We start from the raw sequence: 55,834 nt of genomic DNA, 5'->3' as shown, positions 1-55,834 counted from the left end.
CCAGCCGCAGCCGTGTGTACGTCGCGGGCAGCAGCGTGGTGAGCACCTCGGCGTGCTCCAGCTGCGTCACCGCCGCCGTGCGGCTGCAGTTCTGCACCGCGGCCAGCTCATCGGGCACGAACTCACTCGCCCCCGGCGGCCCCACCTCACCAGCGCCGTGCCCACCGGGCAGCGGATCGGCCGGAGCCGGGCGCGCCGCGGCCAGATCCATCACCAGCTCCACCCGCAACGCCGCCAACTGCGCCTCCGCGGCCACGATCTGACCCAGCAGCTCCGCCGCCTCCGCCGCACCCCGCCGGGCCGGCAACCACGCGCTCAACGGTTCACCCAACCGCGGCAACGGATCAGGGTCGGCCAGCTCCCACTCCGACGGCGGGCTCACCGGCATCACGGTCACCCCGACCGCGAACCCGACCATCGACATACCCGCAGGCTAAGCGGGGGGTACGACAGTTCCCGCAGGTCGGAGCCGAGCGACCAGGTCCAGGACCCGGGTGACCACTTCGGGCCGACGACCCGGCCAGGACCCGGCGACCAGGTCAGGACCCGGGGAGCGGGTCAGTGACCCAGCGACGGGACGGGTCAGCGCGGGGTGCGGGGGGTGGCCGGGTGCGAGCCGGCGGTGACCAGGTCGGCGACGGCCTGGCGGGCGTCGCCGGCGGTGACCAGACCCTCGCCCACGAGCACTGCATCGGCGCCCGCGGCGGCGTAGCTGATCAGGTCGTGCGGGCCGCGGACCCCGGACTCGGCGACCTTCACGACCTCCGACGGCAGGCCGGGGGCGATCCGCTCGAAGGTCGACCGGTCGACCTGCAGCGTGGTCAGGTCGCGGGCGTTGACCCCGATCACCGAGGCGCCGGCCGCCATCGCGCGGTCGGCCTCGGCCTCGGTGTGCACCTCGACCAGCGCGGTCATGCCGAGGGACTCGACCCGCTCCAGCAGGCCGACCAGCACGTTCTGCTCCAGGGCGGCGACGATCAGCAGGACCACGTCGGCCCCGTGCGCCCGCGCCTCGTGCACCTGGTAGCTGCTGACGATGAAGTCCTTGCACAGCACCGGGACGTCGACGACGGCGCGGACGGCGGCGAGGTCGGCGTGGGATCCCCCGAAGCGACGCTGCTCGGTCAGCACGGAGATGACCCGCGCGCCACCCGCTGCGTACTGCTGCGCGAGCCGGGCCGGGTCGGCGATGTCGGCCAGGTCGCCCTTGGACGGGCTGCGCCGCTTCACCTCGGCGATCACGCCGACACCGGGTGCACGCAGGGCCGCGAGCGCGTCGCGCGCCGGCCGGGCCGCCTGCGCGGCGGCCTTCACCTCGTCCAGCGGTGTCGCGGCCTCGCGGACGGCGAGGTCCGCGCGGACACCGGCGATGATCTCGTCGAGCACGTTCACGGCGTCGTCGCAGCCTCGGCCGAGGTCCGGTGGTTGCTCATCGGCGCCACTGCTCCTCGTACGTCGATCCCGGGCGGATGGGTGGAACCACTCTAGAGGCGGGCCACGGGCCGCCCGGCCCGGGGGCGGGCATCGCGACCCTGGGCCGTTCCGCTATACGGCGGAACCGGACCGCGGCGGGGGTGGCGGCTCGGTGGGGTCCTCCCCGCGATCCAGCGCCTTCCAGGCGTCGTCCGCACGGTCCTCGTCCGAGCGCACCGGCGCCGGCCCCGCGTCCCGCTCGTAGCGCTGTCCCATCGCGGGCCAGGAGGCCCCGCGGAGGACGGTCAGCACCCCGGCGAGGACGGCCAGCACCCCGGCGGCCACGGCGAGCCCCGGCCAGACCGGCGAGATCTCCACCGCCGTCGCGGTGACGCTGGCGCCGCCGACGCCGGGCAGGTCGGCGGCGGCGTCGGCGACTCCCCCGGTCAGCACCCGGGTGCCCGACCACAGCAGGGCGCCACCGCAGGCCGCCACCAGCAGCCCGACCACCAGCCGGCCCGTCCCGCGCACCGCCAGCAGCGCGACGGCCGCGGCCAGCAGCACCAGGCCCGCGGCGGTCACCAGCGGTGCCGCGGCGCCACCGGTGAGGGTCCCGCTCACCGGCGGCAGGGGTGCCCGTCGCTCGGCGGTCACCTCCGCCCACCGCTGGCTCGCGGTCGACAGGGCCAGCGCCCCGGCCAGCGCGACGCCGACCACGGCGGCCGTCAGCTCGCGCCGTGCACCGCCGGACCGGTCCACGCCCGGGGACGAGCTCACGACAGCTCCCGCAGCCGCTCGGCCGTCGCGATCGCCGACAGCACCGCGCGCGCCTTGTGGCGGGTCTCCGCCTCCTCGGCGGCGGCGTCGCTGTCGGCCACGATCCCCGCCCCGGCCTGCACGTACGCGCGCCCCTGGTGCAGGACTGCGGTGCGGATGGCGATCGCCATGTCCATGTCGCCGCTGGCGTCGACGTAGCCGACGGTGCCCGCGTACAGGGCGCGCCGCGTCGGCTCGAGGGTGTCGATGATCGCCATGGCGCTGGGCTTCGGCGCGCCCGAGACGGTGCCCGCGGGGAAGGTCGCGTCGAAGACGTCCAGGGCGTCGCAGCCGGGCCGCACCTCACCCGCGACGGTCGAGACCAGGTGCATCACGTGGCTGTAGTGCTCGACCCGCATGAAGTCCGGCACCTCGACGCTGCCGGGCACGCAGACCCGCCCCAGGTCGTTGCGCGCCAGGTCGACGAGCATGACGTGCTCGGCCCGCTCCTTGGGGTCGGCGAGCAGCCCCTCGGCCAGGCGAACGTCCTCCTCGGGCGTGGCGCCGCGCGGCCGGGTGCCGGCCGGCGGGTGGACGACGGCCGAGGTGCCGGCCACCGTCACCAGCGCCTCGGGTGAGGAGCCGACGACGTCGAACGGCGTCTCCCGGCCCGCGAAGCGCAGCAGGTACATGTACGGCGACGGATTGGTCGCCCGCAGCACCCGGTAGAGGTCCAGCGCCGCGACGTCGGTCTCGAGCTCGAACCGCTGGGCGAGCACCACCTGGAAGGCGTCGCCGGCCCGGATGCGCTCCCGCACCTCCTCGACCCCGGCCTGGAAGACCCCGGGCGCCAGGTTGCTGCGCACCGACGCCGGCACGTCGGCCGGCTCGAAGACCGCGACAGCCGGCGCGGCGGGCCGGACCAGCGCGGCGGCCATGGCGTCCAGCCGGGCGACCGCGTCCTCGTAGCCGGCGGCGGCGGGCTCGGCTCCGGGTCCGCGCAGGGCGTTGGCGATGAGCAGCACCGACCCGTCGCTGTGGTCCAGCACGGCCAGGTCGGTCACCAGCATCATCGCCAGCTCCGGCATGCCCAGGTCGTCGACGCTGGTGCTCGGCAGCCGCTCCAGACGGCGGACGACGTCGTAGCCCAGGTAGCCCACCAGCCCACCGGTGAGCGGGGGCAGCCCCGGCGTGCGGGGCGAGCGCAGCCGCCGCGCCAGGACCCGGACGGCCTCGAGGGGATCGGCCGGGAGGTCGTCGGTCAGCCCGGGCACGTCGTCCCCGAGCCACTGCGTGCGCCCGTCCCGCTCGGTGAGCACTCCAGCGCTGCGGACGCCCACGAAGCTGTACCGCGCCCACCGCTTCCCCTGCTCGGCCGACTCCAGCAGCACCGTGCCGGGACGGTTGCCGGCCAGCTTCCGGTAGATGCCGACGGCGGTCTCGCCGTCGACCAGGAGGCGGCGGGTGACCGGGACGACCGCCGCGTCGATGCCGGCGAACTCCTCCCGCGAGGGCGAGGTGACCCCGAACCTCACGGCGCCACCCCCTGCGCGGCCGGCAGCACCCGGTGGAAGCAGCTGCGCTCGCCGGTGTGGCAGGCGGCGCCCTCCTGGTCGACGAGCAGCAGCAGCGCGTCGCCGTCGCAGTCCAGGCGCACCTCCCGCACCCACTGCCGGTGCCCGGAGGTCTCCCCCTTCACCCAGTACTCCCGCCGGCTGCGCGACCAGTAGGTGGCCCGGCCGGTGGTGAGGGTGCGGTGCACCGCCTCGTCGTCCATCCAGGCCACCATGAGCACCTCGCGGGTGTCGTGCTGCTGGACGACGGCGGCCACCAGGCCGGCCGGGTCGCGGCGCAGCAGGGCGGCGACCTCGGGGGCCAGCGCGGGTCGGGAGGGATCGGTCGCGGGCATGCCGCCAGTCTGCCGTGCCGCCCGGTCAGCCCTGCGGGGCGGTGAACCAGCTGCGCCCGCCACCGAACAGCACGAGCCCGAGCGCGACGAGCGGGGCGGCGGCGAAGAACAGGCTGAACACGGCGAGCACCCCGCCGACGTCCTCGACCGCCGCGGCCGGCCCCAGCAGGTCGGTCAGCTTCGCCCACCAGTAGACGGCGAGCACCAGCTGGGCCCCGTGCGCGGCCAGCACCACCAGCCACGCCGTCCGGGTGCGCCGGATCAGGGCGAGGACACCGGCGGCCACCAGCAGCGCCACCGAGATCAGCTGGACGATCGCGAGCGTCCCGCCCTCGCGGGCGAACACGTAGGCCTGGGTGGGGGCGGCACCCGGGCTCTGCTCGACCGCCATCTCCGCGAGCGAGGCGAAGAACCACACGTACAGCGACGCCACCGCGACCAGCAGCGCCTGCACGAAGCTCAGCACCGCGGCGCCGACGACCTGACCCGGCCGGCGCCCGGCCCGGGGCGGCACCGGACCGCCCCGGAACGGCGCCGTCCCGTACGGGCCGGGGGGATAGCCGTAGCCGTAGGGGCCGGGGTAGCCGTAGGGCGGGGGGCCGTACCCGGGCGGCGGCGGACCGTAGGGCGACGCGTAGCCGGGGGGCGGCGCCGTGGGCGGCGGGCCGGTGTAGACCGGCCCCGGCTCGGTCGGCGTCGCCGGGTCCGCCCAGGGGTCGCGCGGTGCGCTCACGTCCCGCCCCGTCACAGGGCGGCCGCGAGCGCGCGACCCGCGACCCGGCCGGAGAAGAGGCAGCCGCCGAGGAAGGTGCCCTCCAGCGAGCGGTAGCCGTGCACGCCGCCACCACCGAAGCCGGCCACCTCACCGGCGGCGTAGAGGCCGCTGAAGACCTCCCCGCCCGGCCGCAGCACGCGACCGGAGAGGTCGGTCTCCAGCCCGCCGAGGCTCTTGCGGGTGATGACGTTGAGCCGGACGGCGATCAGCGGCCCGGCCTCCGGGTCGAGGATCCGGTGCGGCGGGGCGACCCGGATCAGCTTGTCGCCGAGGTAGTTGCGGGCGCCGCGGATGGCGGTGATCTGCAGGTCCTTGGTGAAGGTGTTGCCGACCTCGCGGTCGCGGGCCACGATCTCCCGCTCCACCTGGGCGAGGTCGAGCTCCGGCGTGCCGCCGGTCACGCGGTTCATGCCCGCGACCAGCTCGGGCAGGGTGCGGGCGACGACGAAGTCCTCGCCCCGGTCCAGGAACGCCTGGACGGGGCCGGAGACGCCGGCCTTCACCCGGGTGGCGAGCAGCCGGAGGTCCTTGCCGGTGAGGTCGGGGTTCTGCTCGGAGCCCGACAGCGCGAACTCCTTCTCCACGATCTTGTGCGTGGCGACGAACCAGGTGTGCTCGTGGCCGGTCTGCCCGATGTGCGCGAGCGTCCCGAGCGTGTCGAACCCGGGGAACAGCGGCACCGGGAGCCGCTGGCCGGTGGCGTCGAGCCACAGCGACGAGGGGCCGGGGAGGATGCGGATGCCGTGCCGCGCCCAGACCGGCGAGTGGTTGGCGACGCCCTCGGTGTAGTGCCACATCCGGTCGCCGTTGACCATGCTGGCGCCGGCGGCGACGGTGGCCTCCTGCATCAGGCCGTCGACGTGCGCCGGGACCCCGGAGAGCAGCCGCTGCGGTGCCGGGCCGAGCCGGGCCGGCCAGTACCGGCGGACCAGGTCGTGGTTGCCGCCGATGCCGCCGGAGGTGACGACGACGGCCTGCGCGCCGAGCTCGAACTCCCCGACCTCCACGCGGGAGCTGGCCTCGCCGCGGGCCACGTCGCTGGGCTCGAGCACCCCGCCGCGGACGCCGGTCACCGCGCCGCTGCTGACGACGAGCTCGGTGACCCGGTGCCGGAAACGCAGCTCGACCCGGCCCGCCGCGACGGCCGCCCGCACCCGACGCTCGAACGGGGCCACCACACCAGGACCGGTGCCCCAGACGATGTGGAACCGCGGCACCGAGTTGCCGTGCCCGGTGGCCGTGTAGCCACCGCGCTCGGCCCACCCGACGACCGGGAAGAAGCCGATGCCCTGCTCCTTGAGCCAGGCCCGCTTCTCCCCCGCGGCGAACTGCAGGTAGGCCTCGGCCCACTGCCGGGGCCAGTGGTCGCTGTCGCGGTCGAAGCCGGCGGTGCCGAACCAGTCCTGGCGGGCCAGCTCCAGCGAGTCGCGCACCCGCAGCCGGCGCTGCTCGGGCGAGTCGACGAGGAACAGCCCGCCGAAGGACCACCACGCCTGCCCACCCAGCGACGCCTCGGGCTCCTGGTCGACCAGGATCACCCGCTTGCCGGCGTCGGCGAGCTCGGCGGTGGCGACCAGTCCGGCCAGCCCCGCTCCCACCACGACGACGTCTGCCTCGATGCGTCCGTTGTCCACAGGGCGACGCTAGCGGGCGCGCCCTGCCGGGCGCGTCCCCCCGGGCGGGCGAGTTGCGCCGCCGCGTGCGCCCCGACGTCGCCGTCGGCGCCGCAACGGCTCAGGCGACCGGCTCGGGCTCCCCGGTCGAGGAGCGTCGCCACGAGGCGTGCAGCCGGGCGTAGGGGCCCTCGGCGTCGACGAGCTCCGCGTGCGTGCCGCGCTGCACCACCCGGCCCGCGTCGACCACCAGCACCTCGTCGGCCCGCTCGGCGGTGGAGAGCCGGTGCGCGATGGTCAGCGTGGTGCGGCCCTGGGTGAGGGTGTCGAGCGCGCGGGTCAGCCGCCGCTCGGTCGCCGGGTCGACGGCGCTGGTCGCCTCGTCGAGGACCAGCAGGTCGGGGTCGGCCACGTACGCGCGGGCGACGGCGACCAGCTGGCGCTCGCCGGCCGACAGCGACTCCCCGCGCTGCCCGACCGCCGTCCCGACGCCCGCCGGCAGGCCGGCGACCCACGCCCCGAGGCCCAGGTCGTCGAACGCGGCGACGACGTCGGCGTCGGTCATGCCCGGGCGGCCGTAGCGCACGTTGTCGGCGACGGTGGCGTCGAACAGGAACCCGTCCTGCGGCACCATCACCACCCGCGCGCGGAGCGAGGGAAAGGCGACATCGGCCAGCGGCACCCAGCCACCGGCGTCGGAGCCCAGCAGCACCCGCCCCCCGGCCGGGTCCATGAGCCGGGTGACGAGCTTGGCGAACGTCGTCTTGCCCGAGCCGGTCTCCCCCACGATCGCCACGCGGGTGCGCGGCGCGATGGTGAGGTCGACGTCGTCGAGCGCCGCCCGCGCACCGGGTGCGTAGCGGAAGGTGACGTGCTCGAAGCGGACTCCCAGCGGCCCGGCCGGCAGCTCCCGCACCCGGTCGGGGGTGGCGACGGCGGGGTCGCGGACGTCGGGCTCGGTGTCGAGCACGTCGAGCACCCGGCGGAAGCCGGCGACGGCGTTCTGCGCCTCGTTGAGCACCTCGCTGGCGGTCTGCACCGGGGCCACGAACAGGGTGACCAGGAAGAGGAAGGCCACCAACGTGCCCGGGGTGATGTCGCCGGCCAACCCGAGGAGGACCCCGACGACCACCACGGCGGCGTTGGCGACCGCGGCGACGAACTCGCCGCTGACGAACACCGCGGCGGTCACCTTCTGCGCGTCGACCTGGGCGCGGTAGTGCCGGTCGATCGCGGCGTCCAGCCGCGCGGCGGTGCGGGCGCGCACCCCGTAGGCCCGCACGGTCGGGGCGCCGACCACCGACTCGGAGACCGCGGCGAGCACGTCGCCGACGCGCTCCCGGACCACGCCGTACACCTGCACGAGCCGGCGGGCGAACCAGCGGACGGCGAAGACCAGCGGCACGAAGCAGACCAGGACGAGCAGCGTCAGCTGCCACGAGTAGACCGCCATGACGGCGGTGGCGACGACGAGCTGACCGACGCTGACCAGCCCGAGGACACCACCCCACTGCATGAAGACCGACAGCTGGTCGACGTCGCTGGTCACCCGGGAGACCAGCGAGCCGCGCCGCTGGCCCTGCTGGTGCAGCACGGAGAGGTCGTGCACGTGCCGGAACGCCCGCACCCGCAGACCCGCGAGGGCGGTCTCCGTCGTGCGGAACAGCCGGACGTTCATCCGGTAGACCGCGACGGCGGTGAGCACCACGACGACGGCGCAGCCGGCGACCACCCAGGTGACGAGCCCGAGATCCGGGCCTCCGGGCGCACCCAGGCCGCGGTCGATGACCTGCTGCACGGCGATGGGCACCACCACGCGGCCGGCCGTGGCGACCAGGGCCAGGGCGAAGGTGACCGGCAGACCGCGCCGGAACTCCGGCATCATCCGCAGGCCGCGGCGCAGCGTGGCCAGGGCGCCCTCGGACGGGCGGTCCTCCAGCCGCGTCGCGGCGGTCACGCCGGCACCTCCGCCTGCGCGTAGGCCTGCACCAGCGCCGCGTACCCCGGCACCTCGGCCAGCAGCTGCTCGTGCGTGCCGCGGGCGACGGCTCGGCCGTCCTCGAACCAGACGACCTCGTCGGCCAGCGCGATCGTCGCCTGCCGGTAGGCGACCACGACCACGGTCGTCGGCGCCCCGCTCCCCCGCAGCGCGTCGAGGATGCGCGCCTCGACGGCGGGGTCCACGGCGCTCGTGGCGTCGTCGAGCACCAGCAGCCGGGGACGGCGGACCACGGCGCGGGCGAGCGCGAGCCGCTGCCGCTGGCCGCCGGACAGGGACGCGCCCCGCTCCCCGACCCGGGTGTCCAGGCCATCGGGCAGCGCGGCGACGAAGTCGTCGGCCGCCGCGACGCGCAGCGCGGCCCAGACCTCGTCGTCGTCCACGGGCGCGCCGAGGGTGACGTTACCGCGGACGGTGTCGTCGAAGAGGAAGGCGCTCTGCGCGACGAACGCCGCCTGGCCGCTCACCTCGCCCTCCCGCAGGCGGCGCAGGTCGACGCCGTCGAGCAGCACCGCGCCGTCGGCCGGGTCGACGAGGCGCACCAGCAGGCCGGCGAGGGTGGACTTGCCCGACCCGGTAGGGCCGACCACGGCCACCGTGCGGCCGGCCGGCACGTCGAAGGTGACGCCGGTCAGCGTGGGACGACTGCCCCCGTCGAACGTGAAAGCGACGTCGCGCAACGCCACCCCGGCGCCGCCGGCACCCGCGACGGCGGCATCCGGCCCGTACGGGGTCTCCCCGGTCGCCTCGAGGACGGGGGTGACCCGGTCGAACCCGGCCAGGGCACGCGGCAGGTCGGCGAGCACCCAGCCGATGGCCCGGATCGGCAGGGCGAGCAGGGTGAACAGGTAGGCGATCGACACCAGGTCGCCGGCGTCGGTGGCGCCCTCGGCCACCCGGCCGGCGCCGATGAGCAGGACGGCGAGGGTGCCGAGGTTCGGCAGCGCCTCCATCATCGGGTCGAAGACCCCGCGCACCCGGCCGACGGCGATCAGCCCGTCGCGCAGCTCCTCGGCCCGGGCGGCGAAGCGCTCGGTCTCGGTGTCCTCGCGGCCGAGGGTCTTCACCACCAGCGCCGCGTCGAAGCTCTCGTGCGCGATCTCGCTGACCTCCGCCCGCAGCTGCTGCGCCCGCTGCATCCGCGGGCTCATCACCTGGGAGTAGACGCCGTTGGCCGCGAACACCAGCGGGAAGACCACGAGGCCGACCAGCGCGAGGAGCGGGTCGGTGAGCACCAGTGCCACGCTGGTGATCGCGATCATCACCAGCGCGCCACAGGCGAACGGCAGCGGCGCGACGAAGAACCACGCCGACTCCACGTCCGAGTTGGCGTTGGAGAGCAACTGCCCCGTGGGGTGGCGCTGGTGCCAGGAGAGCGGCAGCCGCAGGTACTGGCCGGTCACCCGGCGGCGGTACTCGGCCTGCAACCGGTAGCTCATGACGCCGGCGAACAGCCGGCGGCCCAGGATGCCGACGATCTTCAGCAGGGCGACGCCGAGAATGGCGACGGCGGCCAGGGTGAGGGCGGCCGCGGTGGTGGCGCCGTCGTCGAACGAGGGCAGCAGCACGCGGTCGGTGATCTCCCCGATGACGTAGGCGCTGGCGACCGTCATCGCGCCGTAGAGGCTGCTGGCCAGCAGCGCGAGGGTGAACATGCCCGGCTGCTCGGCGATCGCCCGCCGGACGTGGCGCAGCCCGCGTCGGACGACGGCGTCTCTGCGGCGGGACACGGGGCTCCTCGGGTGTGCGGGCGGCCCGGCCAGGATGCCGGACGGTCGTTAGGAACGCTAAGCGGACGGTGCAACCCCGCGCGGCAGCGGCTTCTTCCCGCGCCCGGGTACCGCCGGGCCCGGCCGCCGGGTAAGCAGGAGGGATGAGCGCCGTCCCCCCGTCCCTGCCGGACCGCGAGCGCGCCGCGCTGGCCGACCTCCTCGACGAGCTGGGCCCGGAGGCACCGACGTGCTGCGCGGGCTGGACCACCGCGCACCTGGCCGCGCACCTCGCCGTCCGCGACCGGCGACCCGACGCCCTCCCGGGCTACGGCCTGGAGATGCTGCCCGGCGGTGCGCGCCTGGCCTGGTGGTCGCACCGGCTGGAGGACCGGCTGCGCGGGTCGACGCCGTACGCGGAGGTGGTCGACCAGGTGCGCAGCGGACCACCGGCGTGGTCGCCGATGGCCCTGCCGGCCGCCGCGCGGGCGTTCAACCTGTCGGAGTTCGCGATCCACCACGAGGACGTCCGCCGCGCCCAGCCGGGCTGGGAGCCGCGGGACCTGCCGCGGTCGGAGCAGGACCAGCTCTGGTCGGCGGCCGCCCTCTTCGGCCGGCGGGCCGCGGGACGCCGCGGGCTGGTGCTCCGGCGCAGCGACGACCCCGGCGTGGAGAAGCGCTTCGGTGCGGGCGGTCGCACGGTCACCGGTGAGCCGATGGAACTGCTGCTGTGGGCCTCCGGCCGCCGCGACGTCGCCCGGGTGACCGTGGCCCCCGACGTCAGTGACCGCGGGTGAGCAGGTCCCGCAGGTCAGCCGCCTCTCCTCGCGGCGTCACCGGTGGCCGGCCGCCACCGCGGGGCCGGCGGCTGGCTCCCTCGAACCAGAACGGGCTGCTGTAGGCCAGGGCCAGGTTGTTGCACGGGTGCCCCTCCGGCCCGGGGCTGAGGTTCGGCTTCGTCGGGTCGGCGATGCGCAGGACCGCCCACGAGGCGGAGTCGCGGTCGATCGGCGCGCGGAACCGGATCGGCCGGCGTTCCCTCGGATCCGGCACCCGCACCGACTCGACGTGCACCACGGTGGGGGCCCGGTCGCCGGACGTCAGGACCTGGATCTCGACCTCCTCGCCGGCGTGCTCGGGCCCGCGGTCCAGGTCCACCTCGAAGCGGACGTCGCGCGCGCGGTGGGGCACCGACCGGCCCATGAAGCTGCCCTGTGCGGTCGCGTCCAGCCGCAGGCCCCGGACGTTCGTGGCGAAGAAGTCCCGCGCCGCCAGCGCCCGGCGCACCCCGCCGCGGTCGAGCTGGTCGACCCACAGGCCCGCCCGCCCCTTGCCGTCCGGCTCCCCCCAGTCGGTGCCGTGCTCGTCGGTCACGCCGAGCAGCCCGACCCGCCAGCCGGCGTCCAGGCAGGCGACCAGCGGACTGGGGAACCCCGCCGCCCAGCCCTCGAAGAGGTAGTCGTCGCGCCGATTCATGATCTCCATGGAGACGATCCGGTCGCTCAGCGCGGGCTCGTAGGCGAACGCGTCGAAGACCCCCGGCTCACGGTTGGGGTGGTTGAAACCCGCCAGCCCGTCGGCGCCGCCCCCGACGAGCGGGGTCTGCGGAGAGCGGCGCAGCCACTCGTAGAACAGCGCCATCCCGCGGGGCTCCGACCGGCGGATGAGGTCCAGCAGCTGCTGGCCGAGCGGCCCGAGCGGCCCGAGCGCCGCGGCGATCCCGGACTCGGTGAGGCCGAGCTGCAGCAGGCTGGAGAGGCTGAAGCCGGCGGTGCTCAGCGGATCGGTCCAGTCCTGGGTGAACCACACGTTGACGTGCCCGAGGAGCGGGCTGGACCACTCGAAGCCGCGCAGCGCGGTGAACTCGCCGGGGTCGTCGGCCGCGTCGGCGTACCGGCGGGTGTTCTCCCACGCCTGCTGGTTCATCCCGGCCAGCGAGCGGCACGGGTCCTCGCTCCCCGGCTGCGGCGGCGGGAAGGTCGCGCAGGCGTCGATCGGGCCCAGCGGCTTGGAGACCGTCGAGTGGTCGGTGAGCGCGGCCACGTCGAGACCTGCGTCCCGCATCGACTCGAAGGCCAGGGCGGGATCCCCGGAGCCGTCGGACTGGAGGCTGTGGTTGTGCAGGTCGGCGTGCGCCAGGCGCGCCCGCCGGCCGAGGCGCGACACCCGCTCGGCGCCCGCGACGCCGCGAGGCCCCAAGGGGGCGGCGAGGGCACCGGCCGGTCGCAGCAGCAGCCCGCCGGCGACGCCGGCCGCCCCCGCGGCCAGGACGTCGCGACGCCGCAGGCCGCGGTGTCCCTCGTCGGTCCGCCCGGCACCGTCCTCGTGGTCACCGCCGTGGTGGTGGTGGTGACCGCCGTGGTGGTGGTGACCACCGTGGTGGTGGCTGCCGTGCTCCTGCATCACCGCTCCCCTCGTCTGCTCGGGGCACCGTGACCTACGGAGGTGGCGGCGGACTGACCGGAAGGCGAACTCCCGGCGGAGGGAAGGCGTCCCCGTGATCAGCCGGCCGGGAACGGCGCCCACCCGCGATCGGGGCTGTGCGGCGGCCTGGGGCGTCCCGCTAGCCGAGCGGGGTGTCGCCCTCGCGGCGCACCGGCACCCCGGCCGCGGCCAGACCGGCCTTGACGTCGCCGACCCGCAGCTGGCCGAAGTGGAAGACGCTCGCGGCCAGCACGGCGTCGGCGCCGGCCGCGACCGCCGGCGGGAAGTGCTCGACCGCGCCCGCTCCCCCGCTGGCGATCAGCGGGACGGCGACCTCGCGGCGCACCTGGGCGATCAGGTCGGTGTCGAAGCCGGCCCGGGTGCCGTCGGCGTCCATCGAGTTGAGCAGGATCTCCCCCACGCCGAGCTCCGCGGCCTGCACGCACCACTCCACGGCGTCGCGGCCGGTGCCCCGGCGCCCGCCGTGGGTGGTGATCTCGTAGCCGGAGTCGGTGACCGCGCCGTCGCGCACCCGGCGCGCGTCCAGCGACAGCACGAGCACCTGGCTGCCGAAGCGGTGCGCGATCTCGGCGATCAGCTCGGGCCGGGCGACGGCGGCGGTGTTCACCGCGACCTTGTCCGCCCCCGCGCGCAGCAGCTTGTCGACGTCCTCGACGCCGCGCACCCCGCCGCCGACGGTGAGCGGGATGAAGACGCTCTCGGCGGTGCGGCGGACGACGTCGTAGGTCGTCTCCCGGTTCCCGGAGCTGGCGGTGATGTCCAGGAAGGTCAGCTCGTCGGCGCCCTCCGCGTCGTACACCCGGGCCATCTCCACCGGGTCGCCGGCGTCGCGCAGGTCGACGAAGTTGACGCCCTTGACCACCCGCCCGGCGTCGACGTCGAGGCACGGGATCACCCGCACGGCGAGCGTCATGCCGCGGGCTCCCGCACGGCGTCGGCCTCGATCTCCACCAGCAGCTCCGGGTCGATCAGCGCCGACACCTCGACCATCGTCGACGCCGGCCGGATGTCCCCGAACACCTCGCCGTGGGCGCGCCCGACCTCCTCCCAGCGGCTGATGTCGGTGACGTACATCCGGGTGCGGACGACGTCGGCGAGGCGGAAGCCCGCCCGCTCCAGGGAGCGCTCGATGGTGGCCAGCACCTGCCGGGTCTGCGCCGCGGCGTCGCCCGGGTGGGCGACGACGCCGTCGACGACCGCCGTCGTCCCGCTCACCCAGGCCGTGTCGCCGCGGACCACGATCCGGCTGTAGCCGACGACGGGCTCCCAGGGATTCGCCGACCCCAGGTTGAGCACGGTCACGCGAGTTCTCCGTCGCCGTCCCCGGAGGCGACCCGGAGCGCCTCGGGCAGGGTGAACTGGCCGGCGTAGAGCGCCTTGCCGACGATGGCGCCCTCGACGCCGATCGTCGTCAGCCCGGCCAGGGCGCGGATGTCGTCGAGCGAGCTGACCCCGCCCGAGGCGATCACCGGCCGGGCCGTCGCGGCGCAGACCTCCCGCAGCAGGTCGAGGTTCGGCCCCTTGAGCGTGCCGTCCTTGGTGATGTCGGTGACGACGTAGCGGGCGCAGCCCTCCGCGTCCAGCCGGGCGAGGGTCTCGTACAGCTCCCCGCCCTCCTGGGTCCAGCCGCGGGCGGCCAGCCGGGTGCCGCGGACGTCGAGGCCGACGGCGATCCGGTCGCCGTGCTCGGCGATGGCCCGGGCGCACCACTCCGGCGACTCCAGGGCGGCGGTGCCGAGGTTCACCCGCCGGCAGCCGGTGGCCAGCGCCGCCTCGAGCGACGCGTCGTCCCGGATGCCCCCGGAGAGCTCGACGTCGACGTCGAGCTCACCGACCACGCGGGCCAGGAGTTCGCGGTTGCTCCCCCGGCCGAAGGCGGCGTCGAGGTCGACCAGGTGCACCCACTCCGCGCCGTCGCGCTGCCACTGCAGCGCGGCGTCGAGGGGGTCGCCGTAGGAGGTGGCGCTCCCGGCCTCCCCCTGCACGAGACGGACGGCCTGGCCGTCGGCGACGTCGACGGCGGGGAGCAGCTGCAGCTTCGGCACGGTGACCAGCGTAGGGACCGCCCCGGCCGGCGTCGGCGTCAGCTCCCCGGCGCGTACCGGGCGGCGAACCGGCCGGGGGTCATGGCGGTCACCCGGGCGAAGTCGCGGGTGAAGTGCGCCTGGTCGGCGTAGCCCAGCGCCGCCGCCACCTCGCCGAGGTTCGCCGGGGCGCCGCGCAGCCGCTCGGCGGCCTCCTGCAGCCGGCGGCGCTGGATGAGCCACTTCGGGCTCAGCCCCAGCCGGCGCCGGACCAACCGCTGGAGGGCCCGCTCGGAGAGGTCGAAGCGCTCGCAGACCTGGGCCACGCGGACGACCTCGCGGTTCCCCTCGACGAAGGCGACGACCTCGTTGACCAGCCGGCCCTCCTCGTCCACCGGCAGGCAGGGCCGCAGCGCGTCGCCGAACGCGGCCATCGCCGCCGTGTGCCCCTCCGGCGCGTGCGGGTCCGGGCCCATCGCCGCACGGACCCGCACGGTCAGCCGCTCCCCCCGGTCGCCCAGGACGTCGGCGACGTCGACGTGCCGGTCGGTGAACCCGCTCATCGGCCCGCCCGCGATCAGCGCCCCCGCGGCGGGTGCGCACATGACGCCGACCGCCCAGCCCTCGCCGGTCAGCCTGGTCACCGACAGCCCCGGGACGACGCCGTAGAACCGGGCGTAGTCCCGGGCGACGACGACCAGCGCCACCGGGTACTGCAGCACCGCCTGCGGCGCCTCCTCCCCCGGCGGCACCGACCAGACCGGGATCCAGAAGCGCTGGAGGAACCCGTCGAACTCCGCGGGTGCGGCGTACCGGTACATGGCGTGGGACGCGTCGCCGGGGTCTCTGAGGTGCGCCCGCTCCACGAGGTCCATCGCGGCGGGGCTGTCGGGTTCCATCAAGACCGAGCCTGCCGCACGCTCCTACGTTCCGGGGCATGAACCGCACCGCCGCGAGCCACCAGGCAGCCGACCGTCCCCTCCGCCAGCTCCTCGACGCCGTGCCCCCGGCCGGCTGGGCCCGCCCCTCGCCGTGCGAGGGATGGACCGCCGCCGACGTCGTCGGGCACCTGATCGGCACGCAGCGGGACTTCCTCACCACGCACGGCGTCGACCTCGGTGGCGCGCCGGACGTCGCCACCGACCCGGCCGCCGCCTGGCGCGAGCACGCGGAGCGGGTGGCCGGGGCCGTGTCCGACGACGCCGTGGCGGCCCGGGAGTTCGACGGCTTCTTCGGTCCGACGACGGTCGGCGCGGCCTTCGAGCAGTTCTACGTCTGGGACATGGTCGTGCACCGCTGGGACGTCGCCCGCGCGGTCGGCGCCGACGCCGGGCTCACCGCCGAGGAGCTCGACCGGATCGAGGCCGGCGCGGACGGCTTCGGCCCGGCCCTGCACATGGACGGGATCTGCCGCCCCGCCGTCGAGGTGCCCGGGGACGCCGACCGCACCGCGCGCGTGCTGGCCCGGCTCGGGCGGTCCGCCTGACCCCGTCGCGCGGGTGACAGGCTGGGGTCGTGGAGTTCGCCGACGTCGTCCGCCGTCGCCGCATGGTGCGCGACTACGACCCCGACCGCCCGGTGCCGCCGGAGGTGCGCGAGCGGCTGCTGGCGCACGCCATCCGGGCGCCGTCGGCCGGCTTCAGCCAGGGCTGGGCGTTCCTGGTGCTGGAGACGGCCGAGGAGCGCGACCGGTTCTGGACGGCCACCACCGACGAGGGTGCACCCGACCGGTGGCTCACCCGCATGCGCCGGGCGCCGCTGCTGATCGTGCCGCTGGCCAACAAGAGCGCCTACCTCGACCGCTACGCCGAGCCGGACAAGGGCTGGACCGACCGCGACGAGGCCCGCTGGCCGGTGCCGTACTGGGACGTCGACGCGGGGATGGCGTCGCTGCTGATGCTGCTGACCGCCGTCGACGAGGGGCTCGGCGCCTGCTTCTTCGGCGTTCCCGGTGAGCGGGTCGAGGCGTTCCGGGCGGCGTTCGGTGTGCCGGAGGATTACCGGCCGGTCGGCTGCGTGTCGGTCGGCTACCCCGGGGGTGACGACCGCCGCTCGCCGTCGCTGCGCCGCGGCCGGCGGGGGGTCGACGAGGTCGTGCACCGCGGCCGGTGGTGATCCTCAGCCGAGCTCGGTGACCGCCGTGACGACCAGCAGATCCGCATCGTGCGTCCCGGCGACGTCCACGCCCGCGGGCCGCGGCTCGTACCCCGGCAGACCGGTCAGCCCGTCGCTGGCGTCCGCGGCGCGCAACCGCACCGGCCCGTCGCCCTCCACCGTGAAGGCGGCCTGCAGCCCGTCGGGGGGCGGCGCGTGGAAGGTGATCCGCAGCCCCGACTCCCCCAGCGCGGCGTCGGGCACGCCGCGGCCGCCGAGCCGGCCGCGGACGACGGTGCCGCCCTCGGCGGTGAGGTCCAGCTGGACCAGCCGGACCCCCGCCCGCTGCGGCGTGACCCGGACGGTGATCTCCCGCCGTTCGCCGAGGACCTGGTCGGAGACGACGACGACCTCCGGCGCCGGCAGGTCGGCGGTTTCGGCAGGTCCGGTGAGCAGATCGCGGCCGGCGAGGTACGGGAGGTCCGCGCCCAGGGTCCCGGGGCCGTCGACGAACCGGCCGGTCCACTCGCCCGGCGTCGTCTCGGTGGTCACCCACCGCGCCCGGTCCCGGTCGGTGTCCAGCACGTAGGCCAGCCGGCTGGGCACCGGGTGGTCGGCGTCGAAGCGGTCGACCGCCAGCCCCGCGGCCACGCAGGCCCCTGCGGCTCCCAGCGCGACGGCCGGGACGGCGGCCGCCGCCAGCCGGCCGCGCGCCCCGGGCGGCGCGGCGGGGTCGGGGAACAGCAGTTCCAGCGCCGGCAGCAGGGCCAGCGCGCCGAGCACGACGACGACCGACGGCGCGAGCACGTGCGTCATGCCGAGCGCGGGGAGGAAGAGCGCGGCGGTCGGGGCGAGGACGAGGACCGCCGTCGCGCCGGTGAGCGACGCGGCGACGGCGCACACCGCGCGCGAGCGGGCGAGCACGGCGACGGTGCCGCTGAGCGCACCGACCAGGGCCGGCCAGGCCGCGAGGTAGGAGCCGCCCGGCGCCACCGCGGCGAGCACCGCCGCCACCACGGCGAGCCAGAGCAGCGCGCCCGCGGCCAGCGGGGCCGCGCCGACCCGCCGGCGCAGCAGCGCGTACCAGATCAGGACCACGGCCAGCACCACCGCGACGGCCGCCAGCCGGAACCAGCCCGGCCGCCAGGGGTCGAGCATCGTGGCGTACCCGGGGCGGAGGACGACCAGCGCCTCCCACAGCCCCTGCGCGGCCAGCGGCCCCGCCACGAGCGGGACGAGCGCCAGCGCGGCGGCCCCGGCGGTGCGCCGCGGCGGGCCGATCCCCCGGCGGCGCAGCGTCCAGGCCAGGCCGGCGACGGCGACCAGCGCCGCACCGGCCAGCGGCCACACCAGCGAGCCCGGGTAGCGCACCAGCAGCCCGGGGAGCGGGAAGTAGGTCGCGTCCTCGGCGGCGGGCTCGGCGAGGACGGCCAGGTCCCGGTCCCCCAGCTCCCGGGCCAGCGCCAGGGTGTTGTCGCCGAGGGCCTGCAGGCTGCCGCGGTCCAGCCGCTCGGGGGTGTCCTGCGGCGAGTGGTAGGCCGCGGCGCCGTCGATGAAGGCGGTGTTCATGCCGGTGTAGCCGCCGTCCTCGAGCAGCACGCTGAAGTCGGTGTCGTTGGGCAGCGCCCGGTAGACCTCGACGGCGAAGCTGCTGGCGACCGGGTGGGAGGCGGCGTCGGCGAACGCCGCCGCGAGCTCGGCGTTCCCGAGCGACGTCTCGAACATGATCGGTGGGCCGCCGGTGCCGCGGGCCTCCAGGTTGAGCGCCACCCCGCCGCCGGCCAGCGGGTGCGAGGCGACGAACGCCTCGGCTCCGCAGAGGCAGGCCTCCTCGGCGTCGGTCAGGACGACGACGACGTCGTTGCGCAGCTGCGGGCCCCCGGTCAGCGCCCGGACCGACTCCAGCAGCGCAGCCACCCCGGCGGCGTCGTCGGCCGCCCCCGGCCCGTGCTCCACCGAGTCGTGGTGCGCCACCAGGTACAGCCGGCCGGTGGGGTCGGTGCCGGGCAGGACGGCGACCACGTTGCGCACCCGCGCCATGCGGGCCTCCCCCGCGCCACCGGCCCGGGCGCCGACGGCGTTCTGCACGCGGGTGTCCAAACCGAGGTCGGTCAGGGCGCGCACGAGCCCGTCGACCACCTCGTCGCTCTCCGGGCTCCCCGCCACGTGCGGCTCGGCCGCGATGCGCTCGACGTGCGCGAAGGCACGGGCCGCGCTGAACTCCGTGGCCGGGGCGCCGACCGGGCGCGGGTCCGGCGGCCGGAGCCCTGCCACGGTCCAGCCGGTGAGCGCCAGCAGCAGCGCGACGACGGCTAGCCCGACGAGCCGGCCGGGGCGGGACGGACGCTCGGCGGGCACGCGACCTCCTTGGACGGCGACCCGCGCACCTTAGGGCGCGGGCGCCTCCCGGCCGTGCAGCACCGCCCGCGGCGCGCCGTCGCCGGCTGGTTGACTGCTGCCATGACCAGCGCCGCAGCACCCCGCGCCGTCCTCGTCACCGGCGCCTCCCGCGGCATCGGGCGAGCGATCGCGCACGCCTTCGCCGCCCGGGGGGACCGGGTGGCGGTGCACTCCGGCAGCTCCCGGGAGGCGGCCGAGCGGGTCGCCGCCGAGCTGCCCGGGGCCGGGCACACCGTCGTGCAGGCGGACGTGGCCGACGCCGAGGCGGTCGGGGCGATGGTCGACGACGCGGCGACAGCGCTGGGCGGGCTGCAGGTGCTCGTCAACAACGCCGGCGTCTACACGCCGCACCCGCCGCTGGAGACGTCCTGGACCGACTGGCAGGCGGCCGTGGCGCGCACGCTGCAGGTGAACCTGGTCGGCGCGATGCACGCCACCTTCCGCGCGGTGCCGCACCTGGTCGCGGCCGGTGGCGGCGCCGTGGTGAACGTGACCAGCCGGGGCGCCTTCCGCGGCGAGCCGGGCACACCGGCCTACGGCGCGGCGAAGGCGGGCCTGAACGCCTTCGGGCAGTCGATGGCCCAGGCCCTGGCCCCGCACGGGATCAGCGTGGGCAGCGTCGCCCCGGGGTTCGTGCAGACCGAGATGGCGCGCGAGATCCTCGACGGGCCCAGCGGCGACGCCGTCCGCGCGCAATCCCCCTACGGGCGGGTGGCGCGACCGGAGGAGGTCGCCGCGGCCGTGCTCTGGCTGGCGTCCCCGGAGGCCCGCTTCTCCACCGGCACGATCATCGACGTCAACGGGGCCAGCTACCTGCGCAGCTGACCTGCGCGCCTCAGTTCAGCGTGCCGAGCCAGTTGGTGAGCAGCTGCGCGCCGGCGTCGCCGCTCTTCTCGGGGTGGAACTGGGTGGCCGACAGCGCGGCGTTCTCCACACCGGCGACGAACCGGTCGCCGTGCTCGGCCCAGGTGACCAACGGCGGCGCCAGCGGCGAGGGCACGCCGTCCTGGCCCAGCGGGAAGGTGCGCACCCCGTAGGAGTGCACGAAGTAGAAGCGCTGGTCCGCGAGCCCCGCGAACAGCACGCTGTCCTGCGGCGCCTGGACGGTGTTCCAGCCCATGTGCGGTAGCACCGGCGCCTCGAGCGGCTCGACCACGCCGGGCCACTCGCCGCAGCCCTCGGCGTCCACGCCGTGCTCCACGCCGCGCTCGAAGAGGATCTGCATGCCGACGCAGATGCCGAGCACCGGCCGGCCCCCGGCGAGCCGGCGGCCGATGATCCGGCGGCCGTCGACGGCGTCCAGGCCCGCCATGCAGGCGGCAAACGCGCCCACCCCGGGCACGACCAGGCCGTCGGCGTCCAGCGCGGTCCGCGCGTCGGAGGTCACCGTCACCTCGGCACCGACCCGCTGCAGCGCCCGCTCCGCGGAACGCAGGTTGCCCGAGCCGTAGTCGAGGACCGCCACCTTCTTCACGCCTGCCACGCTACCGACCAGCGCCGGAGCCCCTCGATGTGTTCCCGGGCAGCGCCGGCTCAGACGAGCCGCAGGATGCCCGCCGCGCTGGCCAGCAGGGCCGCGATCAGCAGGATGACGGCGAACGCGACCTGCGGCCCGGTGCGCCGGCCGTCGGCGGTGTCCGCCCGCCAGATGCTCCACGCACCACCGAGCAGGAAGCCGCCGAGCAGCAGGAGGGGCAGCCCCGAGCTCACCGCCGGCCGCGCAGGATCACAGGGCGCCCTTGGTGGAGGGGACGTCGGTGACCCGCGGGTCGATCGCGACGGCCGCACGCAGCGCCCGCGCCAGCGCCTTGAACTGGCCCTCGACGATGTGGTGGGCGTCGCGGCCGGCGTAGAGCACCCGCACGTGCAGGCTGATCCGCGCGTTGAACGCGAAGGACTCCAGCACGTGCTTGGTCAGCGAGGTCGGGTAGTCCGGCCCGATCATCGGCGTCATGTTCTCGGGCTCGGCGTGCACGAAGTACGGCCGGCCGGAGAGGTCGACCGCGGCCTGCGCGAGCACCTCGTCCATCGGGATGGTGGCGTCGCCGTAGCGGGTGATGCCCCGCTTGTCGCCCAGCGCCTCGGCGAACGCCTGGCCCAGCGCGATGGCGACGTCCTCCACCGTGTGGTGGGCGTCGATGTGCAGGTCACCGTCGGCCCGCACGGTCAGGTCGATGCCGCTGTGCTTGGACAGCGCGGTGAGCATGTGGTCGTAGAAGCCCACGCCCGTGCTGATCGAGCTGCTGCCGGTGCCGTCGAGGTCGAGCTCCACCACGAGCTTGGTCTCGCTGGTCTGGCGCTCGACGCGTGCGGTGCGGGTCATGGGCGTCAGTCTCCCAGAGTCGTGCGGTGGGCCGGCGCGACCTCACCCAGGGCGGTGAGGAAGGCGTCGGTCTCCTCGGCGGTACCGGCGGTCACCCGCAGCCATCCCGGGAGACCGACGTCCCGCACGAGCACCCCCCGGTCCAGCAGCGCCCGCCAGGCGGCGGGCGCGTCGGCGAAGTGCCCGAAGAGGACGAAGTTGGCGTCGCTGGGCACGCTCGTGAGCCCCAGGCCCGGCAGCGCCGCCACGATGCGGTCGCGCTGCGCCTTGACCGCGTCGACGGTCGCCAGCAGGGCATCCGTGTGCGCCAGCGCGGCCCGGGCGGCGGCCTGGGTGAGCGAGCTCAGGTGGTAGGGCAGCCGCACCAGCTGGATGGCGTCCACGACGGCCGGGTCCGCGGCCAGGTAGCCCAGCCGCAGCCCCGCCATGCCGAAGGCCTTGCTCATCGTCCGGCTCACGATCAGCCGGGGCCGGCCGGGGAGCAGGGTGAGCGACGACGGGGTACCGGTCCGCGCGAACTCCGCGTACGCCTCGTCGACGACGAGCACACCGTCGGTGGCGTCGTAGAGGGCGGCCACCGTGTCCAGGTCGACCGCGGTGCCGGTGGGGTTGTTCGGGCTGGTCACGAAGACGACGTCCGGCCGCACGTCGCGCACCTGCGCCACGGCGGCCTCAGTGTCGATCGTGAAGTCGGCGGCCCGGTGCCCGTCGACCCACGACGTGCCGGTGCCGGCCGCGATGATCGGGTGCATCGAGTACGACGGCGTGAACCCGAGCGCAGTGCGCCCCGCTCCCCCGAACGCCTGCAGGATCTGCTGCAGCACCTCGTTGGAGCCGTTGGCCGCCCACACCTGCGCCGGCTCCAGCGGCCGGCCGCCGGTCCGGGACAGGTAGGCGGCGAGGTCGGCCCGCAGCGCCACGGCGTCCCGGTCGGGGTAGCGGTTGAGCTCCAGCGCCGCGCGCCCGAGCGCCTCGCCGAGGTCGGCGAGCAGCTCGGCCGGCAGCGGGTGCGGGTTCTCGTTGGTGTTGAGCCGGTGGGTGGCCGGCAGCTGCGGGGCGCCGTAGGGCGTGCGGCCGCGCAGCTCCGGCCGCAGCGGGAGCTCCTCGAGCGACGTCACGGGCGCTGCCGGACCCGCACCGCGGCCGCGTGCGCCGGGAGGTCCTCGGCGCCGGCGAGGGCGTCGATGTGACGGGCGACGTCGGCCAGCGCCTGCTCGTCGTACTCGACGACGTGGATGCCGCGCAGGAACGACTGCACGCTCAACCCGCTGGAGTGCCGCGCGCACCCGCCGGTCGGCAGCACGTGGTTGGACCCGGCGCAGTAGTCGCCCAGGGAGACCGGCGACCAGGCGCCGACGAAGATCGCGCCCGCGTTCCGCACCCGCATCGCGACGGCACGCGCGTCGCGGGTCTGGATCTCCAGGTGCTCGGCGGCGTAGGCGTCGACCACCCGCAGCCCAGCGTCCAGGTCGTCGACCAGGACGATGCCGGACTGGCTGCCGTCCAGCGCGGTGGTGATCCGCTCGGAGTGCTTGGTGCCGGCCACCTGCCCGGGCACCAGGGCCAGCACGGCGTCGGCCAGCTCCTCGCTGTCGGTCACCAGCACCGCGCCGGCCAGGGGGTCGTGCTCGGCCTGGCTGATCAGGTCGGCGGCGACGTGGGCGGGGTCGGCGGTGTCGTCGGCGAGGATCGCGACCTCGGTGGGGCCCGCCTCGGAGTCGATGCCGATCAGCCCGCGCAGCAGCCGCTTCGCGGCGGTCACGTAGACGTTGCCGGGACCGGTGACCATGTCGACCGGCTCGCAGGAGCCGGCGCCGTACCCGAAGACGGCGATGGCCTGGGCACCCCCGACGGCGTAGACCTCGGTGACGCCCAGCAGCGCGCAGGCGGCGAGGACCCCGGGGTCGGGCAGGCCACCGTTGTCCCGCTGCGGCGGGGAGGCCACCGCGATCGACTCGACGCCGGCGATCTGCGCGGGGACCACGTTCATCACGACGCTGGACAGCAGCGGCGCCAGGCCGCCGGGCACGTACAGCCCCACGCGGCGGACCGGGAGCCAGCGCTCGGTGACCGTGCCGCCGGCCGCGACCTCCGTGGTGACGTCGGTGCGCCGCTGGTCGCCGTGCACCTTCCGCACCCGGGCGATGGCCTCCTCCAGGGCCTCCCGCAGCGTCGGGTCGCACTCGGCGAGCGCGCGGTCGAGCGCCTCCTGCGGCACCGCGAAGTCCTCGGCGTCCACGCCGTCGAGGCGGGCGGTGATCTCCCGCACCGCCTGGGCGCCGCGGATGCGCACGTCCTCGCAGAGCGGGCGGACGGTGGCGAGCACCGAGTCGATGTCGGTGGCGGCGCGCGGCAGCAGCCCGGTGAGCTCCCGGACGCCGGGCAACGCGTGTCCGCGCAGGTCGATGCGTGCCAGCACGGGATGCCTCCGGGGTCGGATCGGTGGTACGACGCGGATCCCAGGGTATCCAGCGCCCCGCGACGGGCCCGGGGCGCCCACACGGGCAGGCGGTCGGGGGGCCGTACGCTTCTCCGGATGGGTGAGCTGATCCCGCTGTTCCCGCTGGGACGGCCCCTCTTCCCCGGGGTCGTGCTGCCCCTGCAGATCTTCGAGCCCCGCTACCGGCGTCTGATGCGCGACCTGATGGACCTGCCCGAGCTCGGCGACCGCAGGTTCTTCGGGGTCGTGGCGATCCGGCAGGGGTGGGAGGTCGAGCGGGTGGCCCCCGCGGCGGCGCTCTACGACATCGGGTGCACCGCGCGGCTGCAGCGCGTGCAACCGCAGTCCGACGGCGGGTTCCGCATCGTGACCGTCGGTGGTGAGCGGTTCCGGCTGCTCGACGTCGTGGTCGGCGACGACCCGCCCTACCTGCAGGCGGAGGTGGAGTGGCTGGCCGAGGAGGAGGCCGCGGAGGAGGCCGCCGGGGACGCCGAGGTGGCCACCGGCGACTCCGCGGGGCTGGCCCCGCCGGCGGACGAGCTCGCCAGCTCGGTCGCCCGTGGATCGCTCGACCTCCTCGCGCACGGGGTCGGTGACCTCTTCACCCGGTACGTCGCGGAGGTGGCGGCGCTGGGCGCCGGCGCGCACGGGGACGGCGCGGAGGCCGCGGTGCGGCTCGCGGCGGCGTCCGACGACCCGACCGCGCTGTCCTGGCTGGTCGCCTCCTCGGCGCTGCTGACCACCGAGGACCGGCAGGCGCTGCTGGCGGAGTCCGCGACCCGCCGCCGCCTGGCCGCGGAGTCCCGGTTGCTGCGCCGGGAGCTGACGCTGCTGCAGACCCTCGGCGCGGTCCCGGCGCCGCTGCAGCAGTTCGCCGTCCCGATGACGGTGAACTGACCCGTCAGGCCGGCGGCGCGTCGGCCCGGGTGCCGGCGTCGAGCACGGCGGACCCCAGGAAGTGGCAGGCGTTCAGGGCCACCGCCAGGTCCACCCGGTGCGACCGCGCTGCGGGTTGCCGCAGCTCCAGCGCTCGGGACACCCGGTACTTCACCGTGTTGCGGTGCAGCCGCATGATCTCTGCGGTCTCGGTGTAGCTCTCCCCCGTGAGGTAGAAGACCCGCAACGTCTCGCGCAGCACCTGGGACGCATCGTTGTCCACCGCGAGCGGACCGAGCACCTCGTGGATCCACGCCCGCGCGGAGTCGAGATCGCCGGCCAGCATCGACGTGATCGCAACGCCTTCGTCGCCGAAGCCCGTGACGGGCGTGGTGGCGCCCGAGGCCATGGCGACCCGACGGGCCGCCCGGGCCTGTTCGTGGGTGCGCCGGAAGCCGTCCACACCCGACCCGGAGAGCCCCAGGGCGGCCCGGCAGGTGCGCGCCTGCTCGACGAGCCGGCATATCTGAGTGGTGTCCACCTCCCCCGGCCGGACCGCGAAGGGCAGCCATGCCCAGGCGGTCTCGCGGTCGACCGCCGTCACCAGGGGCGGCCCCGAGCAGCCGGCTCCCGTCGCGACCTTCGACACGACGGAGGTGAGCAACCGGAGCTCGTCCGGCGCCGGCGCCGCGTCCACGGACCAGATGATCAGCCCGAGGTGGTGCGCCGTCAGGCGGTAGCCGGTCTCGCGCTCGAAGCGCCCGGGCGCGACCTTCTGCCCGGCCAGCACGTCGTGGATGAGCGCCGCGCGCACGGTCCCCTGCGTGCTCAGCCAGCGTTCGCGTTCGGCCTCGTAGGCCTCGAAGACGTACTGGGAGATCCAGTCGATGTACCGCCCGACCACGGTGGCCATGTGGTGCAGGACCTCGAACTTCTCCTCCGCCGTGCAGTCGAGCGCCTGGACGTCGGGGAACATCTGCTCGATGAAGTCGTCCTTGCCGATGCTGTAGGCGCGGACGAGGGAGTTGGCCGGGATCTCCCGCTGGGCCAGCCGCAGGGCGTACTCGACCGCGGCCGTCGTGGGCATCAGGTGCTCGATCGGGATGTGGTTGGTCAGGATGTGCGTGAGCGTCTTGGTGTTGGCGTCCACGCTGGCCCGGAGCAGCTCCATGAACTGCGGGTCCACGTCCAGGCTCCTGATGTGCCGGGCGATGAGCTCGGTCATGTCCCGGGCGATCTGGGGCTGACGGCGGTCCAGCCGCCTGCCCGCCTGCGACACCAGGGCGAGCACCCGCTCGCCGCTCTCGGGGCCCGGCGCCCCGTGCCCTGGCCCCGTCGCCGCGCTCATCCCCGCCTCCTGCCGCCGTCCCGTCCGTGCACGTCCGTCCTGCCCCGCGCTCAGCGTGCGACCCGCGACAGGGCCGACCGGGCGGCGTTGTACCCGCACAGCCCGTGGGCGCCGGCGCCGGGCGGTGTGGCCGCCGAGCAGAGGTAGACCCCGTCGACCCCGAGGGAGTAGGGGTCCAGCGCCACCCGCGGGCGGAAGACCAGCTGCAGCGGGTCGTTGGCGCCGGTGACGACGTCCCCTCCGACGTAGTTGGCGTTGTGCGCCTCCAGCCCCGCGGCCGAGGTCACGTGCCGGGCCAGCACGCGCTCGCGGAAACCGGGGGCGAACCGTTCGATCTGCTGCTCGATGGCCCGCGTCGCGTCCCCCGTGTAGCCGGCCGGCACGTGGGCGTAGGTGTACAGCGGGTGGACGTCGCCGGCCGAGCGGCTCGGATCGGCGACGTACTGCTGCCCGACGAGGACGAAGGGACGCTCGGGCATGCGGCCGCGGGTGATGTCCCTCTCCGCCGCGGCGATCTCCTCGAACGTGCCTCCGACGTGGACGGTCCCGGCCCGCCGCGACTCCTCGTGGGCCCACGGAACGCCGCCCTGGACGGCGAACTCGACCTTGAACGACCCCGGCCCGTGCCGGTAGCGGGTCAGCGCGCGCGAGACCCGCCGGGGCATCCGGTCGCCGACGAGCCGGGCCGCGGCACGGGGCGCGAGGTCGAGCATGACGATGTCCGGCTCCCCCAGCTCGGCCATCGAGCCGACGGTCACCCCGGTCTCCACCTTCGCGCCGTACCGGGCGAGGAGGGTGGACACCGCCCGGCTGATGGCCGCCGATCCTCCTTCGGCCACCGGCCAGCCGTAGCGGTGCGCGGCGGTGCCGAGGGCCACGCCGATGGCCGACGACGCCGGGGAGCCCAACGGCCGGAAGGCGTGCGCCGCGACGCCGGCGAACAGGGCGCGCGCCTCCTCCGTGGACCAGCGCCGGGCGAGGACCGCCGCCGGGAGCAGGGAGTAGGCGCCGAACCGCGCGAGCTTCACGGGATGCGCCGGGACGTGCAGCAGCGGCTGCAGGAAGTCCTCGGCGATGTCGCCGAAGCGCTCCGTCAGCGGGCCGAAGAGGCTGCGGTATCGGCCGGCGTCGGCGCCCAGGTGGTCGGCGGTCGCGTCCACCGACCGCTGGACGGCGGCGCCGCGGCCGCCGTCCAGCGGGTGGGAGTACTCGATGCCCGCCCACCGCCACGTCAGCCCCTGCGCGCCGAGGTCGAACGCGCGGGAGAACGGGGTGTCCACGGCGAGCGGGTGGAAGCCGGCGCACTCGTCGTGGACCAGACCCGGCAGCGTGAGGGCGCTGCTGCGGGTCCCTCCCCCGATGGTGTCCGCGGCCTCCAGGACCGTGACGTGCACGCCGGCGGCGGCGAGGGTGAGGGCGGCAGCGAGCCCGTTGGGCCCGCTGCCGACCACGACGGCGTCGGTCATGCACTCACACTGGCACGGACGACGGGGTGCGGGTGCTCACCGGCCGGGGTGTAGCCGGGGCTCCGCCACGTGACCGTGTGCGCGATCGGGCCGTTCGGCAGCCAGGGCTGCTCCGCGACCGCGTCGCTCACCTTCCAGTAGCCCCGCTCGACCACGCCCAGCGCCGCGTCGATGACCTTGTACTCCTGCGTCGAGCGGTGGATCGGCTGCGACTCGACCCAGACGACGATGCACTCCCCCGGCTCGAACCCGCAGCGCTTCTGCACGGCCGTGACGGTCTGCTCGTTGTGCAGGTGGGCGTCGCCGAACTGCCAGCCGACCAGCGTGGTGCAGACGAACTCGCCCTCCCGGATGCGGTAGTTCTCCATGCGGTCCAGGTGCCGCATCATCAGCGACAGCAGGCCCCGGCCCTGGCTGTGCATCGTCCGCCAGGCCACCGCCTTCTGCATGAAGATCTCCGCGATCTCCTTGCCGAACGCACCGGAGAGCTGGTCGATCTGGTTGGGGTTGAACTTCACCAGGTGCTGGTTCAGCTTGTCCTCGGCCTCGTCGCCCCGGAAGGCCCAGGTGGCCGAGGCCCAGTTGCCGGCGTACTGCCGCATCGACGGCAGGAACGACACCAGGTCCGGCCGCAGGTTGCCCAGGATGGGGAAGGCCACGAACACGGCGACGATGGGCAGCAGCAGCCACGGCGAGCTGATGTCGCCGATGCCGTAGCCCTCGCCGGCCGGGAAGCCGCCGAACAGCCACGCGGTGGCGAACATGAAGAAGACGTTCCACTCCAGCGGCACCGCCAGGGGGAAGGTCGAGGTGATGAAGATGTGGAACACGATCATCCCGACGATCGCGAGCCAGGTGATCGTGGTGTTGGTCGAGAACAGCAGGACCAGCGGGAGCACCAGCTCGACGACCGTGCCGCCGATGTGCGCGAAGGCCCAGGCGACCTTGGACGGCCGCAGGTCGTTCGGGTAGTCGCGGTACAGCGCCCGCTTGAACCGCAGCGACGTCAGCCAGGGCGTGTTGCTCATCATCGGCGGGACCACGTTGGTGAAGTGGTGCCCGAACTTCGAGACGCCGGCGCCCATCCAGATGGTGACCATGGCGATCTTGGCCGCGATGATCATGTCGACGTGGTTGCCGAGGATGCCGAAGAAGAAGAGCACCGCGATGTACTGCTCGGAGCGAGCCGCCAGGAAGACGACGCGGTCGCGCAGCCCCATCACGATGATGAGCGCCACGAAGGTCAGCAGCGCCCACTGCGGCAGCAGGCCGGCCTCGCTGCCGGGCAGGGCGTCGGTGCGCACCCCGGGGCCGATCAGCAGGAACACCAGCGTGGCCAGGATGCAGAAGTACAGGCCCACGTCGAAAGCGGTGCGGTGGTCACCCGCGGTGAACGGGACCTTGCCCGGCCACGGGGGGAGCCGGAGCGTGCCGCGCTTCGACCAGTAGAGGAAGCCGCCGATGAACGGCTTGAACTTGAACGCCAGCGGGCCGGAGGACGACGCCCACCCGGTGATCTCGAACAGGATCGTCCAGATGATCAGCTTCTGGTAGACGATCGGCTCGCCCCACCACGCCCCGAGGTCCCCGAAGCCCAGTCCCGGCGTCGTCAGCCCGACGACCGCGAACCCGCCGAACACGTAGAAGGCGAGCTTGTAGACGTAGAGCATGTGGTTGGTCTTCGGGCCGCCGAAGCCGTACTCGCACCAGTGGGTGGCGAGCATCCGCATGCGCTCCATGAAGGGCATCGATTCGAACTGCGCCGGGTCCACCGGCGGCATGTCTGCGGTCTTGAAGCCCATGGTTGCTCCTTCGTACGGGCAGGGGTGATCAGCGAGAGGGGTGCTCTCGCTGCTGGCGGACGTGCAGAGGGGCGCGGGAAAGCTGTCGGTCAGGCCGGTTGGGGCTGCAACGACCGGCGGATGGCGGGTTTGTCGGTCTTCCCCACCGGGTTCTTGGGCAGGCCGTCGACGATCTCGATCCGCTCCGGGACCTTCACCCGGGTGAGGTGGCGCCGGCAGTGCTCGAGCAGGTGCTCCTCGGTGACCCGGGCGTCCGGGTAGAGGCTCACGTAGGCCACGGGCGACTCCCCGAGGACGGCGTCGGGTCGGCCCACGACCGCGGCCTCGAGGACGCCGGGCACGGTGGTGAGGACGGCCTCGATCTCCTTGGGGTAGATGTTCTCCCCGCCGCGGATGATCATGTCCTTCACACGGTCGACGATGGTGAGGTAGCCGTCGTCGTCCAGCCGGCCCACGTCGCCGGTGCGCAGCCAGCCGTCGACCAGCGTCTCCGCCGTCGCCTCGGGCCGGCCGAGGTATCCCCGCATGACGGTGGGCCCCGCGATCACGACCTCGCCGATCGCACCGGGGGGCACGGGTGCACCGTCCTCACCGCGGATCTCGATGCGCTGGCCGGGCAGCGCGGGGCCGACGCTCCCGAGCTTGCGCACGCCGTCGACCGGGTTGCACGCCGAGGCGCAGGTGCCCTCGGTGAGCCCGTAGCCCTCGACCATCCGGAACCCGAACCGCTCCTCGCAGCGGTCGAGGAGCTCCGCCGGCACGGGAGCGGCGCCGCAGACGACGAAGCGCAGCGACGAGGTGTCGGGGCGGACGTCGTCGGGCAGCGAGGCCAGCAGCGCGTAGATGGTCGGGACGGCGGAGAAGTACGTCGGCCGCAGCCGCTCCACCTGCTCGAAGAAGCGGCTCGCGGAGAAGCTGCCCACGATGCTCAGCTGCCCGCCGGCCCGGAACGTCGCGAGTGCGCTCACCATGAGCGCGTTGGCGTGGAAGAGCGGGAGCACCAGCAGGCAGTGGTCCCGCTCGGTGAGGGAGAAGTGGTCGGCCATGGTGCTCGACATGGCCTCGACGTTGGCGTGGTCGAGCATGACGCCCTTCGGGCGCCCGGTGGAGCCGCTGGTGTAGATCAGCAGGGCCAGGTCGTGCCCCTCCAGGGCGACCGGCGGGAGCTGCGCCCCGGAGCCGGCGACCCGCATGTCGTCGACACCGATCGCCGGCCGGCCGGCCGTCGGCGCACCCGGCCCGAGGTTCACCACGAGCGTGGCGCCCGAGTCGGCGATCTGGTGGTCCGCCTCGCTCGCCGTGAACACCGGGTTCACCGGCGTCGCGGCGCCGCCGAGCCGCCACGCCGCGAAGAGCGCCACGAGGAGCTCGACCCGGTTGGGCAGCATGACGGCGAGGACGTCGCCGCGACCGAACCCGTGCTCCGCGAGCTGACCGGCGAACGCGGCGACCCGGACGTCGAGCTCCGCGTAGGTCAGGGCGACGACCTCGTCGCGGACGCAGGGCGCGTCACCCGAGGATGCCGGCCGCGCCCAGGGCAGGTAACCGAAGCTCATGCGTCGCCGTCTCCTCGGTGGTCGCACGCTGTGATCCGCACCACGCAGATCCTGTGACCGCCGACACTAGGAACGATCCCCCGGCCTGCCCACGGCCACCGCGCACCAACTTGGCCACGGCCTTTGTGCACCGTGCACGGTGCGTCGGCTCAGCGCACAGGAGGCGGCGCGACGGTCCCCGGATCGCCGCCCCTGCGCCGGCCGAGGCCGTCGTCGGCGGCCACCAGCGCGCAGCCCAGGTACACCAGCAGCGCGGCGAACGGCGCGGCGGCGAGGCCGGGCAGGGAACCGAGCACCAGCCCCGTGGTGACCTCGGCGCCGACCTGGGAGAGCTGGACCTCGGTGGGTGAGGGCCCGAGCAGCTCCCCGACCTGCCAGGCGAGGACGGCCGCCGCCGACGTACCGGCCACGAGGACCACCAGCATGCCCACCCCCCGGCCGCGGCGGACCTGCCACGCCACGGCGCCGGCCAGCAGCCCCAGGCCCAGCAGCACGAGTACGAGCACGGTGTCGTCGGCGATCCGCACCTCCGCCGCCGGCGGGCCGACGGCGACCGGGCCGGTCTCGGTCACCTGGAACTCCGCCCGGGGGGCCAGCAGCCACCAGAGCGCACCCGCGGGCAGGCCGGCGAGGGCGAGCCCGACCAGGAGCGCCCGGCCCGCGCGCAGGTCCTCCCGGACCTCCGGCCAGCCCCGCCAGTAGGCGTGCGGGGGCACCCCCGGAACGGGCTGGACGGGCAGCGGTGGGGTGCTCACCCCACCAGTGAACAACCTCCCGAGCCCGGCCCCCTGCGGGGGCCCGCCGCGAGCGTGCGAGCGGTGGGGGGCAGGGGGTCCTCTTTCAGAGCAGCGCCACGCTCGTCGGCCCGAGGAGTGCCTTGATGTCGCCCATCAGGGCGGTGCTGGGCTGCACCCGCAGCCCCTGGTCGAGCCGCAGCACCGTCTCCCTGCTGCCGTTCACCAGCTTGAGCCGCACCTCCGTGGTGCCCGGGTGGCTGCCCAGCACCTCCCGCAGCCGCTCCACGACCGGTGGGGTGCACCGGGCGGCGGCCATCGAGACCAGCACGGGACCGCGTGCGCCCTCGGTGAGCTCCGGGACGATGACCTCCGAGCCGAACAGCGAGGGCTGGTCGTCGCGACGGCTGATCCGGCCCTTGACCACGACGATCTGGTCGCGGACCACCTTCTCCGAGACCTCGGCCCACGTCTTCGGGAAGAACAGCACCTCGATGCCGGATTCGAGGTCCTCCAGCGTCGCGATCGCCCACGGCGCGCCCTGCTTGTTGGTGCGCGGCGAGACGGCGGTGAGGATGCCCGCGATGGTCACGTTGGCGCCGTCCTCGACGCCGCCCGCGTTGATCTCGGCGATGGGGGTGTCGGCGTTGGCGGCCAGCACGTGCTCGACGCCGTGCAGCGGGTGGTCGGAGACGTAGAGACCGAGCATGTCGCGCTCGAACATCAGCCGCTCGCTCTTGGACCAGTCGGCGGTCGGGATGGTGATGTCGAGGGCGCCGGCGAACGGGTCGTCGGCCGCCCCATCCCCGCCGAAGCTGCCGAACAGGTCGAACTGGCCCTCAGCCTCCTTGCGCTTGAGCCCCATCGCGGAGTCGACGGCCTGGGCGTGGACGGCGACGATGCCCTGGCGGGAGTGGCCGAGCGAGTCGAAGGCCCCAGCCTTGGCCAGGGACTCGATCACCTTCTTGTTGCAGGCGACCGTGTCGATCTTGCGCATGAAGTCGGCGAAGTCCTTGAAGGCGCCCTTCTCCTCGCGCGCCCGGACGATGGACTCCACGACGTTGGTGCCGACGTTGCGCACCGAGGCCAGCCCGAAGCGGATGTCGGTGCCGACGGCGGTGAAGTCCCACGATGATTCGTTGACGTCGGGCGGGAGCACCTTGATGCCCATCCGGCGGCACTCGGCCAGGTAGATGGGCCGACGGTCCTTGTCGTCCTGGACGCTGGTGAGCAGGCCGGCCATGTACTCGGCCGGGTAGTTGGCCTTGAGGTAGGCGGTCCAGTACGAGACCAGGCCGTAGGCGGCGGAGTGGGCCTTGTTGAACGCGTAATCGGCGAAGGGGACGAGGATGTCCCACAGGGTCTTGATGGCGGCGCTGGAGAAGCCGTTGGCCTTCATGCCGGCCTCGAAGCCGACGAACTCGGCGTCCAGCACCGACTTCTTCTTCTTGCCCATGGCGCGGCGCAGCAGGTCGGCCTTGCCGAGCGAGTACCCGGCGACCTTCTGCGCGATCGCCATGACCTGCTCCTGGTAGACGATCAGGCCGTAGGTCTGGCCGAGGATCTCCTCCAGCGGCTCGGCCAGCTCCGGGTGGATCGGGGTGATCTCCTGCTGGCCGTTCTTGCGCAGCGCGTAGTTGGTGTGCGAGTTCGCACCCATCGGGCCCGGGCGGTAGAGCGCGCCGACGGCGGAGATGTCCTCGAAGTTGTCCGGCCGCATGAGCCGCAGCAGCGAGCGCATCGGCCCGCCGTCGAACTGGAAGACCCCGAGCGTGTCGCCGCGGGAGAGCAGGGCGTAGGTGGCCGGGTCGGTGAGGTCCTTGCTGATCTCGTCGAGGTCGACCGGCTCCTTGCCGTTGATCACGATGTTGCGCAGGGCGTCGTCGATGACGGTGAGGTTGCGCAGGCCCAGGAAGTCCATCTTCAGCAGGCCGAGCGTCTCGCAGGTCGGGTAGTCGAACTGCGTGATGATGGCGCCGTCGGCCTCGCGCCGCATGATCGGGATGCTGTCGATCAGCGGGTAGCGGCCGATGATGACGCCGGCGGCGTGCACGCCCCACTGGCGCTTCAGCCCCTCGAGCTTGCGGGCCTGGTCGACGACCTCGGCCGCCCCGGGGTCGGACTCGTAGCGGGCGCGGAACTCCGCGGCCTCCTTGTAGCGCGGGTGGGCCGGGTCGAAGACCCCCGACAGCGGGATGCCCTTGCCCATGACGTCCGGCGGCATGAGCTTGGTCAGCTCGTCGCCCACCGAGTAGGGCCGGTCGAGCACGCGGGCGGCGTCCTTGATCGCCGCCTTCGCCTTGATCGTCCCGTAGGTGACGATCTGGCTGACCCGCTCCTCGCCGTACTTCTTGGAGACGTACTGGATGACCTCGCCCCGGCGGCGGTCGTCGAAGTCGATGTCGACGTCGGGCATGGAGACGCGCTCGGGGTTCAGGAACCGCTCGAAGATCAGCCCGTGCTGCAGCGGGTCGAGGTCGGTGATGCCCATGGCGTAGGCCGCCAGCGAGCCCGCGGCCGAGCCACGCCCCGGGCCCACCCGGATGCCGTTGTCCTTGGCCCAGTTGATGAAGTCGGCGACCACGAGGAAGTAGCCCGGGAAGCCCATCTGGCAGATGATCCCGACCTCGTAGTCGGCCTGCTTGCGCACGTGGTCGGGGATGCCGTTCGGATAGCGCTTGTGCAGGCCGCGCTCGACCTCCTTCACGAACCAGGAGGTCTCGTCCTCCCCCGGTGGCAGGGGGAACCGGGGCATGAGGTCGGCGCCCTCGGTGAACGTCACCTCGCACTGCTCGGCGACCAGGAGGGTGTTGTCGCAGGCCTCCCGCAGGTCGCCGGTGAACAGCGCCCGCATCTCGGCGGCGGACTTCAGGTAGTAGCCGTCACCGTTGAACTTGAAGCGGTTGGGCTCGTTGAGCCGCGAGCCGGTCTGGATGCACAGCAGGGCGTCGTGTGCCTCGGCGTCCTCCTTGTGCGTGTAGTGCAGGTCGTTGGTGGCCAGCAGCGGGATGCCGAGGTCCTTCGCGATCGCCAGCAGCGCCGGGCGGGTCTTCTTCTCGATGGCCAGGCCGTGGTCCATCAGCTCGGCGTAGAAGTTCTCCCGCCCGAAGATGTCCTGGAAGTCCGCGGCCGCCTGGCGCGCCTTGTCCTCCTTGCCGGCGCGCAGCCACATGTTCACCTCGCCCGACGGGCAGCCGGTGGTGGCGATGAGGCCCTTGCCGTAGCGCTCCAGCAGGTCGCGGTCGAACCGGGGCTTGCGGTACTGCCCCTCGAGGCTGGCCAGCGACGAGATGCGGAAGAGGTTGTGCATCCCCTCCGTGCTGCGGGCCAGCAGCGTCATGTGGGTGTACGCGGCCTTCCCGCGGTTGGAGCCGCCGTCACCCTCCTCGTCGATGAGGTTGTCGCCGAAGTCGAAGGGCGCCCGGTCGAACCGCGAGCCCGGCGTGTAGTAGCCCTCCATGCCGATGATCGGCTTCACGCCGGCCGCGTGCGCCTGCTTGTAGAAGTCGTAGGCGCCGAACACGTTGCCGTGGTCGGTCATGGCCAGCGCCGGCATCCCCTGCTCCGCCGCGGCCTTGGTGACCTCGGGCAGCTTCGCGGCGCCGTCGAGCATCGAGTACTCGGTGTGCACGTGCAGGTGCACGAACGAATCGGACGGGCTGCTCACTGTGCGGGATGCTCCTCACGGGTCGTGCGTGCCCAGCCGGCGTCACGCGGCGGGCGACCGGCGGGGAAGACCGGCAGTGCATGCGGGGTGGCGGGCACCGGCGGGCCGGTGGGTCGATCCTCGCACTGGTTCGGTTCTACGCCGAGGGTCTGACACGACGTGTCTGCTCACAGTGGACCGATCCGTCACAGCGGTCCGGATTCGGCTCAGGACAGCGCGCGCCGCATGGTGACGTGCGCGATGCCGGCCTCCTCGTAGACCTCGCCGACGGCCGCGTACCCGGCGCGCTCGTAGAAGCGGCGGGCCGGCAGCTGGGCGTGCAGCTCGACCGCCCGCGCCCCGCGCGCGACGGCCTGCCGGTGCAGCTCGGCGAGGACGGCGGCCCCGTGCCCCCTGCCCCGGACCTCGGCCGCGGCGGCCATCCGGCCGATGCGCGCCGTGGCCCCGTCCAGCAGCAGCCGCCCGGTGGCGACCACGCGGCCGGAGGCGTCGCGGCTGAGCACGTGCACGGCCACCGCGTCGGCGTCGTCCTGCTCGATCTCGGGCGGGACGCCCTGCTCCTCGACGAACACGCGGCTCCGCAGCGCCGCCACCTCCGGCCAGTCGGCGGTGGTGGCGACCTGGGCGGTAGGGCTGGGCACGACTTCCATTCTGGCGACGCCGGCGAGCGGGCCGGTCAGCGGCCGGGGGCCTCGGGCCGTTCGTGCACCGACGCCGGCAGGGCGCTGGCCGGCACGAGCAGGAAGCGCAGGTCGATCAGCGCGTGCAGCAGCACCGGCAGCAGCAAGGACCCGGTGTCCAGGTAGAGCGCGGCCATGATCCCGCCCAGCACACCGGTCAGGACGATGCCCGCGCGCCCCTGGTAGGCGTGCGCCAGGCCGAACGCGGCCGCGGCGACGACCACGAGCAGCCAGGTGGGCAGGCCTCCGGTCACAGCGGCGACCACGGCGAGGAAGAACCCCCGGTACAGCCACTCCTCGCACACCCCCGCCGTGACGCCGACGAGGGTGAACAGCCGCCGCTCGCCCCCGGTGCGGGGCAGCAGCGCCAGGGTGGACTGCCCGGGCGGCTCGGCGTGCCGGCCGTGGGCGGGCGGGGAATGACCCGCCCGCCGCGCCGGTCGGGCCGCTTCCAGCAGGGCGCCGGCCCGCAGCTGGCGGGTGGAGGCGACGACGAACAGCAGGACCAGGACGACGACCGCCGCGGTGACCGGCCCGGGCCACTCCCGCGGCCAGACCAGCCCCACGGCCGCGGCGTCGACCCCGGGAGCGGCGAGCCAGACGACAGCGGCGACCACGGCCAGCCCCCACTCGAGCACGAGCAGCCGCCGGTAGAACGAGCGGCGGGCGCCCGCGTCGGTGCGCAGCCGCCCCTCGAACCGGCGGTGCAGCACGTGCCCGACGACGGGCTCCCCCGCCACCAGGTAGACGGCGACCACGACCGCGGCGAACGCCGCCGGGCCGAAGTCGCCGAGCGCGACCGGCAGACCCGTCACCGTCTCGGGGTCAGGCCTCGGCGCGCAGCAGGGCCAGCGCGCCGGCGAGGTCGGGCGGGTACTCGCTGGTGACCTCGATCCACTGCCCGTCGGCCGGGTGCGGGAAGCCCAGCCGCACCGCGTGCAGCCACTGGCGGGAGACCCCCAGCCGGGCGGCGAGGGTCGGGTCGGCGCCGTAGGTGGTGTCCCCGACGCAGGGGTGGCGCAGGGCGGAGAAGTGCACCCGGATCTGGTGGGTGCGCCCCGTCTCGAGCCGGATGTCGACGAGGCTGGCGGCGGCGAAGGCCTCGGTCACCTCGTAGTGGGTGACCGACGGCCGCCCCCCGCTCACGACGGCGAACTTCCAGTCGTGCCGCGGGTGCCGGTCGATCGGTGCGTCGATGGTGCCGCGCGACGGGTCGGGGTGGCCCTGCACGAGCGCGTGGTAGCCCTTCTCGACCGTCCGCTCCTTGAACGCGGCCTTGAGCGCGGTGTAGGCGCGCTCGCTCTTGGCGACCACCATCACGCCGGTGGTGGCCGCGTCGAGCCGGTGCACGACACCTTGCCGCTCGGCCGCACCCGACGTGGAGATGCGGTACCCGGCGGCGGCCAGTCCGCCGATGACCGTGGGCCCGTCCCAGCCGGGGCTGGGGTGCGCGGCGACGCCCACCGGCTTGTCGACGACCACCAGGTCGTCGTCGTCGAACAGGATCGTCATCCCCTCGACCGGCCTGGGCGGCGGGGGCTCGCCCGGCGGGGGCGGCAGCTCGACCTCCAGCCAGCTGCCCCCGGTGAGCCGGTCACCCTTGCCGCGCACCCGGCCATCGACGACGACGTGGCCGGCGTCGGCGAGCTCGGCCGCCGCCGTGCGGGACAGGCCGAAGAGCCGGGACAGGGCCTGGTCCACCCGCTGCCCCTCCAGCCCGTCGGGCACCGGAAGGGCGCGGTGCAGGCCGGGAGCGCTGGTCACGCCCCCCATTGTGCGGGTCGGGCCGGACGGGACGGCGGAGCCGGACCTCAGACGGCCCGGGGCCGCTCCTCCGCACCGCTGCGGCTGCCGTCGAACTCGATGCCCCGGAGCGCCAGCACCGCGCCCAGGATGCCGCCGCAGACGATCGCCGAGTCGGCCACGTTGAAGACCGGCCACACGCTGCCGTCGGGGCCGAACACCGAGAGGAAGTCGACGACCCCGCCGCGCAGGAAGCCGGGGTCGCGGAAGACGCGGTCGATCAGGTTGCCCACCGCGCCGCCCAGCACCAGCCCCAGCGCGACCGCCCAGCCCGTCGAGCGCAGCCGGCGAGCGGTTCGGACGATGACGACTGCCACGACGATCGCGATGAGGCTGAACAGCACCGTGGCCCCCTCCGCGAAGGAGAAGGCGGCGCCGGTGTTGCGCAGGTTGGTCAGGTACAGCGCGCCGCCGAGCAGCCGGATGTCCTCACCCGGCTCGATGGTCGCGACGACCACGAGCTTGGTCACGAGGTCGGCCAGGAGGACGACGGCGGCCAGCGTCAGCAGCAGCCGGGTGCGCGGCCGGCCGGGCGGCGCGACGGCGGAGGATCCGCCGTCACCGCCGTCCGCCGGGTCGACGTGCTCGGACAGGTGGGGCTCCTCGCTCGGTCGGCTCCGGCCGGATCACCCGGCGGTGCCGTGAACGATAGCCGCAGATCCCCGCCCGCCCGGTCTATCCGACGCCGACGGCGGTCGCCCCACCGCGGGCGTCGGTCTCCCGAGCGCGCGAGTCCTCCATCTGCTCCATCCGGTCCTGGGCGGCCAGCCGGGTCAGCTCGGCGCCGGCCTCGGCGTCCCGGGTGAGGTTCTCCCCGGTCTCCGGGTCGAAGACGTGCACCTTGCGGCTGTCCAGCCAGAACTCCGCCTCCCGGCCCTCCCGGATCCGGCTGGTCGCGTCGATGGAGACGATGGCCTGGGTGCGCAGCTCCTCGGAGTCCAGCTCCTTGGAGAGGTCGCGCAGCTGCGCCCGGATCGAGTCGGGGGCGTCGTAGGGGATGTAGGCGTACTGGGAGTCGCCGAGCCACTCGGTGACGTCCACCCGCGCCCGGAACGTCGAGCCCACCGGGCGCTTGGCCTCGTCGACCAGGGAGGCGTCCTCGAAGTACTCGGGGCGGATGCCGACCAGCAGCAGGTCGTGCCCGGCGACCGCCTTCGCCCGCTTCTCGTCCAGCACGATCTCGCCGAACGGGGTCTTCAGCCTGTTGCCCTCCGGCGTCGCCGGCAGGAAGTTCATCGGGGGCGAGCCGATGAACCCGGCGACGAAGAGGTTGACCGGCTGCTCGTACAGCTCCCGCGGCGAGGCGACCTGCTGGATCTCGCCCTTGCGCAGGACACAGACCCGGTCGCCGAGGGTCATCGCCTCGGTCTGGTCGTGGGTGACGTAGACGGTGGTGATGCCGAGCCGGCGCTGCAGCCGGGAGATCTCGGTGCGCATCTGACCGCGCAGCTTGGCATCGAGGTTGGACAGCGGCTCGTCGAACAGGAACGCCTCGGCGTCACGGACGATGGCCCTCCCCATGGCGACGCGCTGGCGCTGACCACCGGAGAGGTTGGCCGGCTTGCGCTCCAGGTGCTCCTTGAGCTCGAGCACGTCGGCGGCCTCGTTCACCTTCCGGCGGACCTCGTCGTCGGGCGTCTTGGCCAGCCGCAGCGGGAAGGCGATGTTCTCGAACACCGTCATGTGCGGGTACAGGGCGTAGTTCTGGAAGACCATGGAGAGGTTCCGGTCCCGGGGAGCCAGGTCGTTGACCCGCTTCCCGCCGATGATCATGTCCCCGCTGGTGATGTCCTCCAGCCCGACGATCATCCGCAGCAGCGTCGACTTCCCGCAGCCCGACGGGCCGACCAGGATCATGAACTCGCCGTCGGCGATGTCGAGGCTGACGTCGTTCACGGCCTGGAACCCGTCGCCGTACTGCTTGACGATGTTCTTCATCTCGATGGAGGCCATCAGGATTCGTCCCCTCGCTGGGTCGGGAAGGTGCGGCTGTGGTCGGTCACGGCGCTCAGCCCTTGACCGCGCCGTTGGTGAGGCCGGCGACGATGCGCCGCTGGAAGAGCAGGACGAGGACCACGACCGGGATGGTCACGATGACGGCGGCGGCGGCGATCGAGCCGGTCGGCTCCACGAACTGCGACTCGCCGGAGAACAGACCCAGGGCGGCGGGCACCGGTCGCGCCGCGCTGGTGGAGGTCAGCGAGATGCCGTAGAGGAAGTCGTTCCACGCGATGAAGAACGCGATGATCGCCGTGGTGAAGACACCCGGGGCCGCCAGCGGGACGATGACCCGCCGGAACGCCTGCCAACTCGTGGCGCCGTCGACCTGCGCCGCCTGCTCCATCTCCCAGGGGATCTCCCGGAAGAACGCCGACATGGTCCAGATGGAGATCGGCAATGTCAGCGACAGGTACGGGATGATCAGACCGGGCCAGGTGTCGTACAACCCGATGTTCCGCCACAGGTTGAACAGCGGGGTGACGATCGAGATGATCGGGAAGATCGCCACGACGAGCGCGGTGGAGAGGATCAGCTTCTTGCCGGGGAAGTCCAACCGGGCGATCGCGTAGGCGGCGAACATCGACAGCAGGCACGAGATCGCGGTGGCGATCAGGCAGATGCCGAAGCTGTTCCGCAGCGCCGGCAGGAACAGGCCGCTCGCCCCGCCGGTGAGGATGAGCTCGTAGTTCTCCAGCGAGAGCTCGGTGGGGAGGAACCCGCCGGTGGTCAGGTCGTTGGTCGACTTGAACGATAGCGAGATGATCCACGCGATCGGGAACAGGCAGTACACGATGATCAGCGCACCGCCGACGAGCCACAGCGCCCGCTTCCGCCCGGACATCACTGCTCCCCTCTCGCCGCGCCCAGATCCACCTTGAACCCCTTGACGGCCAGCGCGGCGATGAGCATCACCGCGATGAACAGCAGCACCGACACGGCCGAGCCGAGCCCGATCTCCAGCCGGGAGATCGTCTGCCGGTAGGCCAGGAAGGACACCGACTCGGTGCCGTTCGCACCGGCGGTCATGACGAAGATGCTGTCGAAGATCCGGAACGCGTCCAGCGTGCGGAACAGCAGGGCGACCATGATCGCCGCCTTCATGTTCGGGATGGTCACCCGCCACAGCCGCTGCCACCGGGTGGCGCCGTCGACCTGGGCCGCCTCCTGCAGCACCTCGGGCACCTGGGCCAGGCCGGCGAGCAGCAGCAGGGAGATGAACGGGGTGGTCTTCCAGATCTCGGCCAGGCAGATGACGAAGATCGACGTCCAGAAGTCACCGAACCAGTCGGTGTCCGCGGCCACTCCGGGGAGCCAGGCGAACCACGAGTTCACGAACCCGGTGTTGATGTCGAAGGCGAACTGCCAGGCGAACGCGGAGACGACGGTGATCACCGCGTACGGGATGAGGATCGCGGCCCGGACGACCGGGCGGATCGAGGCGAGCGCCTTCGCCATGACCATCGCCAGCGCGAAGCCGAGGACCAGCTCCACCGCGACGGTGATGAGGGTGATGAGCACGGTGACCCACAGCGACTGCCACCAGAGCGGGTCGCTGAGGATCACCCCGTAGTTGCCGAGGCCGACGAACTCCCGGTTGCCCGGGTCGGTGAGGCGGTACGAGAACAACGACTCGTAGGTGGCCTGCAGGATCGGGTACGCGGTGACCGCGAGCATGACCACGAACGCCGGGCCGGCGAGCAGCCAGCCGAGCCTCCGCTCGCCGCGGGACCGGTCGCTGACCTTCCCCTCCGGCGCCGAGACCGGTGCCGTCTTCTTGGTCGGTGGGAGAACGGTTTGCGTCACAGCAGCTGCTCCCCTCGGAGGACGGCGGTGATGAGCTCCTCGGCTTCTGCACCGGTCTCACCGGGTTCCACCGAACCCGGCGGGTGGTACATCCGCTGCAGCCCGCCGGAGACCTCGTTGTAGTAAGCGGTCTGCGGGCGCGGTGCGGCCTGCTCCAGCGACTCCCGGATGGTGGGGGCCATCGGGAACTGCTCGAGGACCTCGGGGTCGTCGAACACCGCGGCCGACGAGGCCGGGTTCCCCTCGTTGATCATGTAGTAGGCCTGGTTCTCGTCGGTGGTGATGCACTCCGCCGCCTCGAACGCGAGGTCGGCGTTCTCGCTGAAGGCGCCCACCCCGAGGTCGATGCCGCCGAGCGGCGGGGCGCTCGGGGTGTCCTCGTCGACCCGGGGCCACAGCGCCCAGCCGTAGTCCTCCGGCACCGACGGGTCGAGCGTGCCGCTCTCCACGCCGGCGAGGGCCTGGGCGTAGACGAACGGCCAGTTGACCATGAAGCCACCGTTCTCCCCCTCGAACTCGGCGGCCGAGGCCGACTCGTTCTCGGTGGAGAAGGCAGCGCCGGCCTGCCCGGAGTCGGCGACCATGCGCATGACCTCGGCGGCCCGGACGCCGGCCTCGCTGGTCAGCCCCAGCTCGATGTTCTCCGGGTCGTCGGCGTTGTCCTCGATGACGGACCCGCCGGCGGACTCGATGAGCGAGTTCAGCCAGACCGTGAGGGACTCCGCACGGGCACCCTGGACCCCCAGCTCCACGTCCTGCTCCTGCGCCGCGGTGACGATCTGCTCCCAGGTGACCGGCTGGCTCATGTCCAGGCCGGCGGCCTCGGCGACCGACTGGCGGTACCAGAGGAGCTGTGTGTTGGCCCAGAAGGGGACGGCGACGAGCTCCTCGTTCCAGGTGGCGCCCGCGATGGCGCTCTGCACCACGCCCTCGGTGACGCGCTCGGTGACGTCGTCGGGGACGTCCGCCAGGAAGCCGGCCTGGGAGAACTCGGGCACGTAGATGGGGTCGAGGCTCATCAGGTCGATCGACGCGTCCTTCGCCGCGAGCCTGCGCACCAGCTGTTCGCGCTGGGAGGCGGCGTCGCGCGGGAGGAGTGCCGTCTCGATCCGGTAGCGGCCCTCGGCGGCCTCGGTGCAGCGGCTGGCGAGCTCGGCCTGACCGCCGTTGTCCGGGTTGATGTACCAGGTGAGGGTCGGCGGCCCGCCGGAGTCACCGCCGCAGGCGGCGAGGGCCGAGGCGAGGACGACGCCCGCGGCGGCACCGGCGAGACGGCGCGGCCGTCGGGGGCGACCGGGGAGCGACGCCCCCGCCCGAGCACGGGGCAGGTGGGGATCGGGGAGCTCTGACACGCGCATCGCCTCCGTTGGCGTCCGGTGCAGCCCGATGATCTCGGGGGTCCTTGGAGCGTCGTACTGCCGTCTGGGGCTGTCAAACCGAACGAGACATCCGCGTGACGCCGGCCCGACCGGCCGGTCACCTGCGGTTCAACCGCGGCCGGCGATGACCGACGGCGTGGTCAGCTCCTGCGGGGTGCCGGGCAGCACCGTCTCGAAGTAGGAGCGCGCGGCCTTCGTCGTCCCGACGTCCCGCCCGGCCTTCTCGGACAGGAACCACCGGTGCTCGAGGACCTCGTGGAAGACCTCGGCCGGCTCCAGCCGGCCGCGCAGGTGCTCGGGGATGGCGTCGACCACGGGCTGGTAGACCTCCCCCAGCCAGCGGTGGCCGGCGATCGTCTCGGGCACCGGGTGACCGGACTTCTGCTCCAGGTAGGCGCGGAAGGCGCGGACGTCGTTGAGCAGCCGCTGCGCCTGGCGTTCCCGCACCTCCAGGCCGGTCAGCCGGAACAGCTCGCGCCGGTTGTGCCCGGGCTCGGCGACCCGGGTCTCGACGCGCAGCCGGGTGCCCTCGTCGGTCGTGCGCAGCTCGACCTCGCCGACGTCGAAGCCGAGCTCGTTGAGCCGCTGCAGCCGCTCGGCCACCCGGTAGCGCTGCTCGTCGGTGCGGAAGACCTCCTCGCGGGTGACCTCCTCCCACAGCGACTCGTAGCGCCGAGGCAGGCTGTCGGCCACCTCGATCGGGTCGATGCCCTCGGGCAGCAGCCCGCCGTACTGCAGGTCCAGCAGCTCCGCGCCGACCCGCTCGCGGGCCAGGTCGACGTCGTAGCGGCGCTGGCCGGGCGACAGCCGCGGGTGGCGTTCGACGGTCTCGGCGTCGACCAGGTAGGCGGCGAAGGTGCCGGCGTCCAGCCGGAAGAGGGTGTTGGACAGCGAGCAGTCGCCCCAGAAGACGCCGGCGAGGTGCAGCCGCACCAGCAGCACGACCATCGTGTCGAGCAGCTGCTCGGCCGACTGGGCGCCGCGTGGCCCGGAGAACAGCCAGCGGTAGGACATCGAGTACTCGAGGTACCGGGTGACCAGCACGGCCGGCTGCTCGTCGGGCCGGTCGACGCAGATGCCGAGCACCGAGACCGCCGGCAGGCCCTCGCTCTCGAACTGGGCCAGCAGGGCGTACTCGTGCCGGGCCAGCCGCTCGTCGATCTCCTTCAGCGCGTAGACCCGGCCCTCGAGCGCGACGAAGCGCACCACGTGCCGCGAGATGCCGCGCGAGGGGACGTCGAGCAGCAGGGCGTCGTCCCACTCCTCCAGCGGCTGGTGCCACGGCAGCGACAGCAGCCCGGTCGCGTCGGTGGCCGGTGGCCGGAAGAGGTACCGCATCAGGTGCTCCGTGGGATCCCGGCACGGCGACCGCCGCCCGGTGCCGGTGGGATCACGATGGCACGGAACGCCGGCGTCCGCAGCAGAGCGGCCACCTCCCGGGGACCCGCGGCGGGGACGCCGGGCCTTCCTCAGTCCGCTTCGCCGGCGCGGCCGGTCTCGCCCCGCCACATGGCGAGCCGGCCGGCGCGGCTGACCGCACGCAGCCGCCGCTCGGCCTCCGCCCGGGATGCGCGCGCCGACACCAGCAGCGCCTGGTCGCCCCGCATCAGCCGGGTGTTCCGGTCGGGCACGAACGCCCGGCCCTCGCGCACGATGAGCACCACCGCGGCGTCCTCGGGCAGCCGCAGCTCCGGCAGGTAGACGCCGTGCAGGCGCGACCCGTCCGGCACGGTCAGCTGCAGCAGGTCGGCGTCCAGCGTCTCCAGCGGGGCCGCCTCCACCTCCACGTCGCGCGGCGTGACCGGGGCCGCGATCCGCAGCCGTCGCGCCACCCAGGGCAGGGACCAGCCCTGCACGAGGGTGAAGACGACGACCAGCACGAAGACGGTGTCGAAGATGCCGGCCGCGCCGGTGACCCCGGCGGTGACGGGGAAGGTGGCGAGCACGATGGGGACGGCTCCGCGCAGGCCCGCCCAGGAGACGAAGGCCTGCTGCCGCCACGGCATCCGGAACCACACCAGGCTCAGCACCACCGACACCGGCCGGGCGACCAGCAGCAGCGCCCCGCCGACCACGAGCGCCGGGAGCAGGGCGTCGGCCAGCCGGGACGGCGAGGCGAGCAACCCGAGCAGGACGAACAGCCCGATCTGGGCGAGGGTGGCCATGCCCTCGGCGAAGCCGATGCTCGCGGCGCGGTGCGGGAGGGCCGCGTTGCCCAGCACCAGCCCGCACAGGTACACCGCGACGATGCCCGAGGTGGCCGCGAGCGTGGCCGTGGCGAAGGCGAGCACGCACAGCGCCAGGATCGCCAGCGGGTAGAAGCCCGCCAGCGGAAGGGCGACCCGGCGCAGCAGCGCCGCCCCGCCGACCCCGAGCGCCACGCCGATCAGGGCCCCCCCGATCAGCTGGCCCACGACCTGCAGCACGATGAGCCACCACGCTCCCGGGCCGGCGCCGGTGAGGTACGCGGCGAGGGTGGTGACCAGGAGGATCGCCGGGGCGTCGTTGAGCCCGCTCTCCGCCTCGATGGAGGCCGCCAGCCGACGGGGCAGGGGCAGCCGCCGCAGGGCCCCGAAGACCGCGGCCGCGTCGGTGGACCCGACCACCGCCGCCAGGAGCAGGGCGAAGCCCCACGAGGCGTCGAGCAACCAGACGGCGAAGGCCGCGGTGCTGCCGACGCTCACCGCCACCCCGACGGTGGCGAGGGTCAGCCCCGGCCCCACCGCCCGCCGCACGTCCGCCCAGCGGGTGGTCAGCCCACCCTCGGCGAGGATGACGACCAGCGCAGCCACGCCGAGGGTCTGGGTCAGCTCGGCGTCGTCGAAGCGCACGCCCAGCCCGCCCTCACCGATGGCCAGGCCGAGGGCCAGGTACAGCAGCAGGCTCGGCAGGCCCACGCGGTCGGCCAGCCGGAGCGCGACCGCGGCGACCAGCACGACGAGCGCCCCGAGGGCCAGCGCGACGGTGACGGTCGCGTTCACCCTCGGCCGCTCCGCATGCGGTCAGTCTCCCGTACGGCGGGCGGGCTCCCCCGGTGGTGGCCCGGCGCACCGGTGCGCCGCCCGGGTCGGGGATGATGGTGCCCGTGAGCTCACCCGGCCCCTTCTCCGCGCTGCCCCCGCAGGTCGACCTCCCCGCCCTGGAGCGCGGCATCCTCGAGCGCTGGGAGAGCGAGAAGGTCTTCGACCGGTCGCTGGATGCCTCGCAGGGCCGCCCGCAGTGGAACTTCTACGAGGGCCCGCCGACGGCGAACGGCCGCCCCGGCACCCACCACATCGAGGCGCGCGCGTTCAAGGACGTCTTCCCGCGGTTCAAGACGATGCAGGGCTGGCACGTGCCCCGCCGGGCCGGGTGGGACTGCCACGGCCTGCCCGTGGAGATCGCGGTGGAGCAGGAGCTGGGCTTCGCCGGCAAGCCGGACATCGAGCGGTTCGGCATCGCCGAGTTCAACGCCCGCTGCCGCGCCTCGGTGGAGCGGCACGTCGACGCCTTCACCGAGCTGACCCGTCGCATGGGCTACTGGGTCGACATGTCCACCGCCTACTGGACGATGGACCCGGCGTACGTCCAGAGCGTCTGGTGGTCGCTCAAGCAGGTCTTCGAGAAGGGCCTGCTGGTCGAGGACCACCGGGTGGCCCCGTACTGCCCGCGCTGCGGCACCGGCCTCTCCGACCACGAGGTCGCCCAGGGGTACGAGACCATCACCGACCCGTCGGTGTACGTGCGGCTGCCGGTCCTCGACGGCGAGTGGGCCGGCCGGGCCGACCTGCTGATCTGGACGACGACGCCGTGGACGCTGCCCAGCAACACCGCCGTCGCCGTGCACCCGGAGGTCACCTACGTCGTCGCCCGCACCGCCGGTACCGACGACGTGCCGGTCGTAGTGGCCGAGCCGCTGGTGGCCGCCGTCCTCGGTGAGGACGTCGAGGTGCTCGGCAGCGCCCCCGGCCGCGACTGGGAGCGCACGCACTACCGGCGACCGTTCGAGCTGGTGGAGTTCCCCGACGGGGACGCCCACTACGTGGTGCTCGCCGACTACGTGACCACCGACGACGGCACCGGCCTGGTGCACCAGTCCCCCGCCTTCGGCGCCGACGACCTCGCGGTCTGCCGCGGCTACGGGCTGCCCGTGGTCAACCCGATCGACGCGACCGGCCACTTCCTGGCCGAGATCCCGCTGGTCGGCGGGCACTTCTTCAAGGCGGCCGACGCGGCGCTGGTCGAGGACCTGCAGACCCGGGGCGTGCTGTTCCGGGAGATCCGGTACGAGCACAGCTATCCGCACTGCTGGCGCTGCCACACGCCGCTGATGTACTACGCCCAGCCGTCCTGGTACATCCGCACCAGCGCGATCAAGGACCAACTGCTCGCCGAGAACGAGAAGACCCGCTGGTACCCCGAGAACATCAAGACCGGCCGCTACGGCGACTGGCTGAACAACAACGTCGACTGGGCGCTGTCGCGCGACCGGTACTGGGGCACCCCGCTGCCGGTGTGGCGCAACGACGAGGACCCGTCGCGCATCGTCGTCGTCGAGTCCCTGGCCGAGCTGTCGGAGCTGACCGGCCGCGACCTCTCCGACCTCGACCCGCACCGGCCGTTCATCGACGAGATCACCTTCACGCGGGAGGGCGAGGCGGGCACCTACCGGCGGGTGCCGCAGGTCATCGACGCCTGGTACGACTCCGGCTCGATGCCCTTCGCCCAGTGGGGGGCACCGCACCGCAACCAGGAGCGCTTCGAGGCCGCCTACCCGGCGCAGTTCATCGCCGAGGCCATCGACCAGACCCGCGGCTGGTTCTACTCGCTCATGGCCGTCGGCACGCTGGTGTTCGGGCAGAGCTCGTACGAGAACGTGCTGTGCCTGGGCCACATCCTGGCCGAGGACGGCCGCAAGATGAGCAAGCACCTGGGCAACATCCTCGAGCCGATCCCGCTGATGGACCGGCACGGCGCCGACGCCGTCCGCTGGTTCATGCTGGCCGGCGGCTCGCCCTGGTCCGCCCGCCGGGTCGGCCACGAGACGCTGTCCGAGGTGGTCCGCAAGGTGCTGCTCACCTACTGGAACACCGCCAGCTTCTTCACGCTCTACGCCGAGACCAACGGCTGGGACCCCGCCGCCTCGCCCGCGCCCGCCCGCGCCGAGCGCCCGCTGCTGGACCGGTGGGCCCTCGCGGAGCTGGCCGCGGTGACCCGCGACGTGACGGCGGCCCTGGAGGACTTCGACACCCAGGGCGCCGGCCGGCTCCTCGCCCAGTTCGTCGACGACCTCTCCAACTGGTACGTGCGGCGGTCGCGGCGCCGCTTCTGGGACGGCGACGCCTCCGCCCTGGGCACGCTGCACGAGGTGCTCGACGGCCTGACCCGCCTCATGGCCCCCTTCACGCCGTTCGTCACCGACGAGGTGTGGACTCGCGCCGTCGTTCCGGGCCTGGGCGGCTCGGAGGCGCCGGACTCGGTGCACCTGGCCTCCTGGCCGGCCGTCGACGAGGACGCGCTGGACGGCGCCCTGGTCGAGCAGATGGCGCTGGTGCGCCGCCTGGTGGAGCAGGGGCGCTCGGCCCGGACCTCCGCCAGGGTCCGCACCCGGCAGCCGCTGGCCCGCGCCGTCGTGGCCGCGCCGGGGTGGGGCGCGCTCCCCCGCGACCTGGTCGCCGAGGTGGCCGACGAGCTCAACGTGGCGGAGGTGCTCGAGCTCGCCGCGGTCGGCGGCGACCTGGTCGACGTCAGCGTCAAGATCGACTTCCGCGCCGTGGGGCGCCGCCTGGGCAAGCAGGTGCAGGCGGTGGCCAAGGCGGTCGCCGCTGCCGACGCCCCCAGCCTGGTGGCGGCCTACCGGGCCGGCACCGCGAGCGTGGAGGTCGACGGCTCTCCCGTGCCGCTCGAGGAGGGCGACCTGGTGGTCACCGAGACCCCGCGCGAGGGCTGGACCGTCGCCAGCGCCGGGGGTCTGACGGTGGCGCTGGACCTCACGCTCACCCCCGAGCTGGAGCGGGCCGGGCTGTTCCGTGAGGCGGTCCGGCTGGTGCAGGAGGCGCGCAAGGCCGGTGGACTGGAGGTCAGCGACCGGATCGAGCTGTTCTGGACCGCCGACGGCGCCATGGCGCAGGCGCTCACCGAGCACGAGGAGCAGCTGGCCGGCGAGGTGCTCGCCGTCGCCGTGCACGCCGGCACCGCCGGGGCGGGCGAGGGCGTCGAGGGTCCGGAGGGCTCGCGCTTCTGGGTGGCCAGGGCCGGCTCGTAGCTGTCCGCCCCGCTCGCCGGGGAGCGGGCGGGGCAGCGGCTCAGGCGCCGCTGCCCCTGCGGGCGCGGGCCCGGTCGGCGAGCGTGCGGTCCGGGCGGCACGCCCCGCACGGGGTGAACCCGTCGGTGCGCGCCTCGTCCAACGGCAGCGGGATGGGCTCGTGGCCCTGGAGGTGGAGACAGCCGGGGACGTGGTACCGCGGGTGCTCGTCGACCACCAGGACGTCGTCGGTGAGGTCCACGACGATCAGCAGATCGGTGACCTCGACCTCCTCGACCGGCGGCTCTCCGGCCTCGGGTGCGGCACCCCGGGCGCGGCCCGCTCCCGACGGGGGCCGTTCGCTCCCCCTTGCCGGCTGCTCCCCGCCCGCCACCGGCTCGGCGACGGCCGGTGGGTCCGCGGGCGGGACGGCGGTCGCGCCGGTCGAGAGGTCGGGCCCGGTCGCCGCCGGGGCGGCGTCGGCGGCGGCCGTGGTCGTGGGAGCCGTGGTCGTGGGAGCCGTCCGCTCCGCGATCTGCCGCCGGGCCACGACCAGGACGCCCGCGGCCACGACGCAGGCGGCCACACAGCCCCAGTACAGGGCGGTGATGCCGGTGAGCAGCCCGCCGATGAAGAGCCCGAGGCCCAGCAGCAGGAGCACTGCGGCGATCACGATCACAGCTGGACTGTAGGGCGCGCCGTCCGACGGGCGCCCGCCGCGCGCCGTGCCGCGAGGGTCAGCCGGGGGCCTGGGTGACCCGCAGCCCGGTCTGTGCGGAGAAGAGGTGCGCCTCTCCCGGACGGATCGCCACGTGCACGACGTCGCCCTTCTGCGGCGGGCGGCGGGGGTCGGCCCGGAGCACCACCTGCTCGTCGTCGCCGCCGGCCTGCCCCGTGGCGAGCCGACCGTACGCGAAGGCGTCCGAGCCGAGCTCCTCCACGATGAGGACCTCGACCGGGATGCCCTCCCCGGCGCCCACGAACTCGACCGACTCCGGCCGGAAGCCCAGGGTGGCGGTGGTGCCGCCCTCGTGGGCGAGCGCCGACAGCGCCTCCCGGGGCAGCGGCACCGGGTGCTCGCCCACGCGGGCGCCGCCCTCGGTCAGCGTCACGGGCACGAGGTTCATGGCCGGTGAGCCGATGAAGCCCGCGACGAACACGTTGGCCGGCGCGTCGTACAGGTTGCGGGGGGTGTCGACCTGCTGGAGCACCCCCGCGTTGAGCACCGCGACCCGGTCGCCCATCGTCATGGCCTCGACCTGGTCGTGGGTGACGTAGACCGTGGTGACGCCGAGCCGGCGCTGGAGCGCGGCGATCTCGGTGCGGGTCTGCACCCGCAGCTTGGCGTCGAGGTTGGACAGCGGCTCGTCCATGAGGAACACCTGCGGCTGGCGCACGATCGCCCGCCCCATCGCCACCCGCTGCCGCTGCCCGCCCGACAGCGCCTTGGGCTTCCGGTCGAGGTAGGGCTCGAGGTCGAGGATGCGCGCGGCCTCCTGGACCCGGGTCTGCCGCTCCTCCTTGGAGACGCCGGCGATCTTCAGGGCGAAGCCCATGTTCTCGGCGACCGTCATGTGCGGGTACAGCGCGTAGTTCTGGAACACCATCGCGATGTCCCGGTCCTTCGGCGGCAGGTGCGTGACGTCGCGGTCGCCGACCAGGATCCTGCCGTCGGTGACCTCCTCCAGCCCGGCCAGCATCCGCAGCGACGTCGACTTGCCGCAGCCCGACGGGCCGACCAGGACCAGGAACTCGCCGTCGGCGATCTGGAGGTCCAGCGCATCGACCGACGGGTGCTCCGCCCCGGGGTAGACGAGCGTGGCGTGGTCGTACGTGATGGCGGCCATGGGTCCCTTCCTGCGCCGAGCGGTGTCGTCACTCTGGCACGCCGGGGGCCGGTACGACCACCAGGCCCGCGCCGTCGTCCCCGTCCGGGTCACCCACCGGGGTCGCGATTCCTCCCCCGATCGTGCGCTGACGACGGGACGGCGTGGGAGCGCTCCCATATGCTCCCGGACACAGCACCGACGAACGGGCCACTACCGCTCGGAGGTTGCGCAACCGTTACGGGACCGTGGCCGCCGGGGGCTTGCCGCGCGGCTAGGGTCGCCGACGGATGTGAGCGGCCGCACCCGCCAGCGGGTGCCGGGCACGGAGTCACACGATGCGGCGACGAAGCCGCAGGAGTCTGGAGGGGACCACATGACCAAGCGTGCGAGAGGCCGCGGCGCAGCAGCCCTGGCCGGCGGGGTGGGGCTGACGCTCCTGCTCACCGGGTGCGGCGCCGACGAGACGTCCGGCGGAGGTGGCGGCGGCAGCCAGGCCGCGGCCGACCTGGAGATCGACTGCGCGCCCTACGAGGAGTTCGGCGACCTGGAGGGTGAGACCGTCAGCGTCTACAGCTCCATCGTCGACCCCGAGGACCAGCCGCACATCGACTCCTACGTGCCGTTCGAGGAGTGCACGGGCGTCGATGTGCAGTACGAGGGCTCGCGCGAGTTCGAGGCGCAGCTCGTCGTCCGCACCCGGAGCGGCAACGCCCCCGACCTGGCGTTCATCCCGCAGCCGGGCCTGCTGGCGAACCTGGTCGACTCCGGCGACGTCGTCGCGCCGCCCGCCCAGGTGGAGCAGAACGTCGACGAGTACTGGGACGAGAGCTGGAAGCAGTACGGCACCGTCGACGGCACCTTCTACGCCGCCCCGCTCGGCGCCAACGCGAAGTCCTTCGTCTGGTACTCCCCCTCGATGTTCGAGGAGGCCGGGTACGAGATCCCCGAGACGTGGGACGAGATGATCGCCCTCTCGGAGGAGATCGCCGCCACCGGCGCGAAGCCGTGGTGCGCGGGCATCGGCTCCGGCGAGGCCACCGGCTGGCCGGCCACCGACTGGCTGGAGGACGTCCTCCTCCGCACGGCCGGCCCCGAGGTCTACGACCAGTGGGTCAACCACGAGATCCCGTTCAACGACCCGGCGGTCGTCGAGGCGCTGAACACCGTCGGCGACATCCTGAAGAACGAGGAGTTCGTCAACGGCGGCTTCGGCGGCGTGCAGTCCATCGCCTCCACCGAGTGGACCGACGCGGGCAACGCGATCCTCGAGGGCACCTGCTGGATGCACCGGATGGCGTCCTTCTACCAGGCGAACTGGCCCGAGGGCACCGAGGTCGGTGAGGACGGCGACGTCTTCGCCTTCCCGCTGCCGCCCATCGACGGCGACGCGGCCCCGGTCCTGGGTGGCGGCGAGTTCGTCGCGGCCTTCAACGACCGCCCGGCCACCCAGGCGCTGCAGACCTACCTGTCGACGGCGGACTGGGCCAACGTGAAGGCCCAGGTCTCCGGCCCGGGCTGGGTCAGCGCCAACACCGGTCTGGAGATCGACAACCTCGAGTCGCCGATCGACCAGCTCTCCGCCGAGCTGTTCCAGGACCCCGAGTCGGTGTTCCGGTTCGACGGCTCGGACCTGATGCCCGGTGAGATCGGCGCCGGCCGGCTCTGGACGGAGCTGACCAACTGGTTCGCCAACGACAAGCCCACCGAGGCCGTGCTCACCGACGTCGAGAACGCCTGGCCGGCGTCCTGACGTCCGACACCCCGAGGGCCGGTCGGCCGCCCGGCTGACCGGCCCTCACCACCTCGGACGCCGGGGGATCGCAGCGCCTGCGGTCCCCCGGCATCCGCCGTCGCGGGAGGTCGCGCGCAGTGCAGTGGTTCCTCCAAGCCACCACCACGGGGCACAAGTTCGCCCTGATGGCGGTCGCCATCGTCCTGTTCGTCGTGGTGATGGGCGGCATCCTCTTCGCCGTCGACCGCCCCAAGCGCGTGCCCACCTGGGTCGTCGTCGCCGGTTTCCTCGGCCCCACGCTGATCATGCTCCTGGTCGGCCTGGTGTACCCGGCCGTGGAGACGATCCGCGCGTCCTTCTACAACCAGAACGGCTCGGAGTTCGTCGGGTTCGACAACTACGCCACCGTCTTCACCGAGGACAACTTCCAGACGGTGCTGCGCAACACCGTGCTCTGGGTCGTGCTGGTCCCCCTGGTGACCACCGGCCTGGGCCTCGTCTACGCCTATCTGGTCGACCGGACCCGCTTCGAGTCGCTGGCCAAGGCACTGGTGTTCCTGCCCATGGCGATCTCCATGGTCGGCGCCGGCGTGATCTGGAAGTTCATGTACGAGTTCCGCCCCGACCAGCCGGGGGTGAACCAGATCGGTCTGCTCAACCAGCTGCTGTCGCTGGTGGGCATCGGACCGCAGCAGTTCCTGCTCAACCAGCCGTCCAACACCTTCTTCCTGATCGCCGTCATGGTCTGGATCCAGGCAGGCTTCGCGATGACCGTGCTCTCCGCGGCGATCAAGGCGATCCCCGACGACGTGGTCGAGGCCGCCCGGCTGGACGGGGTGAGCGGGCTGCAGATGTTCCGTCACATCACCGTGCCGAGCATCCGGCCGGCGCTCGTGGTCGTGCTGACCACCGTCGCGATCGTCTCGCTCAAGGCCTTCGACGTGGTGCGCACGATGACCGGCGGCAACTTCGGCACCAGCATCGTCGCCAACGAGTTCTACACGCAGTCGTTCCGCTACTCGAACTTCGGCCTCGGGGCCGCGCTGGCGGTGCTGCTCTTCGTCCTCGTCGTCCCGATCATCGCCTACAACGTCCGCCAGCTGCGGCTGGCCGAGGAGATCCGATGACCACGACCGTGCCGGTGATGGCGCCGGCTCCGCCCGAGGACCGCAAGCTCGGCCGCCCGGGACGGCGCTCGGCCGCCGCGAAGAGGAAGCTGAGCTCCCCGGCGGCCTCGATCATCGCGATCGTGATCGCGGTGCTCTGGACGGTGCCGACCCTCGGGCTGCTGATCACCTCGTTCCGCCCGGAGATCGACATCCGCCGCTCCGGCTGGTGGACGGCGATCATCAATCCGGAGTTCACCCTCGACAACTACAACGAGGTGCTCTACGGCGGCAGCACCAACTTCGCGGAGCTCTTCGTCAACTCCGTCGTCATCACGCTGCCCGCCGTGGTGATCCCGATCAGCCTGGCGCTGCTGGCGTCCTACGCCTTCGCGTGGATCCCGTTCCGCGGCAGTAACATGCTCTTCGTCGCGGTGTTCGCCCTGCAGGTGGTGCCGCTTCAGGTGACGCTCATCCCGCTGCTGCGGCTCTTCGTCGACGCGGACATCGCCGGCTCGTTCTGGACCGTGTGGCTCGCCCACTCGATCTTCGCGCTCCCCCTGGCGATCTTCCTGCTGCACAACTTCATGAAGGAGATCCCGGCGTCGCTCGTCGAGGCGGCCCGGATGGACGGCGCCGGGCACGTGAAGATCTTCTTCCAGGTGCTGCTGCCGCTGCTCACGCCGGCCATCGCCGCGTTCGGCGTCTTCCAGTTCCTGTGGGTGTGGAACGACCTGCTGGTCGGCCTCACCTTCGCCGGCGGCAGCTCGGACGTGGCGCCGCTGACGGTGCGGGTGGCGGAGCTGGCGGGCTCCCGCGGCTCGGACTGGTTCCTGCTCGCGGCGGGCGCGTTCGTCTCGATGATCGTCCCGCTCATCGTGTTCCTCGCCCTGCAGCGCTACTTCGTCCGCGGCCTGCTGGCCGGGAGCGTCAAGGGCTGAGCCCCGCTCCCCCGCTGCACCGAGGGCCCCGGACCGACACCTGGTCCGGGGCCCTCGCCGTGGGGCGAGGGCGACCGCGCGCTGCCGGCCGCGCGCAACCCAGACATGACGAAGGCCCCGGACCGTGGGGTCCGGGGCCTTCGGCCTCCTCCCGGGTCCCGCCCCGAGCGTGCGAGGGGCGGGGAGGAGGGGTCCCTTCTCAGGCGCTGGCGTGCTGGTTCTGCCGGCCCGCACTGGCGGGCTCTGCGGAGCCCCGGCTGTCGAGGTCGCGCAGGTGCGACTCGAGGTAGGACCGCAGCCGGGTGCGGTACTCGCGCTCGAACGTGCGCAGCTCCTCGATCTTGCGCTCCAGGCTGCTGCGCTTCTCCTCGAGGCTGCCCATGACCTCGATGTGCCGGCGCTCGGCGTCCTGGTCGAGCGCGGCGGCCTTGGCGCGGGCCTCCCGCTCGACCGTCTCCGCGCGGGTCCGCGCGTCGCCGATCATGGAGTCGGCGCGATGCTTGGCCTCGGCGACCATCTGCTCGCTCTTGGCGCGCGCGTCGCTCATCAGCCGCTCGCTGTTGGTCTTGGCGCCGCTGAGCATCTGCTCGGCCTGGGTCTTGGCCTCGTTGACGTAGCGGTCAGCGGTCTCGGTGGCCAGCGCGAGCATGCGCGAGGCCCGGGCGCTGTCGTCCTCCCGGGGCTGCTGGACCGGCGGCGGCGCCGGGGCGGCCGGCGGGGCGGGGGCGGGAGCCGGCGGCTCGGGCCGCTCCTCGGCGCGGGCGCCGGCACGGCCCACGCTGGAGCGCAGCTCGTTGTTCTCCTCGATCAGGCGGGCCAGCTCGGCCTCCACGACGTCGAGGAACGCGTCGACCTCGTCCTCGTCGTAGCCCCGCTTGCCGATGGGCGGCTTCTTGAAGACGACGTTGTGCACGTCGGCAGGCGTGAGTGGCATCGCAGGTCACCTCAGGTCGGACGGCGGGAACAGGTACGTGGTGGGACCGGCGGC

Annotated in this window: 47 protein-coding genes and 1 pseudogene; 9 read left to right on the top strand and 39 right to left on the bottom strand. The window is 73.8% G+C overall.

Going from position 1 to position 55,834, the window contains the following annotated elements; genetic code table 11:
• The 9 genes and pseudogenes from ACI8AG_RS12530 to ACI8AG_RS12490 form a co-directional block, all read right to left on the bottom strand.
• Positions 1-424: pseudogene (locus tag ACI8AG_RS12530) on the bottom strand (hypothetical protein); the annotation flags it as partial.
• Positions 425-582: 158 nt separating this feature from the next.
• The gene (trpC, locus tag ACI8AG_RS12525) at positions 583-1,392 is read right to left on the bottom strand and encodes an indole-3-glycerol phosphate synthase TrpC (protein ID WP_456591208.1); all 810 of its coding nucleotides are present in this window, start codon (positions 1,390-1,392) and stop codon (positions 583-585) included.
• A gap of 153 nt (positions 1,393-1,545) precedes the next feature.
• Complete coding sequence (locus ACI8AG_RS12520) at positions 1,546-2,190, bottom strand: Trp biosynthesis-associated membrane protein (protein ID WP_456597299.1); 645 nt, start codon at positions 2,188-2,190, stop codon at positions 1,546-1,548.
• Positions 2,187-3,704, bottom strand: a complete 1,518-nt coding sequence (locus tag ACI8AG_RS12515) for an anthranilate synthase component I (RefSeq protein WP_456591210.1) — start codon at positions 3,702-3,704, stop codon at positions 2,187-2,189. The genes ACI8AG_RS12520 and ACI8AG_RS12515 overlap by 4 nt, the downstream gene beginning before the upstream one ends.
• Positions 3,701-4,078 (bottom strand): phosphoribosyl-AMP cyclohydrolase, encoded by a 378-nt coding sequence (gene hisI, locus ACI8AG_RS12510; protein ID WP_456591211.1) that lies wholly within the window; start codon positions 4,076-4,078, stop codon positions 3,701-3,703. Before hisI ends, ACI8AG_RS12515 begins: the two co-directional genes overlap by 4 nt.
• A 25-nt stretch (positions 4,079-4,103) precedes the next feature.
• Complete coding sequence (locus ACI8AG_RS12505) at positions 4,104-4,811, bottom strand: hypothetical protein (protein ID WP_456597298.1); 708 nt, start codon at positions 4,809-4,811, stop codon at positions 4,104-4,106.
• Between the two features lie 11 nt (positions 4,812-4,822).
• A complete protein-coding gene (locus tag ACI8AG_RS12500) occupies positions 4,823-6,487 on the bottom strand; it encodes an FAD-binding dehydrogenase (protein ID WP_456597297.1) in 1,665 nt (554 codons plus the stop codon).
• 100 nt (positions 6,488-6,587) lie between these two features.
• Positions 6,588-8,423, bottom strand: a complete 1,836-nt coding sequence (locus ACI8AG_RS12495) for an ABC transporter ATP-binding protein (RefSeq protein WP_456591214.1) — start codon at positions 8,421-8,423, stop codon at positions 6,588-6,590.
• Positions 8,420-10,195: an ABC transporter ATP-binding protein gene (locus ACI8AG_RS12490; protein WP_456597296.1), complete on the bottom strand. Its 1,776-nt coding sequence runs from the start codon at positions 10,193-10,195 to the stop codon at positions 8,420-8,422. Before ACI8AG_RS12490 ends, ACI8AG_RS12495 begins: the two co-directional genes overlap by 4 nt.
• Positions 10,196-10,338: 143 nt before the next feature.
• On the opposite strand from ACI8AG_RS12490, the gene ACI8AG_RS12485 reads away from it, so the two are divergent.
• Complete coding sequence (locus ACI8AG_RS12485) at positions 10,339-10,971, top strand: TIGR03085 family metal-binding protein (RefSeq protein ID WP_456597295.1); 633 nt, start codon at positions 10,339-10,341, stop codon at positions 10,969-10,971.
• On the opposite strand, the gene ACI8AG_RS12480 is transcribed toward ACI8AG_RS12485, so the two are convergent.
• The 5 genes from ACI8AG_RS12480 to ACI8AG_RS12460 all read right to left on the bottom strand — a co-directional run bounded on the left by ACI8AG_RS12480 (position 10,955) and on the right by ACI8AG_RS12460 (position 15,542).
• On the bottom strand, positions 10,955-12,577 hold the full coding sequence (locus ACI8AG_RS12480) for a DUF3604 domain-containing protein (protein ID WP_456597294.1): 1,623 nt from the start codon (positions 12,575-12,577) through the stop codon (positions 10,955-10,957). The genes ACI8AG_RS12485 and ACI8AG_RS12480 overlap by 17 nt on opposite strands.
• 160 nt (positions 12,578-12,737) lie before the next feature.
• Positions 12,738-13,532 (bottom strand): imidazole glycerol phosphate synthase subunit HisF, encoded by a 795-nt coding sequence (hisF, locus tag ACI8AG_RS12475; RefSeq protein WP_456597293.1) that lies wholly within the window; start codon positions 13,530-13,532, stop codon positions 12,738-12,740.
• On the bottom strand, positions 13,529-13,921 hold the full coding sequence (locus tag ACI8AG_RS12470) for a RidA family protein (RefSeq protein WP_456597292.1): 393 nt from the start codon (positions 13,919-13,921) through the stop codon (positions 13,529-13,531). Before ACI8AG_RS12470 ends, hisF begins: the two co-directional genes overlap by 4 nt.
• Positions 13,918-14,664 (bottom strand): bifunctional 1-(5-phosphoribosyl)-5-((5-phosphoribosylamino)methylideneamino)imidazole-4-carboxamide isomerase/phosphoribosylanthranilate isomerase PriA, encoded by a 747-nt coding sequence (priA, locus tag ACI8AG_RS12465; protein WP_456591220.1) that lies wholly within the window; start codon positions 14,662-14,664, stop codon positions 13,918-13,920. Before priA ends, ACI8AG_RS12470 begins: the two co-directional genes overlap by 4 nt.
• Positions 14,665-14,702: 38 nt before the next feature.
• On the bottom strand, positions 14,703-15,542 hold the full coding sequence (locus tag ACI8AG_RS12460) for a helix-turn-helix domain-containing protein (RefSeq protein ID WP_456597291.1): 840 nt from the start codon (positions 15,540-15,542) through the stop codon (positions 14,703-14,705).
• 38 nt (positions 15,543-15,580) lie between these two features.
• Here ACI8AG_RS12460 and ACI8AG_RS12455 point away from each other — a divergent pair, with 38 nt between their 5' ends.
• Together ACI8AG_RS12455 and ACI8AG_RS12450 are read left to right on the top strand one after the other, a co-directional pair.
• Positions 15,581-16,129 (top strand): TIGR03086 family metal-binding protein, encoded by a 549-nt coding sequence (locus ACI8AG_RS12455; protein WP_456597290.1) that lies wholly within the window; start codon positions 15,581-15,583, stop codon positions 16,127-16,129.
• A gap of 29 nt (positions 16,130-16,158) precedes the next feature.
• The gene (locus ACI8AG_RS12450) at positions 16,159-16,758 is read left to right on the top strand and encodes a nitroreductase family protein (RefSeq protein WP_456597289.1); all 600 of its coding nucleotides are present in this window, start codon (positions 16,159-16,161) and stop codon (positions 16,756-16,758) included.
• Positions 16,759-16,761: 3 nt separating this feature from the next.
• Here the strand turns inward: ACI8AG_RS12450 and ACI8AG_RS12445 are convergent, their stop codons facing one another.
• The gene (locus tag ACI8AG_RS12445) at positions 16,762-19,095 is read right to left on the bottom strand and encodes a M20/M25/M40 family metallo-hydrolase (protein WP_456597288.1); all 2,334 of its coding nucleotides are present in this window, start codon (positions 19,093-19,095) and stop codon (positions 16,762-16,764) included.
• Between the two features lie 102 nt (positions 19,096-19,197).
• Between ACI8AG_RS12445 and ACI8AG_RS12440 the strand changes: the two genes are divergently transcribed.
• The gene (locus ACI8AG_RS12440) at positions 19,198-19,962 is read left to right on the top strand and encodes an SDR family NAD(P)-dependent oxidoreductase (protein ID WP_456597287.1); all 765 of its coding nucleotides are present in this window, start codon (positions 19,198-19,200) and stop codon (positions 19,960-19,962) included.
• A 10-nt stretch (positions 19,963-19,972) separates the two neighbouring features.
• Here the strand turns inward: ACI8AG_RS12440 and hisH are convergent, their stop codons facing one another.
• From hisH to hisD, 5 genes are read right to left on the bottom strand one after another with little or no spacing between them, the layout of a single operon-like run.
• Positions 19,973-20,611, bottom strand: a complete 639-nt coding sequence (gene hisH / locus ACI8AG_RS12435; protein WP_456588724.1) for an imidazole glycerol phosphate synthase subunit HisH — start codon at positions 20,609-20,611, stop codon at positions 19,973-19,975.
• A 59-nt stretch (positions 20,612-20,670) separates the two neighbouring features.
• Positions 20,671-20,847 (bottom strand): hypothetical protein, encoded by a 177-nt coding sequence (locus ACI8AG_RS12430; RefSeq protein WP_456597286.1) that lies wholly within the window; start codon positions 20,845-20,847, stop codon positions 20,671-20,673.
• A gap of 16 nt (positions 20,848-20,863) precedes the next feature.
• Complete coding sequence (gene hisB, locus ACI8AG_RS12425) at positions 20,864-21,460, bottom strand: imidazoleglycerol-phosphate dehydratase HisB (protein ID WP_456597285.1); 597 nt, start codon at positions 21,458-21,460, stop codon at positions 20,864-20,866.
• A gap of 5 nt (positions 21,461-21,465) precedes the next feature.
• Positions 21,466-22,578, bottom strand: a complete 1,113-nt coding sequence (locus tag ACI8AG_RS12420; protein WP_456597284.1) for a histidinol-phosphate transaminase — start codon at positions 22,576-22,578, stop codon at positions 21,466-21,468.
• Positions 22,575-23,879, bottom strand: a complete 1,305-nt coding sequence (gene hisD, locus ACI8AG_RS12415) for a histidinol dehydrogenase (protein ID WP_456597283.1) — start codon at positions 23,877-23,879, stop codon at positions 22,575-22,577. Before hisD ends, ACI8AG_RS12420 begins: the two co-directional genes overlap by 4 nt.
• A gap of 117 nt (positions 23,880-23,996) precedes the next feature.
• On the opposite strand from hisD, the gene ACI8AG_RS12410 reads away from it, so the two are divergent.
• Positions 23,997-24,797 (top strand): LON peptidase substrate-binding domain-containing protein, encoded by an 801-nt coding sequence (locus tag ACI8AG_RS12410; RefSeq protein ID WP_456597282.1) that lies wholly within the window; start codon positions 23,997-23,999, stop codon positions 24,795-24,797.
• A 4-nt stretch (positions 24,798-24,801) separates the two neighbouring features.
• Here the strand turns inward: ACI8AG_RS12410 and ACI8AG_RS12405 are convergent, their stop codons facing one another.
• The 16 genes from ACI8AG_RS12405 to ACI8AG_RS12330 form a co-directional block, all read right to left on the bottom strand.
• The gene (locus tag ACI8AG_RS12405) at positions 24,802-26,124 is read right to left on the bottom strand and encodes a PucR family transcriptional regulator (protein WP_456597281.1); all 1,323 of its coding nucleotides are present in this window, start codon (positions 26,122-26,124) and stop codon (positions 24,802-24,804) included.
• A 50-nt stretch (positions 26,125-26,174) separates the two neighbouring features.
• Positions 26,175-27,590, bottom strand: a complete 1,416-nt coding sequence (locus tag ACI8AG_RS12400) for a phytoene desaturase family protein (RefSeq protein WP_456597280.1) — start codon at positions 27,588-27,590, stop codon at positions 26,175-26,177.
• The gene (locus ACI8AG_RS12395; RefSeq protein WP_456588732.1) at positions 27,587-29,392 is read right to left on the bottom strand and encodes a DUF3556 domain-containing protein; all 1,806 of its coding nucleotides are present in this window, start codon (positions 29,390-29,392) and stop codon (positions 27,587-27,589) included. The genes ACI8AG_RS12400 and ACI8AG_RS12395 overlap by 4 nt, the downstream gene beginning before the upstream one ends.
• Before the next feature lie 89 nt (positions 29,393-29,481).
• Positions 29,482-30,948 carry a class I adenylate-forming enzyme family protein gene (locus ACI8AG_RS12390; protein WP_456597279.1) on the bottom strand — a complete coding sequence of 489 codons (1,467 nt, stop codon included), beginning with the start codon at positions 30,946-30,948 and terminating at the stop codon, positions 29,482-29,484.
• A 149-nt stretch (positions 30,949-31,097) separates the two neighbouring features.
• Positions 31,098-31,703: a DUF2567 domain-containing protein gene (locus tag ACI8AG_RS12385; RefSeq protein WP_456597278.1), complete on the bottom strand. Its 606-nt coding sequence runs from the start codon at positions 31,701-31,703 to the stop codon at positions 31,098-31,100.
• A gap of 85 nt (positions 31,704-31,788) precedes the next feature.
• Positions 31,789-35,349, bottom strand: a complete 3,561-nt coding sequence (gene dnaE, locus ACI8AG_RS12380) for a DNA polymerase III subunit alpha (protein WP_456588735.1) — start codon at positions 35,347-35,349, stop codon at positions 31,789-31,791.
• A 206-nt stretch (positions 35,350-35,555) separates the two neighbouring features.
• Positions 35,556-35,990 carry a GNAT family N-acetyltransferase gene (locus ACI8AG_RS12375; RefSeq protein WP_456597277.1) on the bottom strand — a complete coding sequence of 145 codons (435 nt, stop codon included), beginning with the start codon at positions 35,988-35,990 and terminating at the stop codon, positions 35,556-35,558.
• A gap of 35 nt (positions 35,991-36,025) precedes the next feature.
• The gene (locus tag ACI8AG_RS12370; protein WP_456597276.1) at positions 36,026-36,844 is read right to left on the bottom strand and encodes a CPBP family intramembrane glutamic endopeptidase; all 819 of its coding nucleotides are present in this window, start codon (positions 36,842-36,844) and stop codon (positions 36,026-36,028) included.
• 10 nt (positions 36,845-36,854) lie between these two features.
• A complete protein-coding gene (locus ACI8AG_RS12365; RefSeq protein WP_456597275.1) occupies positions 36,855-37,802 on the bottom strand; it encodes an RluA family pseudouridine synthase in 948 nt (315 codons plus the stop codon).
• A gap of 38 nt (positions 37,803-37,840) precedes the next feature.
• Complete coding sequence (lspA, locus tag ACI8AG_RS12360) at positions 37,841-38,302, bottom strand: signal peptidase II (protein WP_456597274.1); 462 nt, start codon at positions 38,300-38,302, stop codon at positions 37,841-37,843.
• Between the two features lie 205 nt (positions 38,303-38,507).
• Positions 38,508-39,785 carry an ABC transporter ATP-binding protein gene (locus ACI8AG_RS12355; RefSeq protein WP_456597273.1) on the bottom strand — a complete coding sequence of 426 codons (1,278 nt, stop codon included), beginning with the start codon at positions 39,783-39,785 and terminating at the stop codon, positions 38,508-38,510.
• 55 nt (positions 39,786-39,840) lie between these two features.
• Positions 39,841-40,674, bottom strand: coding sequence for a carbohydrate ABC transporter permease (locus tag ACI8AG_RS12350; protein WP_456597272.1), 834 nt, complete (start codon positions 40,672-40,674; stop codon positions 39,841-39,843).
• A complete protein-coding gene (locus ACI8AG_RS12345; protein WP_456597271.1) occupies positions 40,674-41,636 on the bottom strand; it encodes a carbohydrate ABC transporter permease in 963 nt (320 codons plus the stop codon). Before ACI8AG_RS12345 ends, ACI8AG_RS12350 begins: the two co-directional genes overlap by 1 nt.
• Positions 41,633-42,988, bottom strand: coding sequence for an extracellular solute-binding protein (locus tag ACI8AG_RS12340; protein ID WP_456597270.1), 1,356 nt, complete (start codon positions 42,986-42,988; stop codon positions 41,633-41,635). The genes ACI8AG_RS12345 and ACI8AG_RS12340 overlap by 4 nt, the downstream gene beginning before the upstream one ends.
• A 135-nt stretch (positions 42,989-43,123) precedes the next feature.
• A complete protein-coding gene (locus ACI8AG_RS12335) occupies positions 43,124-44,353 on the bottom strand; it encodes a DUF4032 domain-containing protein (RefSeq protein ID WP_456597269.1) in 1,230 nt (409 codons plus the stop codon).
• Between the two features lie 131 nt (positions 44,354-44,484).
• Positions 44,485-45,996, bottom strand: a complete 1,512-nt coding sequence (locus ACI8AG_RS12330; RefSeq protein ID WP_456597268.1) for a potassium/proton antiporter — start codon at positions 45,994-45,996, stop codon at positions 44,485-44,487.
• 95 nt (positions 45,997-46,091) lie between these two features.
• Here ACI8AG_RS12330 and ileS point away from each other — a divergent pair, with 95 nt between their 5' ends.
• The gene (gene ileS, locus ACI8AG_RS12325; RefSeq protein ID WP_456597301.1) at positions 46,092-49,259 is read left to right on the top strand and encodes an isoleucine--tRNA ligase; all 3,168 of its coding nucleotides are present in this window, start codon (positions 46,092-46,094) and stop codon (positions 49,257-49,259) included.
• A gap of 40 nt (positions 49,260-49,299) precedes the next feature.
• Here the strand turns inward: ileS and ACI8AG_RS12320 are convergent, their stop codons facing one another.
• Together ACI8AG_RS12320 and ACI8AG_RS12315 are read right to left on the bottom strand one after the other, a co-directional pair.
• Entirely contained in the window at positions 49,300-49,917 is a 618-nt protein-coding gene (locus ACI8AG_RS12320) for a hypothetical protein (RefSeq protein WP_456597267.1), read from the bottom strand.
• 58 nt (positions 49,918-49,975) lie between these two features.
• A complete protein-coding gene (locus tag ACI8AG_RS12315; protein WP_456597266.1) occupies positions 49,976-51,085 on the bottom strand; it encodes an ABC transporter ATP-binding protein in 1,110 nt (369 codons plus the stop codon).
• Positions 51,086-51,440: 355 nt separating this feature from the next.
• Here ACI8AG_RS12315 and ACI8AG_RS12310 point away from each other — a divergent pair, with 355 nt between their 5' ends.
• The 3 genes from ACI8AG_RS12310 to ACI8AG_RS12300 all read left to right on the top strand — a co-directional run bounded on the left by ACI8AG_RS12310 (position 51,441) and on the right by ACI8AG_RS12300 (position 54,846).
• On the top strand, positions 51,441-52,817 hold the full coding sequence (locus ACI8AG_RS12310; protein WP_456597265.1) for an ABC transporter substrate-binding protein: 1,377 nt from the start codon (positions 51,441-51,443) through the stop codon (positions 52,815-52,817).
• A 119-nt stretch (positions 52,818-52,936) separates the two neighbouring features.
• A complete protein-coding gene (locus tag ACI8AG_RS12305) occupies positions 52,937-53,926 on the top strand; it encodes a carbohydrate ABC transporter permease (RefSeq protein WP_456597264.1) in 990 nt (329 codons plus the stop codon).
• Positions 53,923-54,846 carry a carbohydrate ABC transporter permease gene (locus ACI8AG_RS12300; RefSeq protein WP_456597263.1) on the top strand — a complete coding sequence of 308 codons (924 nt, stop codon included), beginning with the start codon at positions 53,923-53,925 and terminating at the stop codon, positions 54,844-54,846. Before ACI8AG_RS12305 ends, ACI8AG_RS12300 begins: the two co-directional genes overlap by 4 nt.
• A gap of 199 nt (positions 54,847-55,045) precedes the next feature.
• On the opposite strand, the gene wag31 is transcribed toward ACI8AG_RS12300, so the two are convergent.
• Complete coding sequence (gene wag31 / locus ACI8AG_RS12295; protein ID WP_456589455.1) at positions 55,046-55,780, bottom strand: DivIVA-like cell division protein Wag31; 735 nt, start codon at positions 55,778-55,780, stop codon at positions 55,046-55,048.
• Positions 55,781-55,834: the final 54 nt, after the last annotated feature.

Source organism: Blastococcus sp. SYSU DS0552, from assembly GCF_054050815.1.
The sequence above is the reverse complement of the archived record's forward strand: the minus strand, read 5'-3'. Positions and strand labels throughout refer to the sequence as shown.

Excerpts from the sequence above, each read along its gene's own strand:
- ACI8AG_RS12455 (WP_456597290.1), top strand. The coding sequence starts at position 15,581 with ATGAACCGCACCGCCGCGAGCCACCAGGCAGCCGACCGTCCCCTCCGC.
- hisI (WP_456591211.1), bottom strand. The coding sequence starts at position 4,078 with ATGCCCGCGACCGATCCCTCCCGACCCGCGCTGGCCCCCGAGGTCGCC.
- ACI8AG_RS12315 (WP_456597266.1), bottom strand. The coding sequence starts at position 51,085 with ATGGCCGCCATCACGTACGACCACGCCACGCTCGTCTACCCCGGGGCG.
- ACI8AG_RS12405 (WP_456597281.1), bottom strand. The coding sequence starts at position 26,124 with ATGAGCGCGGCGACGGGGCCAGGGCACGGGGCGCCGGGCCCCGAGAGC.
- ACI8AG_RS12335 (WP_456597269.1), bottom strand. The coding sequence starts at position 44,353 with ATGCGGTACCTCTTCCGGCCACCGGCCACCGACGCGACCGGGCTGCTG.
- ACI8AG_RS12365 (WP_456597275.1), bottom strand. The coding sequence starts at position 37,802 with ATGGGGGGCGTGACCAGCGCTCCCGGCCTGCACCGCGCCCTTCCGGTG.
- ACI8AG_RS12410 (WP_456597282.1), top strand. The coding sequence starts at position 23,997 with ATGGGTGAGCTGATCCCGCTGTTCCCGCTGGGACGGCCCCTCTTCCCC.
- hisB (WP_456597285.1), bottom strand. The coding sequence starts at position 21,460 with ATGACCCGCACCGCACGCGTCGAGCGCCAGACCAGCGAGACCAAGCTC.
- ACI8AG_RS12485 (WP_456597295.1), top strand. The coding sequence starts at position 10,339 with ATGAGCGCCGTCCCCCCGTCCCTGCCGGACCGCGAGCGCGCCGCGCTG.
- ACI8AG_RS12350 (WP_456597272.1), bottom strand. The coding sequence starts at position 40,674 with ATGTCCGGGCGGAAGCGGGCGCTGTGGCTCGTCGGCGGTGCGCTGATC.
- ACI8AG_RS12355 (WP_456597273.1), bottom strand. The coding sequence starts at position 39,785 with ATGGCCTCCATCGAGATGAAGAACATCGTCAAGCAGTACGGCGACGGG.
- ACI8AG_RS12400 (WP_456597280.1), bottom strand. The coding sequence starts at position 27,590 with ATGACCGACGCCGTCGTGGTCGGCAGCGGGCCCAACGGGCTCGCTGCC.
- ileS (WP_456597301.1), top strand. The coding sequence starts at position 46,092 with ATGGTGCCCGTGAGCTCACCCGGCCCCTTCTCCGCGCTGCCCCCGCAG.
- ACI8AG_RS12460 (WP_456597291.1), bottom strand. The coding sequence starts at position 15,542 with ATGGAACCCGACAGCCCCGCCGCGATGGACCTCGTGGAGCGGGCGCAC.
- ACI8AG_RS12395 (WP_456588732.1), bottom strand. The coding sequence starts at position 29,392 with ATGGGCTTCAAGACCGCAGACATGCCGCCGGTGGACCCGGCGCAGTTC.
- ACI8AG_RS12300 (WP_456597263.1), top strand. The coding sequence starts at position 53,923 with ATGACCACGACCGTGCCGGTGATGGCGCCGGCTCCGCCCGAGGACCGC.
- wag31 (WP_456589455.1), bottom strand. The coding sequence starts at position 55,780 with ATGCCACTCACGCCTGCCGACGTGCACAACGTCGTCTTCAAGAAGCCG.
- ACI8AG_RS12480 (WP_456597294.1), bottom strand. The coding sequence starts at position 12,577 with ATGCAGGAGCACGGCAGCCACCACCACGGTGGTCACCACCACCACGGC.
- ACI8AG_RS12390 (WP_456597279.1), bottom strand. The coding sequence starts at position 30,948 with ATGAGCTTCGGTTACCTGCCCTGGGCGCGGCCGGCATCCTCGGGTGAC.
- ACI8AG_RS12310 (WP_456597265.1), top strand. The coding sequence starts at position 51,441 with ATGACCAAGCGTGCGAGAGGCCGCGGCGCAGCAGCCCTGGCCGGCGGG.
- ACI8AG_RS12440 (WP_456597287.1), top strand. The coding sequence starts at position 19,198 with ATGACCAGCGCCGCAGCACCCCGCGCCGTCCTCGTCACCGGCGCCTCC.
- hisF (WP_456597293.1), bottom strand. The coding sequence starts at position 13,532 with ATGACGCTCGCCGTGCGGGTGATCCCGTGCCTCGACGTCGACGCCGGG.